The 55,556-nt window shown below is 71.6% G+C and carries 43 protein-coding genes; 27 read left to right on the top strand and 16 right to left on the bottom strand.

The window, feature by feature from the left end; translation table 11 throughout:
• Positions 1 to 223: 223 nt before the first annotated feature.
• Both speB and ACWD3D_RS03665 read left to right on the top strand, forming a co-directional pair.
• Entirely contained in the window at positions 224 to 1,192 is a 969-nt protein-coding gene (gene speB / locus ACWD3D_RS03670) for an agmatinase (protein ID WP_328721570.1), read from the top strand.
• Entirely contained in the window at positions 1,189 to 2,871 is a 1,683-nt protein-coding gene (locus ACWD3D_RS03665) for a thiamine pyrophosphate-binding protein (protein ID WP_451459283.1), read from the top strand. The genes speB and ACWD3D_RS03665 overlap by 4 nt, the downstream gene beginning before the upstream one ends.
• A 141-nt stretch (positions 2,872 to 3,012) precedes the next feature.
• Here the strand turns inward: ACWD3D_RS03665 and ACWD3D_RS03660 are convergent, their stop codons facing one another.
• The gene (locus tag ACWD3D_RS03660; protein ID WP_451459282.1) at positions 3,013 to 3,378 is read right to left on the bottom strand and encodes a hypothetical protein; all 366 of its coding nucleotides are present in this window, start codon (positions 3,376 to 3,378) and stop codon (positions 3,013 to 3,015) included.
• Positions 3,379 to 3,869: 491 nt separating this feature from the next.
• On the opposite strand from ACWD3D_RS03660, the gene ACWD3D_RS03655 reads away from it, so the two are divergent.
• On the top strand, positions 3,870 to 7,634 hold the full coding sequence (locus ACWD3D_RS03655; RefSeq protein WP_451459284.1) for an ABC transporter ATP-binding protein: 3,765 nt from the start codon (positions 3,870 to 3,872) through the stop codon (positions 7,632 to 7,634).
• A gap of 154 nt (positions 7,635 to 7,788) precedes the next feature.
• Entirely contained in the window at positions 7,789 to 9,267 is a 1,479-nt protein-coding gene (locus tag ACWD3D_RS03650; RefSeq protein ID WP_451459281.1) for a S28 family serine protease, read from the top strand.
• Positions 9,268 to 9,344: 77 nt separating this feature from the next.
• Here ACWD3D_RS03650 and ACWD3D_RS03645 read toward each other — a convergent pair whose 3' ends face one another.
• A complete protein-coding gene (locus ACWD3D_RS03645) occupies positions 9,345 to 11,189 on the bottom strand; it encodes a glycoside hydrolase family 3 protein (RefSeq protein WP_451459280.1) in 1,845 nt (614 codons plus the stop codon).
• 148 nt (positions 11,190 to 11,337) lie between these two features.
• Positions 11,338 to 12,246, bottom strand: a complete 909-nt coding sequence (locus ACWD3D_RS03640) for a LysR substrate-binding domain-containing protein (RefSeq protein ID WP_451459279.1) — start codon at positions 12,244 to 12,246, stop codon at positions 11,338 to 11,340.
• A gap of 99 nt (positions 12,247 to 12,345) precedes the next feature.
• Between ACWD3D_RS03640 and ACWD3D_RS03635 the strand changes: the two genes are divergently transcribed.
• Positions 12,346 to 13,266 carry an EamA family transporter gene (locus ACWD3D_RS03635; RefSeq protein ID WP_451459278.1) on the top strand — a complete coding sequence of 307 codons (921 nt, stop codon included), beginning with the start codon at positions 12,346 to 12,348 and terminating at the stop codon, positions 13,264 to 13,266.
• Positions 13,267 to 13,296: 30 nt separating this feature from the next.
• Here ACWD3D_RS03635 and ACWD3D_RS03630 read toward each other — a convergent pair whose 3' ends face one another.
• Both ACWD3D_RS03630 and ACWD3D_RS03625 read right to left on the bottom strand, forming a co-directional pair.
• A complete protein-coding gene (locus ACWD3D_RS03630; protein ID WP_451459277.1) occupies positions 13,297 to 14,085 on the bottom strand; it encodes a sugar phosphate isomerase/epimerase family protein in 789 nt (262 codons plus the stop codon).
• 151 nt (positions 14,086 to 14,236) lie between these two features.
• A complete protein-coding gene (locus tag ACWD3D_RS03625) occupies positions 14,237 to 15,328 on the bottom strand; it encodes a LacI family DNA-binding transcriptional regulator (protein WP_451459276.1) in 1,092 nt (363 codons plus the stop codon).
• 115 nt (positions 15,329 to 15,443) lie between these two features.
• On the opposite strand from ACWD3D_RS03625, the gene ACWD3D_RS03620 reads away from it, so the two are divergent.
• From ACWD3D_RS03620 to ACWD3D_RS03595, 6 genes are all read left to right on the top strand, one after another.
• Positions 15,444 to 16,595, top strand: coding sequence for a Gfo/Idh/MocA family protein (locus tag ACWD3D_RS03620; RefSeq protein ID WP_451459275.1), 1,152 nt, complete (start codon positions 15,444 to 15,446; stop codon positions 16,593 to 16,595).
• Positions 16,592 to 17,734, top strand: a complete 1,143-nt coding sequence (locus tag ACWD3D_RS03615; protein ID WP_451459274.1) for a dihydrodipicolinate synthase family protein — start codon at positions 16,592 to 16,594, stop codon at positions 17,732 to 17,734. Before ACWD3D_RS03620 ends, ACWD3D_RS03615 begins: the two co-directional genes overlap by 4 nt.
• Positions 17,731 to 18,576, top strand: a complete 846-nt coding sequence (locus tag ACWD3D_RS03610; protein ID WP_451459273.1) for a sugar phosphate isomerase/epimerase family protein — start codon at positions 17,731 to 17,733, stop codon at positions 18,574 to 18,576. Before ACWD3D_RS03615 ends, ACWD3D_RS03610 begins: the two co-directional genes overlap by 4 nt.
• A gap of 492 nt (positions 18,577 to 19,068) precedes the next feature.
• Positions 19,069 to 20,520, top strand: coding sequence for an AAA family ATPase (locus ACWD3D_RS03605; protein ID WP_451459272.1), 1,452 nt, complete (start codon positions 19,069 to 19,071; stop codon positions 20,518 to 20,520).
• A gap of 5 nt (positions 20,521 to 20,525) precedes the next feature.
• A complete protein-coding gene (locus ACWD3D_RS03600; RefSeq protein ID WP_451459271.1) occupies positions 20,526 to 21,275 on the top strand; it encodes an HNH endonuclease in 750 nt (249 codons plus the stop codon).
• Between the two features lie 185 nt (positions 21,276 to 21,460).
• Positions 21,461 to 21,844 carry a hypothetical protein gene (locus ACWD3D_RS03595; RefSeq protein WP_451459270.1) on the top strand — a complete coding sequence of 128 codons (384 nt, stop codon included), beginning with the start codon at positions 21,461 to 21,463 and terminating at the stop codon, positions 21,842 to 21,844.
• Between the two features lie 73 nt (positions 21,845 to 21,917).
• Here ACWD3D_RS03595 and ACWD3D_RS03590 read toward each other — a convergent pair whose 3' ends face one another.
• Complete coding sequence (locus ACWD3D_RS03590; RefSeq protein ID WP_451459269.1) at positions 21,918 to 22,142, bottom strand: DUF397 domain-containing protein; 225 nt, start codon at positions 22,140 to 22,142, stop codon at positions 21,918 to 21,920.
• Positions 22,129 to 22,953 (bottom strand): helix-turn-helix domain-containing protein, encoded by an 825-nt coding sequence (locus ACWD3D_RS03585; protein WP_451459268.1) that lies wholly within the window; start codon positions 22,951 to 22,953, stop codon positions 22,129 to 22,131. Before ACWD3D_RS03585 ends, ACWD3D_RS03590 begins: the two co-directional genes overlap by 14 nt.
• A gap of 147 nt (positions 22,954 to 23,100) precedes the next feature.
• Between ACWD3D_RS03585 and ACWD3D_RS03580 the strand changes: the two genes are divergently transcribed.
• The 4 genes from ACWD3D_RS03580 to ACWD3D_RS03565 all read left to right on the top strand — a co-directional run bounded on the left by ACWD3D_RS03580 (position 23,101) and on the right by ACWD3D_RS03565 (position 26,078).
• Entirely contained in the window at positions 23,101 to 23,352 is a 252-nt protein-coding gene (locus ACWD3D_RS03580) for a hypothetical protein (protein WP_451459267.1), read from the top strand.
• Positions 23,349 to 23,801 (top strand): hypothetical protein, encoded by a 453-nt coding sequence (locus ACWD3D_RS03575; protein ID WP_451459266.1) that lies wholly within the window; start codon positions 23,349 to 23,351, stop codon positions 23,799 to 23,801. The genes ACWD3D_RS03580 and ACWD3D_RS03575 overlap by 4 nt, the downstream gene beginning before the upstream one ends.
• A gap of 302 nt (positions 23,802 to 24,103) precedes the next feature.
• Positions 24,104 to 25,525, top strand: a complete 1,422-nt coding sequence (locus ACWD3D_RS03570; RefSeq protein ID WP_451459265.1) for a PASTA domain-containing protein — start codon at positions 24,104 to 24,106, stop codon at positions 25,523 to 25,525.
• Between the two features lie 46 nt (positions 25,526 to 25,571).
• Positions 25,572 to 26,078, top strand: a complete 507-nt coding sequence (locus tag ACWD3D_RS03565) for a polysaccharide biosynthesis/export family protein (RefSeq protein WP_451459264.1) — start codon at positions 25,572 to 25,574, stop codon at positions 26,076 to 26,078.
• A gap of 130 nt (positions 26,079 to 26,208) precedes the next feature.
• Here ACWD3D_RS03565 and ACWD3D_RS03560 read toward each other — a convergent pair whose 3' ends face one another.
• The gene (locus ACWD3D_RS03560) at positions 26,209 to 26,562 is read right to left on the bottom strand and encodes a hypothetical protein (RefSeq protein WP_451459263.1); all 354 of its coding nucleotides are present in this window, start codon (positions 26,560 to 26,562) and stop codon (positions 26,209 to 26,211) included.
• Positions 26,563 to 26,838: 276 nt separating this feature from the next.
• On the opposite strand from ACWD3D_RS03560, the gene ACWD3D_RS03555 reads away from it, so the two are divergent.
• Positions 26,839 to 27,960, top strand: coding sequence for a PP2C family protein-serine/threonine phosphatase (locus ACWD3D_RS03555; protein WP_451459262.1), 1,122 nt, complete (start codon positions 26,839 to 26,841; stop codon positions 27,958 to 27,960).
• Positions 27,961 to 27,978: 18 nt separating this feature from the next.
• Here the strand turns inward: ACWD3D_RS03555 and ACWD3D_RS03550 are convergent, their stop codons facing one another.
• A complete protein-coding gene (locus ACWD3D_RS03550; protein WP_451459261.1) occupies positions 27,979 to 28,413 on the bottom strand; it encodes a hypothetical protein in 435 nt (144 codons plus the stop codon).
• A 441-nt stretch (positions 28,414 to 28,854) separates the two neighbouring features.
• Here ACWD3D_RS03550 and ACWD3D_RS03545 point away from each other — a divergent pair, with 441 nt between their 5' ends.
• The 3 genes from ACWD3D_RS03545 (at position 28,855) to ACWD3D_RS03535 (ending at position 35,183) form a co-directional block, all read left to right on the top strand.
• On the top strand, positions 28,855 to 31,341 hold the full coding sequence (locus ACWD3D_RS03545; protein WP_451459260.1) for a hypothetical protein: 2,487 nt from the start codon (positions 28,855 to 28,857) through the stop codon (positions 31,339 to 31,341).
• 64 nt (positions 31,342 to 31,405) lie between these two features.
• Positions 31,406 to 33,655 (top strand): SF1B family DNA helicase RecD2, encoded by a 2,250-nt coding sequence (recD2, locus tag ACWD3D_RS03540; RefSeq protein WP_451459259.1) that lies wholly within the window; start codon positions 31,406 to 31,408, stop codon positions 33,653 to 33,655.
• A 229-nt stretch (positions 33,656 to 33,884) separates the two neighbouring features.
• Positions 33,885 to 35,183, top strand: coding sequence for a citrate synthase (locus ACWD3D_RS03535; RefSeq protein ID WP_327175894.1), 1,299 nt, complete (start codon positions 33,885 to 33,887; stop codon positions 35,181 to 35,183).
• A gap of 668 nt (positions 35,184 to 35,851) precedes the next feature.
• On the opposite strand, the gene ACWD3D_RS03530 is transcribed toward ACWD3D_RS03535, so the two are convergent.
• From ACWD3D_RS03530 to ACWD3D_RS03515, 4 genes are all read right to left on the bottom strand, one after another.
• Positions 35,852 to 38,140, bottom strand: coding sequence for a heavy metal translocating P-type ATPase (locus ACWD3D_RS03530; RefSeq protein ID WP_451459258.1), 2,289 nt, complete (start codon positions 38,138 to 38,140; stop codon positions 35,852 to 35,854).
• A 184-nt stretch (positions 38,141 to 38,324) separates the two neighbouring features.
• Entirely contained in the window at positions 38,325 to 38,627 is a 303-nt protein-coding gene (locus tag ACWD3D_RS03525) for a heavy-metal-associated domain-containing protein (protein ID WP_451459257.1), read from the bottom strand.
• 188 nt (positions 38,628 to 38,815) lie between these two features.
• Positions 38,816 to 39,838: a PrsW family intramembrane metalloprotease gene (locus ACWD3D_RS03520; protein WP_451459256.1), complete on the bottom strand. Its 1,023-nt coding sequence runs from the start codon at positions 39,836 to 39,838 to the stop codon at positions 38,816 to 38,818.
• A 341-nt stretch (positions 39,839 to 40,179) separates the two neighbouring features.
• A complete protein-coding gene (locus tag ACWD3D_RS03515; protein ID WP_451459255.1) occupies positions 40,180 to 41,025 on the bottom strand; it encodes a TetR family transcriptional regulator in 846 nt (281 codons plus the stop codon).
• 158 nt (positions 41,026 to 41,183) lie between these two features.
• Between ACWD3D_RS03515 and ACWD3D_RS03510 the strand changes: the two genes are divergently transcribed.
• Entirely contained in the window at positions 41,184 to 43,499 is a 2,316-nt protein-coding gene (locus ACWD3D_RS03510) for an MMPL family transporter (RefSeq protein WP_451459254.1), read from the top strand.
• 109 nt (positions 43,500 to 43,608) lie between these two features.
• Positions 43,609 to 44,667, top strand: coding sequence for a zinc-dependent alcohol dehydrogenase family protein (locus ACWD3D_RS03505; RefSeq protein ID WP_451459253.1), 1,059 nt, complete (start codon positions 43,609 to 43,611; stop codon positions 44,665 to 44,667).
• Positions 44,668 to 44,935: 268 nt separating this feature from the next.
• Here the strand turns inward: ACWD3D_RS03505 and ACWD3D_RS03500 are convergent, their stop codons facing one another.
• Positions 44,936 to 45,148 carry a MarR family transcriptional regulator gene (locus ACWD3D_RS03500; RefSeq protein ID WP_451459252.1) on the bottom strand — a complete coding sequence of 71 codons (213 nt, stop codon included), beginning with the start codon at positions 45,146 to 45,148 and terminating at the stop codon, positions 44,936 to 44,938.
• A gap of 281 nt (positions 45,149 to 45,429) precedes the next feature.
• Entirely contained in the window at positions 45,430 to 46,248 is an 819-nt protein-coding gene (locus ACWD3D_RS03495) for a TetR/AcrR family transcriptional regulator (RefSeq protein ID WP_451459251.1), read from the bottom strand.
• Between the two features lie 303 nt (positions 46,249 to 46,551).
• On the opposite strand from ACWD3D_RS03495, the gene ACWD3D_RS03490 reads away from it, so the two are divergent.
• Positions 46,552 to 47,562, top strand: coding sequence for a hypothetical protein (locus ACWD3D_RS03490; RefSeq protein ID WP_451459250.1), 1,011 nt, complete (start codon positions 46,552 to 46,554; stop codon positions 47,560 to 47,562).
• Between the two features lie 86 nt (positions 47,563 to 47,648).
• Here ACWD3D_RS03490 and ACWD3D_RS03485 read toward each other — a convergent pair whose 3' ends face one another.
• A complete protein-coding gene (locus tag ACWD3D_RS03485; RefSeq protein WP_451459249.1) occupies positions 47,649 to 48,575 on the bottom strand; it encodes a sugar phosphate isomerase/epimerase family protein in 927 nt (308 codons plus the stop codon).
• A gap of 236 nt (positions 48,576 to 48,811) precedes the next feature.
• Here ACWD3D_RS03485 and iolC point away from each other — a divergent pair, with 236 nt between their 5' ends.
• From iolC to ACWD3D_RS03460, 5 genes are all read left to right on the top strand, one after another.
• Complete coding sequence (gene iolC, locus ACWD3D_RS03480) at positions 48,812 to 49,993, top strand: 5-dehydro-2-deoxygluconokinase (RefSeq protein ID WP_451459248.1); 1,182 nt, start codon at positions 48,812 to 48,814, stop codon at positions 49,991 to 49,993.
• Positions 49,990 to 50,949, top strand: a complete 960-nt coding sequence (locus ACWD3D_RS03475; protein ID WP_451459247.1) for a Cgl0159 family (beta/alpha)8-fold protein — start codon at positions 49,990 to 49,992, stop codon at positions 50,947 to 50,949. The genes iolC and ACWD3D_RS03475 overlap by 4 nt, the downstream gene beginning before the upstream one ends.
• Positions 50,946 to 51,854 carry a 5-deoxy-glucuronate isomerase gene (gene iolB, locus ACWD3D_RS03470; RefSeq protein ID WP_451459246.1) on the top strand — a complete coding sequence of 303 codons (909 nt, stop codon included), beginning with the start codon at positions 50,946 to 50,948 and terminating at the stop codon, positions 51,852 to 51,854. Before ACWD3D_RS03475 ends, iolB begins: the two co-directional genes overlap by 4 nt.
• Complete coding sequence (gene iolD / locus ACWD3D_RS03465) at positions 51,851 to 53,803, top strand: 3D-(3,5/4)-trihydroxycyclohexane-1,2-dione acylhydrolase (decyclizing) (RefSeq protein ID WP_451459245.1); 1,953 nt, start codon at positions 51,851 to 51,853, stop codon at positions 53,801 to 53,803. The genes iolB and iolD overlap by 4 nt, the downstream gene beginning before the upstream one ends.
• A gap of 131 nt (positions 53,804 to 53,934) precedes the next feature.
• Positions 53,935 to 55,437 (top strand): CoA-acylating methylmalonate-semialdehyde dehydrogenase, encoded by a 1,503-nt coding sequence (locus ACWD3D_RS03460; RefSeq protein WP_451459244.1) that lies wholly within the window; start codon positions 53,935 to 53,937, stop codon positions 55,435 to 55,437.
• Positions 55,438 to 55,556: the final 119 nt, after the last annotated feature.

The raw sequence follows: 55,556 nt of genomic DNA, 5'->3' as shown, positions 1-55,556 counted from the left end.
GCCACCGGTGCCAGTACCACCGGTGGCGGCCACCGCCCCACCCGCACGACCGCTTCACCCGCACGACCGCGCCACCCGCACGACCGCCCCACCCGCTCACCGCTTCACCCGCCTCGTGCGGAGGTCCCCCAAGGCTCCGGGGCCCGGCCCCCATCCGTGCCCCCCGCCCCGCAGCACCCCGCAACACCCCGAACGACCCGAACGACCCGAAAGAAGGCCCTCCATGAGCAGCAGCGAAACGCCTCGCGGCCCCATCGACTCCTCCCGTGTGCCCCGGTACGCCGGTCCCGCGACGTTCGCCCGGCTGCCACGGCTCGACGAGGTCGGCACCACCGACGTCGCCGTCGTCGGAGTGCCCTTCGACACCGGCGTCTCCTACCGTCCCGGCGCCCGCTTCGGCGGCAACGCGATCCGCGAGGCCTCGCGCCTCCTGCGTCCCTACAACCCGGCCCAGGATGCCTCGCCGTTCGCGCTCGCCCAGGTCGCCGACGCCGGTGACATCGCGGCCAACCCGTTCAACATCAACGAGGCCGTCGAGACGATCGAGGCCGCCGCGGACGACCTGCTCTCCACCGGCGCCCGGCTGATGACCCTCGGCGGCGACCACACCATCGCCCTGCCGCTGCTGCGTTCCGTCGCCAAGAAGCACGGCCCGGTCGCCCTCCTCCACTTCGACGCCCACCTGGACACCTGGGACACCTACTTCGGCGCCGAGTACACCCACGGCACGCCGTTCCGCCGGGCCGTCGAAGAGGGCATCCTCGACACCTCAGCCCTCTCCCACGTCGGCACCCGCGGCCCGCTCTACGGCAAGCAGGACCTCACCGACGACGCCAAGCTGGGCTTCGGCATCGTCACCTCCGCCGACGTGATGCGGCGCGGCGTCGACGAGATCACCGACCAGCTCCGCCAGCGCATCGGCGACCGGCCGCTCTACATCTCCATCGACATCGACGTGCTCGACCCGGCCCACGCGCCCGGCACCGGCACCCCCGAGGCCGGCGGCCTCACCTCCCGCGAGCTCCTGGAGATCGTGCGCGGCCTCTCCTCCTGCCACCTCGTCTCCGCCGACCTCGTCGAGGTGGCCCCCGCGTACGACCACGCGGAGATCACCGCCGTCGCCGCCTCGCACACCGCTTACGAGCTGACGACGATCATGTCCCGCCAGATCGCCGAGGCGCGCACGAAGTGAGCCACGACCACGACGACCGGCCCCGCCTCACCGAGGCCCAGGCCGAAGCCGCACTCAACCCGCCGCCCGGCCGCAACGGCGGTGACCTGGTCGTCGAGTCCCTCCAGGGCCTCGGCGCGACCACCGTCTTCGGCCTGCCCGGTCAACACGCGCTCGGTATGTTCGACGCCCTGCGCCGCTCCTCCCTCTCGTACGTCGGACTCCGCGTCGAGAACAACGCGGGCTTCGCGGCCGACGCCTACGGCCGCATCACCGGAGAGGTCGCCCCGCTGCTCCTCTCCACCGGCCCCGGCGCGCTGACCTCGCTCGCCGCCCTCCAGGAGGCGGCGGCTGCCTCCGCTCCGGTGCTCGCGATCTCCAGCCAGATCCCGACCGCCGGTCTCGGCGGCGGCCGGCACGGCTACCTGCACGAACTGCGTGACCAGAAGGCCTCCTTCCGTGACGTGGTGAAGTCCGTCCACACCGTGCGGACCGCCTCACAAATCCCCTCCGCCATCGCCGCCGCCTGGGAGTCCGCCCTCACCGCCCCGCACGGGCCGGTCTGGATCGAGATCCCGCAGGACGTGCTGCTCGCCGAGACCACGCTGCCGCCGGTCTCCGCGATGGACGCCACCCCGCGCGAGCTCTACCCGCGTCCCGAGCTGACCCTCGCCGCCGCCCGGCTGCTCTCCCGTGCCGAACGCCCCGCGATCATCGCGGGCGGTGGCGTCGTCCGCTCCGACGCGAGCGGCAAGCTGCTCGCCCTCGCCGAGAAGCTGGACGCCCCGGTCGTCACCACCTTCGGCGGCAAGGGCGCCTTCCCCTGGGAGCACCCCCTCTCGCTCCAGTCCTGGCTGGAGGACCGGCACACCACCGACTTCCTGGAGTCCGCCGACGTCCTCCTCGTCATCGGCTCGGGGCTCGGCGAACTCTCGTCGAACTACCACACCTTCAGTCCCCGGGGCCGGGTCATCCAGATTGAGGCGGACGCCGGGAAGCTGGAGTCCAACCACCCGGCTCTCGGCATCCACTCCGACGCCCGCGAGGCCCTCGCCGACCTTCTGGAAGCGGTCGAGACCCGCGAGGACCCCACCGCCCCGACGCGCGTCCGGACCCTGCTGGAGCAGGTCCGGGACCGCATCGACGCCCAGGACCTCACCCTGGAACAGCGCGTCCTCGCCTCCGTACGTGAGGCGCTCCCGGACACCGCGCCCAGCTTCTGGGACATGACGATCCTGGCTTACTGGGCCTGGTCCGCCTTCGACGCCCGCCACCCCAACACCATGCACTCCGCCCAAGGCGCCGGCGGTCTCGGCTACGCCTTCCCGGCGGCGCTCGGAGCGGCTGCCGCCGACCCGGGCCGGCCGGTGCTCGCCGTCTCGGGCGACGGGGGCTCGATGTACTCCATCGCCGAGCTCGCCACCGCCCGCCAGTACGACCTCCCGGTCACCTGGCTGATCGTCGACGACGGCGGCTACGGCATCCTGCGCGAGTACATGGAGGGTGCCTTCGGCGAGGCCACCGCCACCGAGCTGGCCCGCCCGGACTTCGTCGCCCTCGCCGAGTCCTTCGGCGTCCCGGCCGTCCGCACCTCACCGGACGCCCTCGCCGCCGACCTCGCGAAGGCGCTCGCCACGCCCGGCCCCTCCGTGGTCGTGCTCCCGGCGCTGCTCAAGATGTTCGCCCCGACGCATCTGTAGAGGCTGTCGCAGACGCGTCCGGAGATGCCTCCGGAGATGCCTCCGGAGATGCCTCCGGAGATGCCTCCGGAGATGCCTCCGGAGATGCCTCCGGCAGCGGTTGTCCGGGAAGGCCGGGAGGCAGGCCGGTGTGCGCTGGGCTCAGCGCACACCGGCCTTCTTCTCGATGAGGGCTATCTGGTCCTCGCGCCCCCGCAGGAACTCCGCCCGCCCCTCCGCGTCGAGGCTTCCGGGGAATTCCCTCGCCACCGGCATCGCGTCCGGCAGCATCCCGAACACCGTGTCGACCGACTCGACCGGATGCTTGCGCCGCGCGTCCATGTAGTACTTCCCGGCGAGGGCCAGCGCCTCCCGAAGATGCCCCAGAGGCTTCTCGGCGGTCCTGACGCGGTGGCCGTCCTCGCTCAGCCGCAGCCCGCCGCCCGGGCTCAGGCGTTGCAGAACTTCGAGCACCGCGTACACGCGGCCACTGCGGTACGCGTCCGTCTTCGCCATGTCGTCGGTCATGGAACGTCCCCCGTTCCTCCGGTCGGATTCCTCGCCCTTCGGGAGCCCCGAGGGCGCCGGAGACTCCGACATCCCTGACTTCGCGGCTCCACCCCTCCGGTGGAGCCCTCCGCCGTCTTGGTTACCCACCGTAGTCGGGGTCGAACGTGCGTAGGGGGTTCGGCGGTCGACTTCAGTCGATCGGGTGATTTACCGCAGGACCATTGACCGACATTTGTTGCAGCGGGATGAAATCCGCAGCCCAGGGCGTTGCTGCGTTGCGGAAGATCAGAGGGAGTGACGTCACGCGACAGCACGTTCGCAGGCGGCAGCAGGGCGATCGGGAGGCATCGGTGGCGGGCGCGGAACAACGGGGCAGAGACAAACGGTCCTCCGGAGAACGGGACACCGGACAACCCGGGGTCACCGGCCGGAAGACCACCGGCCAGGAGGTCCCCGACCAGGAGACCGCCGGCCACGGGGCACCCACCACCCAGGGCTGGGCCCGCCGCCTGATCGGATACGCGTGGCGCTACCGCCGTGACGTGATCCTGGCGCTCGGCGCCTCCCTCGCGGGGATGGCCGTGATGGCCCTCGTCCCGCTGATCACCAAGGTGATCATCGACGACGTCGTCACCGCGCACACCCGCTCGCTCGCCGTCTGGACCGGCCTGCTGATAGGGGCGGCCGTGGTCATCTACGCCACCGCCTTCGTCCGCCGCTACTACGGCGGGCGGCTCGCGCTCGACGTGCAGCACGATCTCCGTACCGAGATGTACGCGACGATCACCAAGCTCGACGGCAGACGCCAGGACGAGCTCTCCACCGGCCAGGTCGTCGGCCGTGCCACCAGCGACCTCCAGCTCATCCAGAGCCTGCTCTTCATGCTCCCGATGACCATCGGCAACATCCTTCTCTTCCTCGTCTCCCTGGTGATCATGGCGTGGCTCTCGCCGCTGCTGACCCTGGTCGCCGTCGCCGTCGCACCCGCGATCTGGTTCATCGCCCGCCGCTCCCGGGCCCGTCTCTTCCCCGCCACCTGGTACGCCCAGAGCCAGGCCGCCGCCGTCGCCGGAGTGGTCGACGGGGCCGTCTCCGGCGTCCGGGTCGTCAAGGGGTTCGGCCAGGAGGAGCAGGAGACCGGGAAGCTCCGCGAGGTCGGCCGCCGGCTGTTCGCGGGCCGGATGCGCACCATCCGGCTGAACGCCCGCTACACCCCCGCCCTCCAGGCCGTGCCCGCGCTCGGCCAGGTCGCGATGCTGGCGCTCGGCGGTTGGCTGGCGACCCGGGGTGAGATCACCCTCGGCACGTTCGTCGCGTTCTCCTCGTACCTCGCGCAGCTCGTCGGCCCGGTCCGGATGCTCGCCGTGGTCCTCACCGTGGGTCAGCAGGCCCGCGCGGGTGTGGACCGGGTGCTGGAGCTGATCGATACCGAGCCGACGTTCTCCGACGGCACCAAGGAGCTGCCGGCCGACGCCCCGGCCGGCGTCGAGTTCGACGACGTGAGCTTCGGCTACGGCACGCCCCCGGGAGCCCCGGCGGCGGACCCCGGCCTCGGCGCGGACACCGCGCACACCGCCCCCGCGGAGGGCGGCGAGGAGACCCACTACCGCCCCGTCCTCAAGGGGTTCTCCCTCTCCATCGCCGCCGGTGAGACCGTCGCCCTGGTCGGCGCCTCCGGCAGCGGCAAGTCCACCGTCTCCCTGCTGCTGCCGCGCTTCTACGACGTGACGCACGGTGCCGTCCTCGTCGGCGGCCACGACGTCCGCGAGCTGACCCTCGGCTCCCTGCGCGCCGCCATCGGGCTCGTCCCCGAGGACAGCTTCCTCTTCTCCGAGAGCGTCGGCGCCAACATCGCCTACGGCCGCCCCGACGCCACCCAGGAGCAGATCGAGGCCGCCGCTCGCGCCGCGCAGGCCGACCGGTTCATCGCCGAGCTGCCGAACGGCTACGACACCAAGGTCGGCGAGCACGGCCTCACCCTCTCCGGCGGACAGCGCCAGCGCGTCGCCCTGGCCCGCGCGATCCTCACGGACCCCCGGCTGCTCGTCCTGGACGACGCGACGTCGGCCGTGGACGCCCGGGTGGAGCACGAGATCCACGAGACGCTGCGGCAGGTGATGGCCGGCCGCACCACGCTGCTCATCGCCCACCGCCGTTCCACCCTCGGCCTCGCCGACCGCATCGCCGTCCTGGACGACGGGCGGCTCTCCGACGTCGGCACCCACGCGGAGCTGGAGCGGCGCTCCGCGCTCTACCGCCGGCTGCTCACCGACCCCGACGAGCTGGGCGGCACCTCGCCCGGCCACCGGCCGCCGCGCGTCCCGCCGCTGGAGGACGACCGCACGCTCCAGGAGGAGATGGAGGCGGAGTTCGACGCAGAGCGCGGCATCACCCCCGCTCTCTGGATCCGCAAGGAGCAGGAGCGCGACCGGGCCACCGCCCAGATGCCCGCCACACCGGAGCTGCTCGCCCAGGTGGAGGCGCTGCCGCCCGCGACCGACGTCCCGGACATCGACGAGGACCGGGCCGTCCGCCCGGAGGACTCGTACGGTCTGCGCAGGCTGCTGCGCGGCTTCGGGGCGGTGCTGCTCGTCAGTCTCGCGCTGGTGGCCGTGGACGCCGGGATGGGACTGTTGCTGCCGGTGCTGATTCGGCACGGCATCGACTCGGGCGTCACGCAGATGTCCACCGGCGCGATCTGGACGGCCTCGCTCCTCGCGCTGGCCGCCGTCGTCGTGCAGTGGGCGGCGCAGATCGGGGAGACCCGCAAGACCGGGCGTACCGGTGAACGGGTGCTGTACTCGCTGCGGCTCAAGATCTTCTCGCAGCTCCAGCGGCTCGGCCTCGACTACTACGAGCGCGAGCTGACCGGCCGGATCATGACCAGGATGACGACGGACGTGGACGCCCTGTCCTCGTTCCTGCAGACCGGTCTGGTCACCGCGTTCGTCTCGGCCGTCACCTTCTTCGGGATCATGGCGGTGCTGCTCGTCCTGGACCTGCAGCTGGCCCTCGTCGTCTTCGCCACGCTGCCGTTCCTGATCGCCGGGACCGTCGTGTTCCGCCGCAAGAGCGTGGCCGCGTACCAGCTGGCCCGTGAGCGCATCGGGTCGGTCAACGCCGACCTCCAGGAGTCCGTCTCCGGGCTGCGGATCGTGCAGGCGTTCAACCGCGAGCGGGACGGCGCGGCGCGGTTCGCGGAGCGCAGCACCAGTTACCGGCAGGCGCGGGTACGTGGCCAGTGGCTGATCTCCGTGTACTTCCCGTTCGTCCAGCTGCTCTCCTCCGTCGCCTCGGCCGCCGTGCTGATCGTCGGAGCGGGCCGCGTGGACGACGGGACGCTGATGGTCGGCGCGCTCGTCGCCTACCTCCTCTACATCGACCTGTTCTTCGCCCCCGTGCAGCAGCTCTCCCAGGTCTTCGACGGCTACCAGCAGGCGACCGTCTCGCTCGGCCGCATCCAGGAGCTGCTGCGGGAGCCCACCTCCACCGCCGATCCCGACGAGCCGGTGGAGGTGGCCGAGCTGCGCGGAGACATCGCGTTCGAGGACGTGTCCTTCGCGTACGGGGACGAGGAGGAGGCCCTCACCGGCATCGACCTGCGCATTCCGGCCGGGCAGACCGTGGCGTTCGTCGGCGAGACGGGCGCGGGCAAGTCCACGCTGGTCAAGCTGGTCGCCCGGTTCTACGACCCGACGTCCGGCCGGGTCACCGCGGACGGTACCGATCTGCGGCTGCTCGACATGACGGAGTACCGGCACCGCCTCGGGGTCGTCCCACAGGAGTCGTACCTCTTCCCCGGCACGGTCCGCGACGCCATCGCGTACGGCATCCCGGACGCCTCCGACGCACGGGTGGAGGCGGCGGCCCGGGCGGTCGGCGCGCACGACATGATCGCGACGCTGGACGGCGGCTATCTCCACGAGGTCGCGGAGCGCGGGCGCAACCTCTCCGCCGGGCAGCGCCAGCTGATCGCGCTGGCCCGCGCCGAGCTGGTCGACCCCGACGTGCTGCTGCTCGACGAGGCCACCGCCTCCCTGGACCTGGCCAGCGAGGCCCTGGTCAACCAGGCCACCGACCGGCTCACCGGCCGCCGCACCACGCTGGTGGTCGCCCACCGGCTGACCACGGCGGCGCGTGCGGACAGGGTCGTGGTGATGGAGCACGGCCAAGTGGTGGAGGACGGTTCGCACGACGAACTCCTCGCCCTCCAGGGCCGGTACGCCCGGCTGTGGCGCACCTTCATAGGGGAGGACGAGCCCGCCGCCGTCTGAGCGGAGCCCCGGCGCCCGGGCGGCCCCTGCTCGCACCGCACCCCGGCGCCCCGGCGAGGTGGGAGCCGCGCCGCGCCGGGGCAACTGGGTCTGGCGTGGTGCGTGTTGCTCCCGCTAGGTTCACGGCCAACGTCGTGAACCCAGGGGAGTGTGTATGCGTAAGACGCTCAGAGGTGTTCTGTCGCTCGCGTTGCTGATCGGCACGGTCGGTGCGACAGGGGCCTCGGCCGGAGCGGCCACCGCCGCGCAGCCGGCCGCGGGGCAGGTGGGGACGGCCGCGACCGGGACCGCGGACAGCGTGGACATCAGGGACCGCATCCTCGCCATACCGGGCATGAGCCTGATCGAGGAGAAGGCGGTCACCGGCTACCGCTACTTCGTCCTCAACTACACGCAGCCGATCGACCACCGTCACCCGTCCAAGGGCACGTTCCAGCAGCGGATCACCCTGCTGCACAAGGACACCTCGCGGCCCACGGTGTTCTTCACCAGCGGCTACAACGTCTCCACCTCGGCGAGCCGCAGCGAGCCGACCCGCATCGTGGACGGCAACCAGGTCTCCCTGGAGTACCGGTTCTTCACGCCCTCGCGCCCCCAGCCGGCCGACTGGTCCAAGCTCGACATCTGGCAGGCGGCCAGCGACCAGCACCGGGTGTACACCGCGCTGAAGAAGATCTACAGCCAGAACTGGCTGGCCACCGGCGGCTCCAAGGGCGGCATGACCGCGACCTACTACGAGCGCTACTACCCGAAGGACATGGACGGCGTCGTCGCCTACGTCGCACCGAACGACGTGGTGAACGACGAGGACTCCGCGTACGACCGCTTCTTCGGATCGGTCGGCACGAAGGAGTGCCGAGACAAGCTGAGCGCCGTCCAGCGCGAAGCCCTGGTCCGGCGTGCTCCGCTGGAGGAGAAGTACGCGGCGTACGCGGCGGAGAACGGCTACACCTTCTCCACCGTGGGCACCCTCGACAAGGCGTACGAGGCCGTCGTCATGGACTACGTCTGGGCGTTCTGGCAGTACAGCAAGGTCGCCGACTGCGTCTCCCTCCCCGCCGACGCCAAGACCGCCACCGACCAGGAGATCTGGGACTCGGTCGACGCCATCTCGGGCTTCTCCGCCTACGCCGACCAGGGCCTGGAGACGTACACGCCGTACTACTACCAGGCCGGTACCCAGCTCGGTTCGCCCGACATCGCGCAGCCGTGGCTCGGCAAGCTGAGCCGGTACGGCTACCAGCCGCCGCGCAACTTCGTGCCGCGCTCCATCCCGATGACCTTCCAGAAGGGCGTCATGCGGGACGTGGACTCCTGGGTCACCCACCACGCCACCCGGATGATGTACGTCTACGGGCAGAACGACCCGTGGGGCGCCGAGCGGTTCGCCCCCGGCAAGGGCTCCCGCGATTCCTACGTCTACACCCAGCCCGGCGGCAACCACGGCTCGAACGTGGCGGGCCTGGTGGCCGAGGAGAGCGCTGCGGCCACCGCGACCATCCTGCGGTGGGCGGGCGTCACCCCGGCCGCCGTCGCCGCCGACCCCGCCAAGGCGGCCCCGCTGGCGACGTACGACACCCGCCTCGACAAGCAGGACGAGCAGCTGAACCGCCGGCACACCCGGCGCCCCTGACCGGCACCACGCACAGCGCCCGGCGCGCGCCCGCTTCCACAGCGGGCGCGCGCCGGGCGCGTTCGGAGGGGAGAGGGTCAGTACTCCAGGCCGTACCCCACCGGGTACAGCACCTGCGACGGGTCGTCCGCGCGCTGCACCGGGACGGGCAGCCGCCCGCCCGGCTCGGCGTGGCCCGCGATCACCCGTGCCGCGGCACGCAGTTCGACGTCCGTCCAGGAGTACGACGCGAGGCTCGCCGCGTACCCCGTACTCGCCAGCTGCGCGATGTCGTACGGGTTGCGGATCGCGATCGTGACGACCGGGACCCCCGTCGCCGCCAGCGCGCTCACCAGGGTGCGCTGGGAGCTGGTCGCCGTCACGTTGTACGTGCCGACCACGACCGCGTCCTTGCCCGCCGCAGCCGCCACCGCCTCGGCGATCTTCGCCGCGGAGGGCGCCGTGCCGGTGGACAGGGCCGTCGCCGTGTGGCCGAGCGCGGTGAACTCCGCGGCCAGCGTGGTCGTCGGCGGACCGGTCGTACCGGACGGGGAGGCCGGGTCCGCGCCCACCACCAGGATGTTCCGGTGGCTGCGCCGGGAGAGCGGCAGCAGACCGGTGGGGTTGGCGAGGAGTGTGGTGGTGTGCTCGGCGATCCGGTCGGCGGCGGCCAGGTGCGCCCGGGTGCCGACGATCCGGTCCACCTGGGAGTCCTTGACGAACGGGTCCTGGAAGAGCCCGAGTTTCGCCTTGAGCCGCAGGATCCGCAGAACCGATTCTTCGATGCGCGCCTCGGTGAGTTCGCCGCTGCGCACGGCGTTCACCACCGCGTTCCACGCGACGTCCAGACCCGGTGGGTTGAGCAGCTGGTCCACGCCCGCCTCCAGCGCCAGGACCGGCACGCGCGCGTCGCCGTACTTGGTGCGCACGCCTTCCATGCCGAGGGCGTCCGTCACCACCACCCCGTCGTAACCGAGTTCCTCGCGCAGGATGCCCGTCAGGATCGGCCGCGACAGGGTCGCCGGGTCCTCGGACGGGTCGAGCGCGGGAACCACGATGTGCGCGGTCATGATCGAGTCGATGCCCGCCGCGACGGCCGCCCGGAACGGCGGCGCGTCCAGCTCGGCCCACTGCTCGCGGGTGTGGGTGATGACCGGCAGCCCGGTGTGGCTGTCGGTGCTGGTGTCGCCGTGGCCCGGGAAGTGCTTGGCCGTCGAGGCGATCCCCGCGCCCTGGTACCCCTTCACCTGCGCGGCGACCATCCCCGCCACGGAGTCCGGGTCGGCGCCGAAGGAGCGTACGCCGATGACGGGGTTGGCCGGATTGACGTTGACGTCGGCGTCGGGCGCGTAGTTCTGGTTGATGCCGATCGCGGCCAGCTCGGTGCCCGCGATCTGGGCGGCCCGGCGGGCGTCGGCGCGCGAACCGCCCGCGCCCAGCGCCATCGCGCCCGGCAGCAGGGTGGCCGGTTCGCCGACCCGGCAGACGATGCCGTGCTCCTGGTCGGTGGAGATCAGCAGCGGCACCTTCGACGGACCGGCGAGCGCGGCCCGCTGGATGCCGTTGGAGAGCGCGGCGATCTGGTGCGGGTCACGGGTGTTGTGCGCCCACGTGAAGTAGATGATCCCGCCGACGTGGTACTTCGCGATCATCTCGGAGGCCGTACGGACCCCGATCTCGGCGAGGTTGGCGTCGATGTCCGCCTGGTCCGGCTCGGTGGCGGAGTGGCCGTACACCCGCATCACGAAGAGCTGGCCGACCTTCTCCTCAAGGCTCATCCCGGCGATGATCCGCCGGAGCCGGTCGGCGGGGACGTGGCGGGAGTCCGCCCGGTCCTTCCGGTCCGCCGCCGCGGCCGGGATCGCGACGGTGCCGGTGGCCGCGGCTGCCGCGCCGGCCGCCGCCGCGGCGAGGAGGGTGCGTCTGGAGGTGCGGTGGTGCACGTGAGCCCCTTCCGGTACTGAAAGAAACTTCCAAGAAGGTACGGATATATGGAAAGTAACTTCCGGTCAAGGGTCCTCGCCCGGCCGCGCTGTCACCGCGCCGGACGATTGCGGGCAAATGAACGCAGGAGCCCGCCGTGCGCCTGCATCAGGTCAGCCCGATCGTCCGCCCGTGCGCCAGCAGTGCCGCCACCGCCGCCGTGATCGCCGGACGGCGGGCCGCCCCCGTCCGCCAGAGCGCGTACAGCCTGCGCACCGGTACGGGGTCGAGCCGCACCGCCACCACGTCCTCCGGCAGCGGCCCCCGCCCCAGGCGCGGGATCATCGCGACCCCCAGCCCGGCGGCGACCAGGGCCAGCTGCGTGTGGTTCTCCTCCGCCTGGTGCCGGATGTCGGGCTCGTACCCCGCCGCCCGCAGTGTCCGCAGGAGCCAGTCGTGGCAGACCGTGCCGGGCGGCTGGCAGATCCACCGTTCCCGCGCGAGCTCCTCGCGGAGCACCGCGTCCCGCCCCGCCAGCGCGTGCCCCCGGGGTACCAGCAGGTCGCACCGGTCGTCACCGATCACCGCCTGCTCCAGCCCTTCCGGCGCCGGCAGCGGCGCGATGTCCCAGTCGTGTGCGACGGCCAGATCGATCACGCCCTTGGCCACCAGGTCCACCGACAGGTGCGGGTCCACCTCCGTCAGCCGGGCCTCCATCGCGGGGTGGTCCCGCTCCAGGGCGGCCAGCACGCCCGGCAGCAGCCCGCGCGCGGCGGAGGCGAACGCGCCGATCGACAACTGCCCCGTCGGCAGCCCCCGGCGCTCCTCCAGCGTCGTCTGCGTCCGCTCCATGAGTGCCATCAACTCCTGAGCGGCAGAAGCGAGATGGCGCGCGTCCTCGGTCAGCGCGACACCGCGTCCGCGCCGCTCCAGCAGGGTGGTGCGGGTCTCCCGCTCCAGCTTGGTGATCTGCTGGGAGATCGCGGACGGGGTGTAGCCGAGCGCCGAGGCGGCACCCGCGACCGAACCGTGCACCGAGACGGCGTGCAGCGCGCGCAGCCGGGCGAGATCGAGCATCGTGACCTCCGGAAGGGGACGACTCTTCAGCAAAACTCACGTTCACCATGAAGAAAGCGGTGCTGGTGCTTAACAGTACGGGCGGGCGATGCTCCTCCCATGCGTCCCTCCCACATCGCCCTCGCCGTCCTCGTGACCGCTCTCTGGGGCGTGAACTTCGTCGTCATCGAGCTGGGTCTCGATCACTTCCCGCCCCTCCTCTTCTCCGCGCTGCGCTTCCTGGTCGCCGCGCTGCCCGCCGTCTTCTTCGTGGGACCCCCCAAGGTCGCCCGGAAGTGGATCGTGGGCGTCGGTCTCGCGCTCGGCGTCGCCAAGTTCGGCCTGCTCTTCGTCGGCATGGACCAGGGGATGGGCGCCGGGCTCTCCTCGCTCGTCCTGCAGGTCCAGGCGGTCTTCACCGCGCTCTTCGCCGCGGTCGCCCTCGGGGAGCGACCGGGCGGAATCCGGCTGGCCGGGATGGGGGTGGCGCTCGCCGGGATCGCGGTCGCCGCCGTGGACGAAGGGGCGAGCGGCCCGGTGCTCGCGTTCGTACTGGTCGTCGCGGCGGCGGCCTTCTGGGGCGTGTCGAACGTCCTCACCCGCAAGGCCGCCCCGCCGGACTCCCTCAACTTCATGGTGTGGGTCTCGACCGTGCCGGTCCTGCCCCTGCTCGGCCTCTCGCTGCTCTTCGAGGGCTGGGACCGGGACACGGACGCGCTCGCCGCGATGGACTGGACCGGCGCCGGAACCGTCGTCTACGTCGCCTGGATCTCCACCGTCTTCGGCTTCGGCGCCTGGGGATTCCTGCTCCGCAACCACCCGGCTTCCACGGTCGCGCCGTTCACCCTGCTCGTGCCGGTCTTCGGGATGTCGTCCGCGGCGCTGCTGCTGGACGAGTCGGTGAGCCCGCTGCGGTGGTGCGCGGCGGCCCTGCTGGTCGGCGGGGTGGCCGTGACCTCCCTCGGGGGGCGGTGGCAAAAGCCGGTGGCGTCGGCACCGGTGGCACCGGCCGTGCCGGAAGCGCGGGGAGTGCGGGCCTGAGAGCGGCCCGCACCCGTACGGATCAGGGGGTCACTGCTTCGGCGCGCCCGCCCGGAGCAGGAACTCCCGCCCGGCGGAGAGCAGTCCGGGCAGCTCCGGGATCTCCGGGTACCAGCGCTTCTCGTACTCCCAGCAGACCCAGGTGTCCGGATCCAGCGTGTCCAGGCACTCCGCCAGCGGCAGCGCGCCCTCGCCGAGCGCCAGCGGCGTGGTGTCCTCCGCCGAGGCGATGTCCTTGACCTGTACGTAGCCGAGGTGCGGGGCCAGGACCAGGTGGCTGTCGACCGGGCTCTCGCCCGACAGCCAGGTGTGCATGACGTCCCAGATCACGCCGACCCGGACGTGTCCGACCGTCCCGGCCACGCGGGCCGCGTCGGCGCCCGCCCGGTGCGAGTCGTGGGTCTCCAGCAGGATGGTCACCCCCCGGTCCTCGGCGTCCTCGGCCGCGGCCCCGAGCCGGCGGGCCGCCGTCGCGTCGGCGGTCTCCGGGTCCTGGTCGCCGCCACCGGGGAACACCCGGACGTACGGCGCGCCGAGGTCCTGGGCGAGTGCCGCCAGCTCGGCGATCTGTGCCACGACCGCCTCGTCGTCGCCCTCGGCGGCGACCCGGACGTACCCGGCGACGGTGAGGATCTCCACACCGGCCTTCTCGAACTCCGCGACCACCTGGGCGCGTTCGAGCGGTGAGAGCCCCGGGTTCACCGGCTCCTCGGGGTGGGCGCGCAGCTCCACCCCCTGGTAGCCGTGCTCGACGGCGAGCCGGACGACCTCGTCGATGGGCGTCCCCGGCACTCCGAGGGTCGAGAAAGCGAGCTTCACGTGCGTGTTCCTTCCGTCGGTCAGTTCGTACCGTCGCGCTCGTCGGTTCCCGCCGCGGCTCCTCGGGCGGTACGCCTACCCCTGCCCGCCGCCCGGTATCCGATGCGTCGACCACCGTACAGACAGCGCTTTCTATCGCGTGGCGGCGCCCTCAGGTCAGCCGGTCCCCGCGCGGCGGCGCCGTCGACCCGCGCACCATCAGCTCCGCGCGGATCGTCGCGATGCCGCCGGGCGGCGGGGTCTCCGTGCCCATGGCGAGGCGTCCCGCCCGCGCCCCCGCCTCGTACAGCGGCAGCCGGACCGTGGTGAGGGCCGGGACGGTGTCCACCGAGAACGGCAGGTCGTCGAAGCCGGCCACCGAGACGTCCTCGGGGATGCGCAGCCCCTGCTCGCGCACGGCCGCGCTCGCGCCCAGGGCCACCGAGTCGTTGGCGCCGACGATGGCGGTCACGCCCGGTTCGCGGCGCAGGAGTTCGAGGGTGGCCTCGTAGCCGGAGCGGCGGTCGTACGGGCCGTACACGGTGAGCCGGTCGTCCTCGGGGGCAGCGGTTTCGCCGGCCAGTCCCGCCGCCCGCATCGCCGCGCGGTGTCCCTCCAGCCGGTGGCGGGTGGTGGTGCGTTCCTGGGGGCCCGCGACGTAACCGATCCGGCGGTGGCCCAGCGAGATCAGGTGCTCGGTCAGGCGCCGGCCGCCGCCCCGGTTGTCGAAGGTGAGTGCGGCCGTCACCGCGTCGTTCTCGGGCAGCGGGGGCCGCCCGCAGAACACGATCCGGGTGCCCGCGTCGGCGAGCCGCCCCAGCTTCGCGGCCATCGCCGCCTGGTGCGCCGGGTCCTCCAGCGCGCCGCCGGTGAGGACGACGGCCGCCGCGCGCTGGCGCTGGAGAAGGGTGAGGTAGGTGAGTTCGCGCTCGGGGGAGCCGCCGGTGTTGCAGACGACGGCGAGCTTCTCGCCGCCGGCCCGGGAGGTGCCGTCGCCGGGGACGCCGATCTCCGACTGCGCGGCGCCCGCCATGATGCCGAAGAACGGGTCCGCGATGTCGTTGACGAGGATGCCGACCAGGTCGGAGGTGGCGGCGGCGAGGGAGCTGGCCGGTCCGTTGAGGACGTAGTCCAGGTCGTCCACGGCGCGCAGCACGCGTTCGCGCGTCGTCGCGGCGACGGGGTAATTGCCGTTGAGGACGCGGGAGACGGTGGCCGGGGACACCCGGGCGCGTGCCGCGACGTCCGCCAGGGTGACTGTCATCGTGTCTGTTCTCCTCGGAGTTCGGTCGCGGCGCCCCTCTTGTCCGGGCCGCTGTCGGCAGGCTAGCTTCTTACACGATAGAAAGCGCTTGCTACGGCAGACGGAGGGAACTTTCGTGACTCGCAGGACTGTGCGCATTGCCATGAACGGCGTCACGGGTCGTATGGGATACCGGCAGCACCTGGTGCGCTCGATCCTCGCGATCCGCGAGCAGGGCGGCCTCGACCTCGGCAACGGCGACGTGCTGTGGCCCGAACCCGTCCTGGTCGGCCGCCGCGCCCACGCGCTGGAGGAGCTGGCCGCCCGGCACGGCCTCACCGAGTGGTCGACCGACCTGGACGCCGTCCTCGCGGACGACACCATCGACATCTACTTCGACGCCCAGGTCACCCAGGCACGCGTCGAGGCGATCAAGAAGGCCATCGCCGCCGGAAAGCACATCTACACCGAGAAGCCCACCGCCACCGACGTGGAAGGCGCCCTCGAACTCGCAAGCCTGGCCCGTGACGCCGGCATCAAGCACGGCGTGGTCCAGGACAAGATCTTCCTGCCGGGCCTGCTCAAGTTGAAGCGCCTCATCGACGGCGGCTTCTTCGGCGAGATCCTCTCCGTGCGCGGCGAGTTCGGCTACTGGGTCTTCGAGGGCGACTGGCAGGAGGCGCAGCGCCCCTCGTGGAACTACCGCTCCGAGGACGGCGGCGGCATCGTCGTGGACATGTTCCCGCACTGGGAGTACGTCCTCCACGAGCTGTTCGGCAAGGTCACCACCGTGCAGGCGCACGTCCAGACGCACGTCCCGCAGCGCTGGGACGAGCAGGGCAAGCCCTACGCCGCGACCGCCGACGACGCCGCGTACGGCATCTTCCAGCTGGAGGGCGGCGCAGTCGCCCAGATCAACTCCTCCTGGACCGTGCGCGTCAACCGTGACGAGCTGGTCGAGTTCCAGGTCGACGGCACCCACGGCTCCGCCGTCGCCGGACTGCGCAACTGCCGCGTCCAGCACCGTTCGGCCACCCCGAAGCCGGTGTGGAACCCCGACCTCCCCGTCACCGAGTCCTTCCGGGACCAGTGGCAGGAGGTCCCCGACAACGCCACCTTCGACAACGGCTTCAAGGCGCAGTGGGAGCTGTTCCTGCGCCACGTCGTCCTCGACGAGGCGTACTCCTGGGACCTCATGGCCGGTGCCCGGGGCGTGCAGCTTGCCGAACTGGGCCTGAAGTCGGCCGCCGAGGGCCGTCGCTTCGACCTGCCGGAGCTGACCCTGTGACGATCCACCTGCCGCACGGGGCGTACGAGCCTCGCACCACCTCCCTGGACCTGGCCCCCGGCGGCGCCGCGCTCGCCTCGCGCACGGTCTTCTCCGCCGCCCACGTCGTCGCCGATCCGTACGTCGATGTCAGTCCGGACGGGCCCGCCGCGATCGACTGGGACGCCACCCTCGCCTTCCGCCGCCACCTCTGGTCGCACGGCCTCGGGGTCGCCGAGGCGATGGACACCGCCCAGCGCGGCATGGGCCTGGACTGGGCCGGCGGGGCCGAACTGATCCGCCGCTCCGCCGCCGAGGCCAAGGCGGTCGGCGGCCGGATCGCCTGCGGGGTCGGCACCGACCAGCTCACCGGCCCGGCGACCCTCGCCGAGGTGCGCGCCGCCTACGAGGAGCAGCTCGCCCTCGTCGAGGAGAGCGGCGCCCAGGCCATCCTGATGGCCTCCCGTGCGCTCGCCGCCGTGGCCGAGGGCCCCGAGGACTACGCGGAGACGTACGCCCACCTGCTGCGCCAGGCCACCGAGCCGGTCGTCCTGCACTGGCTCGGCCCGATGTTCGACCCGGCCCTGGAGGGGTACTGGGGCTCGTCCGACCTGGACGCGGCCACCGACACCTTCCTCAAGATCATCGCCGAGCACCCGGACAAGGTCGACGGCATCAAGATCTCGCTGCTCGACGCGGCCCGCGAGATCGACGTGCGCCGCAGGCTGCCCAGCGGTGTCCGCTGCTACACCGGCGACGACTTCAACTACCCGGAGCTGATCGCGGGCGACGAACGCGGCTTCAGCCACGCCCTGCTCGGCATCTTCGACCCGCTCGGCCCGCTCGCCGCGCACGCCGTACGGGTCCTGGACACCGGCGACACCCAGGGCTTCCGGGATCTGCTGGACCCCACGGTCGAGCTCTCCCGCCACCTCTTCCAGGCGCCCACCCGCTTCTACAAGACGGGCGTGGTCTTCCTCGCCTGGCTGGCCGGGCACCAGGAGCACTTCACGATGGTCGGCGGTCTGCAGTCGGCCCGTTCGCTGCCGCACCTCGCGAAGGCGTACGAACTCGCCGACCGGCTCGGCCTGTTCCCCGATCCCGAGCTGGCCGAGAGCCGGATGCGGGCGCTGCTGACCGTCCAGGGAGGAACCCGATGACCACCGGCACCGGACAGGACCTGTCCCGGTTCTCCATCAACCAGGAGACCGTCAGGCAGTGGTCCCTGGAGGAGCTCGTCGAGGGCTGTACGAAGACGGGTGTCGGCCAAGTGGGCCTCTGGCGCGAACCGGTGCAGAAGTACGGCGTCGAGCGCGCCGGGCGCCTCTTCGCCGACGCGGGACTCACCGTCACCAGTCTCTGCCGGGGTGGCTTCCTCACGGCGATCGACCCGGAGGCGCGGACCCGCGCCCTGGACGACAACCGTGCGGCGATCGACGAGGCGGCCGGCGTCCACACGGACACCCTGGTCCTCGTCTCGGGCGGCCTGCCCGAGGGCAGCAAGGACCTCGTCGGCGCCCGCGAACGCATCGCCGACGCCCTCGCGGAGCTGGCCCCCTACGCGGCCGAGCGCGGCATCCGCCTCGCCATCGAGCCGCTGCACCCGATGTTCGCGTCCGACCGGTGCGTCGTCTCGACCCTCTCCCAGGCGCTGGACATCGCCGAACGCTTCCCGGCCGAGCAGGTCGGCGTGGTGGTCGACGCGTACCACGTCTGGTGGGACGACCAGGCCCCCGCGCAGATCGCCCGTGCCGGGGCAGGAGGCCGTATCCACTCCTTCCAGCTCGCCGACTGGATCACCCCGCTCCCCGAGGGCGTCCTGCTGGGCCGGGGCCAGCTCGGCGACGGCAGCGTGGACTTCCGCGCCCTGCGCACGCTGGTCGAGGCGACCGGCTTCGACGGGCCGATCGAGGTGGAGATCTTCAACGAGGGGCTCTGGGCCCGCGACGGCGGCGAAGTCCTCGCCGAGGTGGCGGCCCGCTTCCTGGAGCACGCCTGCTGAGGCGCTCTCCGGGCGTCCCCGGAGCGTGTGAATCCGCCTGCGGAGAGCGCTCTCGGCGATCAAGGTAAAGAGATGGTCAAGGCGTACAACCCTTGGCATCCCTGCCCGGTCACACTCTGCGTCGGGACTTCCGGGGGAGGGGTCCGGGGGGAACGGGAAGGCCCGACGGGGGGAAAGCGAGAGGGGTCCGGCCGCGAGGCCGGGCCCGTTTCGCTTTTCCGGGGCGCAGACGGGCGCCTGCTCGCCCGGCCCTCCAGCCGCCTCACGCGTCCCACCCTCCGGTTCCGCTGACCGCGTCTCAGTTTCCGGCCGCAGATGGCTACGCCCCCGCCCCCCATCCCTCGTAAACTCGGACATCCGCCACCGCGTCCGTGCGCGTGCCCGCACCGCGTCCACGACGGGGCCGACCCCGGTCCACCCCTCCGACTCCGCCCGCGCCGGCCTCTCCTTGCCCGACACGGACTCCCGCGCCCCGGAAGGAACCGTCAGCAGATGTACGTCTCCCGCGTCACCATCGAGAACATCAAGTCGTTCAACGGACCGCGAAAAGTCGATCTGACCCTGACCCGTCCGGACGGCTCGCACGCCGGCTGGACGGTCCTCGCCGGCCGCAACGGCGCCGGGAAGACCACCCTGTTGCGCGCCCTCGCCCTCGCGCTGAGCGGACCGGTGGCAGCCCGTGGACTGGTCCAGGGCTTCGAGAACTGGGTCACGCGCGGCGCGGAGTCGGGCAGCGCCTCGGCGGAGATCGTCCGCGACAAGGACTTCGACAAGTTCACCGCCTCGGGCCGCACCCAGAACAAGTTCGGTACGGGCCTGCGCTGGACGCCCCCCGGCGAATCGGCGGCCGGGCGCAAGAGCGCGCAGCCCGCACTCGGCGAGATCCGGAGCAACTCCCGTACCCAGAGCGCCAGTGCCGCCCAGCGCGGCCCGTGGGCCGACAACCCGGTGGGTTGGTTCTGCGCCGCGTACGGCCCGTTCCGGCGGATGGCCGGCGGCTCGGGCGACGTACAGCGGCTGATGCTGGCCTCGGGGCCCGTCGCCCGACAGGCGAGTCTCTTCCACGAGGACGCCTCGCTCGCCGAGGGCGTCGCCTGGCTGATCGAACAGCATCTGCGCGCGCTGGAAGGCCGGGAAGGCGCGCTGGCCCTCAAGGAGGCCGCCCTCTCGGTCCTCGGCGACGGACTCCTCCCGGACGGCTACCGCATCAAGGACGTCGACTCCGAAGGGCTCTGGGTCACCCGGGGCGGACACCGCTTCCCGCTGCGGGAGATGAGCGACGGGTTCCGTACCGTCGCCGCCCTCGTGGTGGACCTGCTCAAGCAGATCCACGATGCCTTCGGGGACCACGCGCTGGGCCGCGGCGGCGAGGACGAGGGCCCGAGCCCGCTCCAGGTCCCCGGGGTCGTGATCATCGACGAGATCGACGCCCACCTCCACGTCTCCTGGCAGCGCCGCATCGGCCCCTGGCTGACCACGCACTTCCCCAACATCCAGTTCATCGTCACCACCCACAGCCCTTACATCTGCCAGGCCGCCGACCCCGGCGGCCTGATCCGCCTGCCCGGCGTCGACGAGGGGGCCTCCCCGGAGGTCGTTCCCGAGGACCTGTACGAACGGGTCGTCTACGGCAGCGGCGACGACGCCGTCCTTTCCGACCTCTTCGGTCTCGACACCCCGTACTCGGAACGCGCCGAGTACGCCCGCGCCGAGTTCGTCGCCCTGGAGTCCAAGGTGTACGAGGGCGACACCTCGCCCGAGACCGTCGCCCGGTACAAGGAGCTCAAAAGCCTGCTGTCCAGCTCCCCGACCGCCCGCGCCCACGAGGTCTCCGCCCGGCTGTACCGGATCGCCGACCAGGTCCAGGACATCACCGACGGGTACGGGGACGGGGTCGAAAACGAGGCCAGGGACGCGGCCGGAGAGGCGGGCGAGACGAAGTGATCCGGATGACCCGTCCCGAACTGCCCCTGGACACCCAGGAACACTTAGCGACGTACACCCGGCAGATCGCCGACGCGGCGGCCTCCGACCGCAAGGCGACCGCCATCGGCCTCTGGGGCCGCTTCGCCGTACGCCGACGGGTGCGCCCCGGCGTCCTCGCCGCCCTCACCGACATGGCCCCCGGCCACCAGCGCTGCATGTACTGCGGCGACAGCCAGGGCACCGACATCGACCACTTCGAGCCGAAGAGCCAGGCGCCGCTGCGCACCTTCGACTGGACCAACTACCTGCTGGCCTGCTCCTACTGCAACAGCAACCAGAAGCGCGACCTCTTCCCGCGCGACGCGAGCACCGGCCGCGCACTCCTCCTCGACCCCACCCTGGACGACCCCTTGAACCACCTGCGCCTGGTGCTGCCGCTCTGTACGTACCGGGGGCTCAGCGCCCAGGGCGACGCCTGCATAGACGTGTTCGGCCTCAACCGGCGCGGCGTCCTCGTCGCCGGGCGCCGTACCGCCTACGCCACGGCCAAGCAGTCCGTCGAACTCTGGCGCATAGCCACCGACCGGGGCCAGCACACCAAGGCCGACGAGGTCGCCCGCGTCGCCTGGGACCGCCCGCTCGCCGACGTACTCGCCGCGATGTTCCACCAGTCCGGGCACCCCGCTGCCGAACTGCTCTTCGACGGCGAGGAGGAGACCTTGGCGCTGCTGCGGGACCCGGAGTTACGGGCGAGCTTTCTGGCGCGGGCGTGAGGGGGCGCGACCTGCCATCCTTCACGCGCAGGTCCAGAGGTTCTATGGACAAGTCCGGAGGAGAGTCACTGGTGGAGACAGGCGCATCGGCCGACGAGGCTGCCGATCACGAGCCCGCTGAGCACCGGCGTTTCACCGACCACCTTCGAGCTCTGGCCTCCGTCCCACATGAAGGGGAGGCGGCCTTGGTCTCAGCCGTGCTGGGGGACCAGGACGTTCAGATGGGGCAGAGCGCGGTGGTCCGCCATGTGGACCGCCGCGCGAACGAGTTGCTGACGGACGCCCGGTTCACCGCCTGGGCCGACCTCATGGCCACCGTGGTGGTGCACCACGACTTCCTCACCCGTCGACTTCGCGAGTGGACGCTGCTCAGGGCCGTCGTGCTGGAAGAGGCGTGGAGCGCCGAGGAACTGTCCGACGCGTCCGACTGGTTCCAGCGCACAGCCGTGGCATCCCCGCAGATCAATTCGCCCGCCGCCCTCGGAGTGCTCGCCGCCACGGGGCGTACTCGGCGCGTCCGCGATGCGGCGGGGCAACGGATGGGGCGGCCGGACCGACTGCCGGGCTGATGCGGCGAGCCTTGGACGTAGCCGAAGCCTCTCACCCGCTGTTCGTCAGCTACCTGTTGGGAGAAGAGGCCGGTCAGGCGTCGAGGTGGCCGCTCTTGACGGCGGCGACGAACGAGGACCATCCGGCGGGGGAGAAGACGAGCGCGGGGCCGTTGGGGGCCTTGCTGTCGCGGACGGGGATGGCGGGGTGGCCGGTTGCTACTTCGAGGCAGTCGGCCTGGTCACCACCGCTGTAACTGGACTTGAACCAACCGGTGAGCGTATGCGCATCGGAGATTCCGAGCCTATTGCTGACCATGTTCGTGTTCCTCCGCTGCTGCCCGCACGAGCGCCAGTGATTCCTGCTGCGACATTGCATCGCTCAAAGCGAGATGGTATGCCGTCTGGCTGGCCTTGACCAAGGACGGCTCATCCATCAGGTTGCCAGTCAGAAACCCTTCGGTGTAGGCAACCGGCTCGGCTTCCTCGAAGCTCAACATGGATAGCAAGCTCTGCTGAAGAGGGTGGGCCCCTACTTCGAACGGCAGCACATGCAGGCGCAGTCGGCCGCTCTCCGCCATGTCGGCGACCTTGCGAAGTTGCTCGGCCATCACCTGCCTGCCCCCGACTCTGCGCCTGAGCACCGCCTCGTCGAGCAAGGTCCACATCACCGGGTTCAATGGACCGTTGATGATCTGAGCACGTTCTGTTCGGATGACAACCTCTCTGTCAAGGTCTTCCTGCCGATGATTCGGTCGGTACGCCTGGAAGAGTGCGCGCGCGTAACTGTCGGTCTGAAGCAAGCCCGGTACCAGAGAGAGCCCGAACTGCTGGATGTGTGTGGCGAGCTTCTCCAACTCGGCCATTACGGCGAAGTGATCCTCGTACTTCGAGTCCAGATCCTGGAGCCAACGCAGAAAGAACCCGTCCGTCTTCAACGCCAGATCGATCCTCCGTGCGTCATCCGGTTTCGGCAGGCGCCGCCCCGCCTCCCAGTGGCTGATCAGCGTTGGAGAACAGACCACTTGTACGCCCAGTTCCTCCTGCGTGAGGTCGGCGGCCAACCGTCGGAGCCGTAGCTCCTCTCCGTACCTCTCCCGCAGCGTCCGAGGCTTTCGGCTCAGTGTCATGGCGGCACCAACTCCCCTGTTCCTGACAGCTGGGCTGTCAAGCCCGAACCCCTGGCAGCGTAGCCAGCAGCCGCCCCACTCTGTGATGGATTCACCACGGAACGCACCCGTTCGTGGGTGTCGTCGTCAGAAGGAGAACGCGCAGAGATGAAGGACCTCGTCCGCAGGGTCACCGGCTCACTGAAGCGGCTGGTACGACCCGCCCGGGCCTCCCGCCCCGCGCCCGCCCCGGCCCCCCGCCCGCACCCGTCCGGCCTCACCACCCGCTGCACCGGCGGACGCCCGCTGCGTGGCGAGGACACCGTGCTCGTCCGCCCGTACGTCGTGACGGACGAAGAGTGGGCCGAGCGGATCGCGCTGGTCACCCGCCTCACGCACTCCGAGGGAGCAGCCGCGTGAACCACAGGCCCGACCTCGACGTCGTCCATCGCGCGGGCGGGACGTTCCGGCTGCTGCCGTGGACAGGAGACGGTGGCAAGCCGGCTTACGTCCTGGGGGACGGCACCGGTCTCGTCTCGCGGATGGCCGACGACATCGAGAGCGTCCAGCTCGACATGGCGGACGAACTGCTCGACCACGCGACCGCGCTGCTGGCCGACCAGCGGGTCACCGGGGCGGAATACCGGTTCCTCGCCAACCGGTTGAGCGAGTCGCTCCGGGACGTCAGACGCATCGCGGAGAGCCGGGGAGCGCGGCTGGCCGCTGATGGTGAGGTCGAGGACTTCGAGGAGGAGGACGACGACTGCGACGACGGCGAGGGGCAGGCCGTCGCGGGCGGGGCGGAGACCGTGGTCGGCGCCGTCGGCGCCGATCCCCGGCCGCAGCCCTGGGGTCAGCAGGGCCAATGAGCGGGCGCCTTGGGCAACTGCCCCTCTGAGCTGCGGTTTTCGGTGCCCGGGTGGACAATGAGAGACGGAGTTCTCGCCTGGCCGGCGACAAAGCCGCCGGAGGTGTCCGAGAACCGGAAGGGCCGGTCGGCGTCGGCCGCCACCCGGGTCGGGAGCGTACGACGCCCGGCCCGTGCCGGGCGGGCCACCGTCCCGAGCCGGCCAAGCCGAATACCACCTGCCCGGCCGGCCGGACTCGCGACCCCCGGCGCGACAGCTCGCCCCAGGCCCGCCCGGCCCACAGCGGGGACGGAGGATGCGCCATGGTGATGAAGCAGGAGACGGTTCCGATGCGCGACGGATACGACATCGGCATCGGGGTCTCGATGGCGAGCGGCAGCCCCATGGCCCTCGGCGCTACAGGGCCGGTGACTCCGCCGCAGGTCGGCGGCGGGGAGACCGGTTCCTTCACCTTCCGGCGCATCGAGACGACACAGGACCTGGAGTCCGAACTCGGGGTGGGAGCGGACATCTCGGCCGGGATCGGGCTCTTCAGCGGCTCGGCCTCACTCGACTTCTCCAAGCGGTGCCGGGTCCAGTCGAGTTCTCTCAGCGTGATGGTGTCGAACTCGCGGACCTTCGCCTTCGAGCAGATGGACTCGCCGGCGCTGTCGGAGGCGGCGGCGAAGCTGGTGGAGCAAGGGAAGACGCTGGAGGGACAGTTCGGCGAGTACTTCGTGCGCGGTATCGGCACGGGAGGCCGGTTCTTCGGGGTCGTACGGATCGACACCAAGAGTGTGCAGTCGAAGATGTCGCTCAACGCCGCGCTGGAGGGCAGCTACGGAGTGACGGTCTCGGCCGAGGTACGGATCAACATCGCGGAGGCGATGCGGAACGCGGAGGCGCGGGCGGAGGCGTTCGTACTCCATGACGGTGGCACCTTCACCACCCAGCCGCGCAGCGGAGACCCGGTGGAGCTGGTGAACCAGCTCTACGCGGCGATGGACGAGTGGACCGCCAGCGTGCGCGCCCAGCCGCGTTCGTACACGGCGACGCTGGCACCGTACGCGATCGCGCTGGGGCCGACCCCGCCGAACATCGCCGACATCGAGAAACAGCGCCGGGTGCTGATCCGCTGCGCGAAGCTGCGGTCGCAGAGCATCGACTTGCTCAACCTGGTCGACTACATCCTCGACGTCCGGCACACCGCCGAGTTCGAGTTCGCACCGGACGGGCCGGACCTCCAGGCCCTGCGGGCGGCACTCGCCGGTGACCTCGACGCGATCGAGGAGGCCGCGTCGTTCGCCATCGAGAACCTGAAGGAGGCGCGCGACCCGGAGGTGTTCATGCGGGACATCCAGGGGAAGGCGGACTTCCGTCTCACCGGCCTGCCGCCGAACATGCCGAAACAGAAGGAGATCCTCGCCCCGGTCACTCCGTCGCCGGCGGCGCCCAACGCGATGCCCCAACTCGTCGGTCAGATGGCGGAACCGGTCGTCGACCTGCTGGCCTGCATCAACCTTGAGGGCGTCGACCACTGCCTGAACTTCCTGGGTTCCCGGCTGGACGCGCTCGGGCTCGACCGCAGGGAACTGGGCGACTTCTTCTTCACCGTGCTCCGCAGCGGTGTCACCCCCGACGTCCGGGGCGACTCCAGCCGTCCGGGGTCGCGGATCACCTCGCAGTCCCCGGCCGCCGGGACGCCGGTGGAGCCGCTGACGACCATGACGCTCGTGGTGACCTGAGGCCCCGCCCGGAACGGCGACCGGGCGCGCCGGGAAAGGAACGACCATGTCGGCCACAGCACTGGAGCCGGGGGAGATCGTCCAGGTCGAGGTACGGGACGCGGCTGGGGTGGTGACGGATTTCTCGCACGACTACGCGGTCGATGCCTCCCGCCTGCTGCGGATCCCCTCGCTGAACACGATCCTCGCCGAAGGCAAGCCACTGACGCCGGACCTACGGGCGGAGATCGAGGACCGGTTCGTCAATGACGGCATCCTCACCACCGTCACCGTCAATCTCGGGATGCGGGGCGACCGGGTGGACCTGGAGAACACCGTCCAGCCGGGGGACCTGCTCTTCGTGCGGATGCTCAACCCGGACGGCACCATCGACGCGAGCTCCGGCTCGTTCCCCGTGGACGGCTCCGGCAGCATCAACATGCCTTTTCTGGGCGGGGTCCTCGTCCGCGACAACCGCTTCTTCGAGGCGGAGCACCAGATCGAGCAGGGGCTGCTGGATGCCCAGGTCTTCACGCAGCCGCTGGTCAACGTGGCGCGTGTGAGGCTCTTCTGATCATCCTCACTCGGAGGCCGACGCCACCGTCCCCGGGGACCACACGCGTGCCGGGGGCCCGGGCACCTGCGCCGGCGCCGGTCGGAATCAGGTGCGATCAGGTCCTTCGCTCACGACCCGTCGCAGACGCTCACCACTTGTCGCCGACGCGCACCTTGTCCCACTTGCTCTTCGAGATGCACAACTCGTGCGCGTCGTTGTCCAGTTCGATCTGGTAGCACTCCCCCTTACGGTGCTCGACGCGCTTGGTGGCACCCGTCTTCACTTGGTGGCACGACTTCTTGGTCTTGCCGTTCTTCCTGGTCGTGGAGCATTCGCTGCGCGTGACCGCCTCGTCGGTGTACGTGGTGCTGCCGCGCTTGTACTCCTTCTCCGTGATCGTCCCGTGCACCGGGTCGCCGCCGCAGGCTGTCAGGAGCAGTACGGCGACGGGCGCGGCGGCCAAGGCTGCGATACGGCGGAAGGGCTGACGGTGACCGGGCATGGCGGGTCCTTCGCTGCAAGGAGTGGCACCGGGCCACGTGGGAGTCGGCGACAGGGTGGATGCGTTCCACACCTTAGCGACGCACCGGACGTACGTTCGGTTCTCGGCTTGCCGAGAGTGCCGGGAGTGCACCGGCACGCCGACGCCGGTCGGAACCCCACTCCGCCGCGGGGGCGCGACGGCGCCTCGGTGAGCCACCCGCTCCCTCCCACAGGTACGCGGCCTCGCCGCCCGTGTCTGCGCGCGGGCCGGTAGGGGGCGGTGTAGAGAGGAGTCATGTCACAGCGCCGCGTAGGGCCTCGCCGGAGGGTGCGAGCCGGCCGGGACCGGCTTCTGATCATCATCCCGATCCTGTGGATCGTCGCGGTGTCGGTGGCCGACCTTCTCTCGCCGTCCGACATCCACCTCGGGCCACTGCTCGTCGCGGCCCCGGCGGTCACGGCCTCGTTCGCCGGACCCCGGACGGTGGGTCTGATCGCCGCGCTGGCGGTGATCTCGCAGTCGGTCATCGGGTTGGCGCGTGATCCCGACGAACTTCTCTCCGCCAACCACGAGGCCCAGATCATCTCCCTGGTGCTGGTCGGCGTGATGCTCGTGATCTTCTGCGTACTGAGGGAGCGCAGGGCGAAGGAGCTGGCGCAGGTGCGGTACGTGTCCGAAGCCGCTCAACGCGTGGTCCTGCCCCCACTTCCGAGGACACTGGGGCCCCTGCGCGTCGCCTCGCTCTACCTCGCCGCGGAGGCCGAGGCCCAGATCGGCGGGGACCTGTACGCGGTGGCGCGCACCGCCTCCGGGACCCGGCTGATCGTCGGAGACGTGCGCGGCAAGGGGATGACCGCGGTGAACGACGCCTCCCTGCTGCTCGGCGCGTTCCGTGTCGCCGCCCACCGCCAGTCGAGCCTGGGCGAACTGGTGAGCTACCTCGACCGGAGCGTGTGCTGGGACCTGACGGAGCCGGGAGAGGCGAACCGCTACGGAGAAACGTTCATCACCGCGACCGTCCTGGACATCCCCGACCAGGGCGGCCGGGTCGAGATGGTCGCCTGCGGACATCCGCCGCCGGTCGTCCTGTGCGACGGCCGACCGACGACGATGGACGTCCTCCACCCAGCGCCCCCGCTCGGCCTGGGCGAGCTGGCGCATCCGGGGTACCACGTCGACAGCTTCCCGTTCGAGCCGGGAAGCCTCCTGCTGCTGTACACGGACGGGGTCACCGAGGCCCGTGACGGCACCGGCGCGTTCTACCCGCTCGCCGAGCGCATCACCGGCTGGGCCGAGAAGGAGGCCGACGCCTTTCTCGGCCGCTTCCGGGAAGACCTGATGGAGTGGGTCGGAGGGCGACTGGACGACGATGCCGTCATGATCGTCCTGGAGCGTCCGGCCGTACCGTCCGCCTGAACCGGACCTCCACCCGGATCACTCGCAGCGCCCGCACAGGAGCGCGAGCCGTACGGCGGACGGGGCGTCGGCCACCCCCGGCACGGGCGCCCACCGACCGCGGTGCGCCCGGTTCCGCGGCGGCCCGTACGGCGACTGCCAGGCCGGACGCCCGGTCGCGTCGGAGCCTGCGGTGCGACGCCGCGCACGTCGGCTCCCGAGGGGCTCCGCCGCTCGGTCGAGGCGGTTGCCGAACAGCGGGACGCCGAGTTCGAAGCGCGGCACGGTCGCCCACGCCGGGACGGCGAGCCCGGCGGTGGACCCGTACCCGATGCCAGGCGAGGCGCGGTAGCCGTGCCCCCGGCCGAAGGCGATCGGCGGGCGGTCGGCGAGCGGACGGACGGCGAGGTAAGCGGCGAGCGGGCGGACGGTGGGCAGGCAGACGGTGGGCACGACGGCCCGGTTTCCGGACATGGAGATACACCGATTTCAGTGAGAGAACCGCAGCGAGAAGGTGCACGCGGCCCGACGGGGCGGCGCGCGGGGGGTCAGCGCTCGGGGTGTCTCACTCGGTGTACATCGGCGTGTCCTTGACGGGGTGAACTCGGGTGGAGCGGGGCGCGAGCACGGTAACGGCGCACGGGGACACGGTTCCACCGGTTTTCGGGGCGGCGGAGGCGACTCGGGGCGGCGGGGGTGACTCGGTGTGGCGGGGGTGGCTCGGTGTGGCGTGCGGCAGTCCGTGTAAATCGCACGTAAATAGTCTCCGTGCTGGCCTCGGTTGATCGGTAAGAAACAAAAATGACATTCCGCTGATCAGAAGCGGTGGTGATCTTCGTGTGTGCCGGCGGTGAGCCGGAGCAGGCGCCCACCCCCCCGGGGCGGGCGCCGACCATGCACGAGAGGAACCGCCGCATGTCCATACCCCGTTCCCGGCGCCCAGGGCCGCGCCGGACGGTGGGCCCGGTGCAGGCCACCGTCGCCGCCCTCGCCCTCGCTCTGACCCTCCCCATGACCGGTACCGCCTTCGCCGACCCGGCCTCCTCGAATGCGGACCCGGAACCGGCGGCCACCACCGCCACCGGGTCGGCCGACGACCGCAGTTGGTCGGTCACGCGCTCGGCCGACGGCTACCACATCACGCTGAAGCTCGACGAGCCCCTGCCGGTACGCGACGCGCTCCCCGAGATAGCCGTCGACGGCGCCTCCCTCGGATACGCCCGGCAGACCACCGACGGACACACCCTCTCCCTGGTCACCACCGACCTGCGCGCCGCCCGCCCGGACGACGTCCGGGTCGCCTGGAACGGCGCCACCGACACGGTCACCACGTCCCAGCACGCCCCCCGGGGCACCGGCCGCCGGGGCAAGCCCACCGCCACCGCCGCCACGCTCACCGAGGCCGCCACCGCCAAGGGCCGCTACCACGTGGCCCGCGCCGACTACGACTTCGGCGACACCGCCGTCACCCTCGGCGGCCTGAGCGACCGCGGCGCCGAACTCCGCGCCGCCGTCTGGGTGCCGACCGACGCCAAGGGCGAACGCCCCGTCGTGCTCTTCCTGCACGGCCGCCACTCCGCCTGCTGGAACGCCGGCACCGCCAAGACCAACAACGCCGCCTGGCCCTGCCCCGAGGGCTACCAGCCCATCCCCAGCTACCTCGGCTACAACGCCACCGCCGAGGTCCTCGCCTCCCAGGGCTACGCGGTCGTCTCCATCAGCGCCGACGGCATCAACGCCCAGGACGCGAGCTACACCGACGACGCCGGCACCCTCGCCCGGGGACAGCTCGTCCTCGACCACCTCGACCTGCTCGCCCGCGCCGACAAGGGCACCGCGCCCGGCATGAGCCGACTGCTGAAGGGACGTCTGGACCTGTCCAGCGTCGGGCTGATGGGCCACTCGCGCGGCGGTGAAGGCGTCGTCAAGGCCGCGCTGCTCAACGCCGGCCGCGCCCACCCGTACGGCATCGACGCCGTACTCCCGCTCGCCCCCATCGACTTCGGCCGCGAAACCCTGCCCGACGTACCGATGGCCGTCGTCCTGCCGTACTGCGACGGAGACGTCTCCAACCAGCAGGGCCAGCACTTCTACGACGACAGCCGCTACACCGGCGCCGACGACGACGTGCTCCGCTCCTCCCTCATGGTGATGGGCGCGGACCACAACTTCTTCAACACCGAGTGGACCCCCGGCGTAGCCGCAGCCCCCGCGAGCGACGACTGGTCCGCCTCCACCGACGCCGTGTGCGGCAGCGCCTCGCCCACCACGACCCGGCTGACCGCCGCCGAGCAGTCCGAAGCCGGTACGGCCATCATGTCCGGGTTCTTCCAGCTCACCCTGGGCGGCCAGGACCGCTTCCTGCCCCTCTTCGACGGCAGCCAGGGCGCGTCGACCACCATCGGAGCGGCCACCGTCCGCAGCGAGGCCCAGGCCCCCGGCCGGAGCCGCTCCGACATCGCCCCGCTGACCGCCCCGGCATCCAACGTCACCATCACCGGCGGCGGTACGGGCACCTACTGCGCGGGCTTCACCGGTCGCCCCACCATCAGCGCCCTCGGCGCCTGCACCGGCTCCACCGGAACCTCCCGCTTCCCGTCCTGGACCCCCGCCAACTACGCGGGCAACGTCGAAGCCACCCCGCTGCTCCACCTCACCTGGCCGGAGACCCCGGACGACACGGACACCCCCGCGAAGGCCGTGATCGAGATACCCAAGGGCTCCCGTGACGTCCGGCGCTACGCGGGCCTCGCGTTCCGCGCAGCCGTCGACGAGAACGGCCCGGACACCGACCTGACCGTCAAGCTCACCGACGGACGCGGCCGTACCGCCTCCGTCGCCCTCTCCTCGCTCAGCGACGCGCTGAAGGCCAACCCGTCCTCCGGCACCAGCACCCTGCTGCCCAAGACCTGGCTCCAGACGGTGAACTGGCCACTGGCGAAGGTGCGCGGCATCGACCTCTCCGACGTCCGCCGCATCACCCTGGCCGCCCCCGCCACGGCCGGTGGCGTGTACCTCTCCGACGTGGCCTTCCAGACCGTCCGCGCCGGCGGCGGCGGCCCGAGCGAACTGCCGCAGGTCTCGGTGGCCGGAGCCCCGGCCACCGAGAACGCCGGTACCGTCCCCGTCACGGTCACCCTCTCCCGCTCCTCCCGCACCCCGGTGACGGTCAACCTCCAGACCGTGGCCGGCACCGGCACCCAACTCACCACCTCCGCCCGGAAGATCACCTTCCCGGCGCGCACCACCTCACAGACGGTCCAGTTGCCCGTCATCGACGACACCACCGTCCAGCCCACCGCCGACACGGTCTACAAGATCTACGTCTCGGTGCCCGTGGGCGCGGTGACCGGACAGGGCTACGCCCGGGTCACCGTCCACGACGACGAGTCCACCGTCTGACCCGCTCCGGGTGGCGCCGACTCCTCCCCGTGGGGGTGTCGGCGCCACCCGATACCGTCGAACCATGCCCAACGCGCCCACCCCGCCCACCTCCCCCAACCTGGCAGTCCTCGAAGGGGTCCTGGAGCGGATCACCTACGCCAACGAGGAGAACGGCTACACCGTCGCCCGTGTGGACACCGGGCGCGGCGGCGATCTGCTGACCGTGGTGGGCTCGCTGCTCGGCGCGCAGCCGGGGGAGTCGCTGCGGATGGAGGGCCGCTGGGGCTCGCACCAGCAGTACGGCAAGCAGTTCACGGTGGAGAACTACACGACCGTTCTCCCCGCGACCATCCAGGGCATCCGCCGCTACCTCGGCTCCGGACTGATCAAGGGCATCGGCCCGGTCATGGCCGACCGGATCACCACGCATTTCGGTACCGACACCCTCGACATCATCGAGAACGCGCCCAAACGGCTCGTGGAGGTCCCCGGGCTCGGCCCGAAGCGTACGAAGAAGATCGCCGACGCCTGGGAGGAACAGAAGGCGATCAAGGAGGTCATGATCTTCCTCCAGTCGGTCGGGGTCTCGACCTCGATCGCCGTGCGGATCTACAAGAAGTACGAGGACGCCTCGATCTCCGTCGTGAAGAACCAGCCCTACCGGCTGGCCGCCGACGTCTGGGGCATCGGCTTCCTGACCGCCGACCGGATCGCCCAGGCGGTCGGCATCCCGCACGACAGCCCGGAACGCGTGCGCGCCGGACTCCAGTACGCCCTCTCCCAGTCCAGTGACCAGGGCCACTGCTACCTCCCCGAGGAACGGCTGATCGCGGACGGCGTGAAACTGCTCCAGGTCGACACCGGCCTTGTCATCGACTGCCTCGCCGAACTGGCCGCCGACCCGGAGGGCGTCGTACGGGAGAAGGTGCCGGGCCCCGACGGCGGTGAGCCGGTGACGGCGGTGTACCTCGTGCCCTTCCACCGGGCGGAGGTCTCCCTCGCCGGGCAGGTGCGCCGGCTGCTGCGGACCCCGGAGGACCGGATGCCCGCCTTCCAGGACGTGGACTGGGAGAAGGCGCTCGAGTGGCTGGCCCGCCGGACGGGCGCCACCCTCGCCCCCGAGCAGGAGGCGGCGGTACGGCTCGCGCTGAGCCGGAAGGTCGCCGTGCTGACCGGCGGGCCGGGGTGCGGGAAGTCGTTCACCGTACGCTCCGTGGTCGAGCTGGCCCGCGCGAAGAAGGCGAAGGTCGTACTGGCCGCCCCCACCGGACGGGCCGCGAAGCGCCTCTCCGAGCTGACCGGCGCCGAGGCGTCCACCGTGCACCGCCTCCTCGAACTGAAGCCGGGCGGGGACGCCGCGTACGACAAGGACCGTCCGCTCGACGCCGATCTGGTCGTCGTGGACGAGGCGTCCATGCTCGATCTGCTGCTCGCCAACAAGCTCGTGAAGGCGGTGGCACCCGGTGCCCACCTCCTGCTCGTCGGCGACGTGGACCAGCTCCCCTCGGTCGGCGCGGGCGAGGTGCTGCGGGACCTGCTCGCCGAGGGCGGGCCCGTCCCCGCCGTCCGGCTGACCCGGATCTTCCGCCAGGCCCAGCAGTCCGGCGTGGTCACCAACGCCCACCGCATCAACTCCGGACAACCCCCGCTCACCCAGGGGATGGACGACTTCTTCCTCTTCGTGGAGGACGAGACCGAGGACGCCGGGGTGCTCGCCGTGGACGTCGCGGCACGCCGCGTCCCGAAGAAGTTCGGCCTCGATCCGCGCCGCGACATCCAGGTGCTCACCCCGATGCACCGGGGTCCGGCCGGTGCCGGGCACCTCAACGGCCTGCTCCAGCAGGTCATCACCCCCGGCCGCCCCGAGCTGCCGGAGAAGCGGTTCGGCGGCCGGGTCTTCCGCGTCGGCGACAAGGTCACGCAGATCCGCAACAACTACGAGAAGGGCGAGAACGGCGTGTTCAACGGCACCGTCGGTGTCGTGACCTCGCTCGACACCGACGAGCAGCGGCTGACGGTGCGTACCGACGAGGACGAGGAGATCGGGTACGACTTCGACGAACTGGACGAGCTGGCCCACGCCTACGCCATGACGATCCACCGCTCCCAGGGCAGCGAGTACCCGGCCGTCGTCGTTCCCGTCACCACCAGCGCCTGGATGATGCTGCAGCGCAACCTGCTCTACACGGCGGTGACCCGGGCCAAGAAGCTCGTCGTGCTGGTCGGCTCCCGCAAGGCGATCGGGCAGGCGGTCCGCACGGTTTCCGCCGGAAGGCGGTGTACGGCGCTGGATTTCCGGCTCAGGGGAGGGGCGGGGGGAGACTCACCGTAAAAAATGATCGATCAAATCGGTGGGAAACATCACGCAGGGCTTCCGGAACCACGGGGGAGGGGGCAGGATGACTAAGTTGGCGGCACTCAGTGCCGCCATTAGGTCCAATGGACGACCCCGAGTGCACTCTCCTGAGCCAAATGGGGGAGGGTGGAGACATCAGGGCACAGGGCACCTTGAGACAGTCAGGGCACCTCGAAGAAGAGGCACTACGTCGGTGAGGGATGACGTGAGCGAGCACACCAACAACGCTGTAGTACTGCGGTACGGCGATGACGAGTACACCTACCCGGTGATCGACAGCACCGTCGGCGACAAGGGCTTCGACATCGGGAAGCTGCGGGCCAACACCGGCCTCGTGACGCTGGACAGCGGCTACGGCAACACGGCCGCCTATAAATCCGGCATCACCTACCTCGACGGTGAGCAGGGCATCCTCCGCTACCGCGGGTACCCGATCGAGCAGCTCGCCGAGAGCTCGACCTTCCTTGAGGTCGCGTACACGCTGATCAACGGTGAGCTTCCGAAGGTCGACGAGCTGTCGACCTTCAAGAACGAGATCACCCAGCACACCCTGCTGCACGAGGACGTCAAGCGGTTCTTCGACGGCTTCCCGCGTGACGCCCACCCGATGGCCATGCTGTCCTCGGTCGTCAGTGCGCTGTCCACCTTCTACCAGGACAGCCACAACCCGTTCGACGAGGAGCAGCGCCACCTCTCGACGATCCGCCTGCTGGCGAAGCTCCCGACGATCGCGGCGTACGCGTACAAGAAGTCGATCGGTCACCCGTTCGTCTACCCGCGCAACGACCTCGGCTACGTCGAGAACTTCCTGCGGATGACCTTCTCGGTCCCCGCCCAGGAGTACGAGCTGGACCCGGTCGTCGTCTCGGCGCTGGACAAGCTGCTCATCCTGCACGCGGACCACGAGCAGAACTGTTCGACCTCCACCGTGCGTCTGGTCGGCTCCTCGCAGGCGAACATGTTCGCCTCGATCTCCGCCGGCATCTCCGCCCTGTGGGGCCCGCTGCACGGCGGCGCCAACCAGTCCGTGCTGGAGATGCTGGAAGGCATCCAGGCCAACGGCGGCGACGTCGACTCCTTCATCCGCAAGGTGAAGAACAAGGAGGACGGCGTCCGCCTGATGGGCTTCGGCCACCGGGTGTACAAGTCCTTCGACCCGCGCGCCAAGATCATCAAGGCTGCCGCGCACGACGTCCTGTCGGCCCTCGGCAAGTCCGACGAGCTGCTCGACATCGCGCTCAAGCTGGAGGAGCACGCGCTCTCCGACGAGTACTTCGTCTCGCGCAACCTCTACCCCAACGTGGACTTCTACACCGGTCTCATCTACCGGGCCATGGGCTTCCCGACCGAGATGTTCACCGTGCTCTTCGCGCTCGGCCGCCTCCCGGGCTGGATCGCCCAGTGGCACGAGATGATCAAGGAGCCGGGATCGCGCATCGGCCGCCCGCGCCAGATCTACACGGGTGAGGTCCTCCGCGACTTCGTCCCGGTCGAGGGCCGCTGACGCACGCCGACGCACCTGGACCGGATCGCTCCGGGCGCCGGGTGAACCGGTACGGCGCGACGACCGCGTGAGCCACGTGGCGCCGTACCCGTAGGGCACTCGCCGTACGCGCCTCGTTGGCGCCGCTCGTAGGGTCCGTAGTACCCACTGCGGTGCGGTGCCCGGATCAAGTGAAGTACCCGTACCGCCAGGCCTTTTCGGCCGACTGCCTTCGCCCCGCGTACCGCGCCCGCACAGAGCGCGGTGTCCGGGGCGATTCGGCGTTCCGGGGGCGGGGTGGTACGGCCGAAGCGGCGGTACCGCGCGGTCGGGCCCACTCGTCCGCGAGCCGGCGCGGGAAAGCAGGAAGCGCCCCGCCGCCGATCCCCCCACGGGTCGACGGGCAGGGCGCTTCCCATGTCCCGGAGCGGATTCCCCCCACGGGATCCGGCCGGGCGTCTTCAGGGAGTCTGCACTCCCTTGTCCTGCTGCGGTCCGCCGGGGTACGTACGGGAGGGCCGCTCAAAGCTCCCCGGTGCACGTGCCCCGGCCAACGCCTTGCCATGAAGCGTCCCCCAAGACACTTCATCGGACGTCCCCCAAGACATCCTTGGCATCGCACTCTAAGACTCACGAACCCATTGAATGGTTACCCTCAAATCGATGTGATCTAGATCTCTTTGTGGAAATTACGTGAAGGAGCGCAGGCGCAGACTGTTCGTCACGACGAACACGGACGAGAACGCCATGGCGGCTCCCGCGATCATCGGGTTGAGCAGGCCGAACGCAGCAAGAGGCAGGGCCGCCACGTTGTACCCGAAGGCCCAGACGAGGTTGCCCCTGATGGTGGACAGCGTACGCCGCGAGAGCCGGATCGCGGCCCCTGTCACCTTGAGATCTCCACGGACCAATGTGAGATCGCTCGCCTCGATCGCCGCGTCCGTCCCCGTACCCATCGCCAGCCCCAGATCCGCGGTGGCGAGGGCGGCGGCGTCGTTCACGCCGTCGCCGACCATCGCGACCGCCCGGCCTTCCGCCTGGAGCCTTCGCACGATCTCCACTTTCTCCTGCGGCAGCACCTCGGCATAGACCTCGTCGATACCGACCGCCCGCGCCACGGACTCGGCCACGGCCCGGTTGTCACCGGTCAGCAGTACCGGGCGCAGGCCGAGCCGGCGCAGCTCGGCGACCGCCTCGGCGCTGCTCTCCTTCACGGTGTCCGCGACCTCCAGGACCGCGCGGGCCTCCCCGTCCCAGCCGACCACCACGGCCGTACCGCCGGTGGCCCCCGCGAACACCGACTCCAGCTCCGGCGGCAGCGCGATCCCGGCCTCCGCGAGGAGTGCCGGGCGGCCGACCAGGACCGCGTGGCCGTCCACGGTGCCGCGCACGCCGAGCCCTTCGACGTTACCGAAACCGCTGACGGGCGGCAGTGCGCCCAGGCGCTCGGCCGCCGCGGCGGCCACCGCGCGGGCGACCGGGTGCTCGGAGGCGTGTTCCAGCGCCCCGGCCAGCCGCAGCGTCTCGTCCTCGTCGGTGCCGGGGGCGGTGTGGACGGCCCGGAGCGCCATCCGGCCGGTGGTCACCGTGCCGGTCTTGTCGAGCACGATCGTGTCGATGCGACGGGTGGTCTCCAGCACCTCGGGGCCCTTGATGAGGATGCCGAGCTGCGCGCCGCGACCCGTACCGACCATGAGGGCGGTCGGAGTGGCCAGTCCCAGCGCGCAGGGGCACGCGATGATCAGTACGGCGACCGCGGCCGTGAACGCGGCCGTCACGTCGCCCGTCACGAGCAGCCAGGTCACCAGCGTGGCCACCGCGATCAGCAGCACGACCGGTACGAAGACCGCCGACACGCGGTCGGCGAGGCGCTGCGCCTCGGCCTTGCCGTTCTGGGCGTTCTCCACCAGCCGGGCCATCCGGGCGAGCTGGGTGTCGGCCCCGACCCGGGTCGCTTCCACCACGAGCCTGCCCGAGACGTTCACGGTGGCGCCGGTGACCATGGCCCCGGGGCCCACGTCGACCGGTAGGGACTCACCGGTGAGCATGGAGACGTCCACCGCGGACTCGCCCTCGGCCACCGTGCCGTCCGTGGCGATCTTCTCGCCGGGACGGACCACGAAGCGGTCGCCCACCGCGAGCCGGGCGACCGGGACGCGTACCTCCGTACCGTCGCTCTTGAGCACGGCCACGTCCCGCGCCCCGAGGTGCATCAGCGCCCGCAGCGCCGAACCCGCCTTCCGCTTGGACCGGGCCTCCAGGTAGCGGCCGAGCAGGATGAAGCTCACCACCCCGGCCGCGACCTCCAGATAGAGCGCCGAGGAGGCGTCGGCGCGGGAGGCCACCAGGTCGAAACCGTGCCGCATGCCCGGCATCCCGGCATCGCCGAAGAAGAGCGCCCACAGTGACCAGCCGAAGGCCGACAGCGTGCCCACCGAGACCAGCGTGTCCATGGTCGCGGCGCCGTGCCGGAGGTTGGTCCAGGTGGCGCGGTGGAACGGCAGCCCGCCCCAGACGACCACCGGGGCGGCGAGGGTCAGCGAGAGCCACTGCCAGTCGTCGAACTGGAGGGCCGGGACCATCGAGAGCAGGACCACCGGCACGGAGAGCAGCACCGAGACGATCAGGCGCTGCCGGAGCGCGGTGAGCGGTCCGTCGTCGCCCTCGGGTGCGCCCGGCTCGGCCCCGGAAGTCTTGCCGGGTATCGCGACGAGCTCCGGTTCCGGCGGCGGGGGCGGCGGGGTGGCGGTGTAGCCGGTCCGCTCGACGGTGGCGACGAGATCCGCGAGGTCCGTCCCGGGGCCGAAGGAGACGTGGGCCTTCTCGGTCGCGTAGTTGACCGAGGCCGTCACGCCGTCCATCCGATTCAGCTTCTTCTCGACACGTGCCGCGCACGAGGCGCAGGTCATGCCGCCGATCGTCAGCTCGGTCTCGGAGACTTCCGGGGCCGGGACCTCGGCTGTGGTGGTGCTGGCCATGTCCGAACTCCTCGGAGAAAGGCTTCGGGCCGTACTCCACCAGTATCTGCTGGCGGCATCCGGCCCGAAGGGTGAGAGGTGGGGCGCACCCGCCGACGTCTGCGGCGGTCCGGCGTTCCGTGTGGTGCCGGTCTGCACGGTCTGTGCGGTGCCCCGTGCGGTGTCGCTCCGCCGGCGTGGGGTGTCAGGCCCTGCCGACGTACTCGTAACCCGCCTCGTCGACGGCGGCGCGTACGGCTTCCTCGGTCAGCGGGGCGCGGGAGGAGACGGTCACCCGGCCGGTGGCGGCGACCGCCTTCACCTCGGTCACCCCGTCGACGGCGGAGAGCTCCTCGGTGACGGCGCCCTCGCAGTGGCCGCAGGTCATGCCCTTCACCTCGTACACCGCGGTGACCGAGTCGATCCGTACCTCGGCGGGCGCGCCGTGGTCGGCCCCGGACGAGCAGCAGGAGCGGGCGGCCTGAGGGGTCCCGGTCTCGGCGGTCATGGTCGTTCTCCTCTGATCGGATGCCGAAGAGCGTGGCCCGCGGCATCAGCCGGAGGACAAAAGCGCAACAAATCGGCACATTGAGCGTTGTATTGAGTGTTGTATGGGCGACTCGGGCCTGCCGGTGCGCGGCCGGACCGGACCGAGGCCTCGTTGCCTCACCTTCGAGACTATACCCCTAGGGGGTATCAAGGCGAGCGTCTCGCTCCGGTCGCCGGCGCCGCCCGCGCCCGCTCCCGGCGGGAGCGCAGGACGAGCGTCCGCAGCCACCACACCCCCACCAGGGTGGTCGCCACCGTGCCGCCCACCGAGAACAGGGTGAAGAGGTGCTGCTGCTGGTCGGTGGCGTCCTCCAGGTACCCCTGCGCCGACATCGCGTCCATCGTGCGGTCGTCGGTGACCCGGGCTACGAGCCAGACCGCGATGCCCCGCATGGAGTCCCACAGGGCGTGCAGGACGGCGACCCCGAGAAAGGTGCCGAGCACGGTCGGCGGAAAGCGGAACCGGCCGCCCGGCTCCCGGTGGACCAGCAGGACCCCGCCGGCGATCGCCGTCCACAGGCCGTGCCCGAAGGGGGAGAGCACTCCGCGCAGCACCTCGGTCTCCAGCAGGGCGCGCAGGTCGATGCCGTCCAGCGTGACCGCCGCGTTGAAGGCGTACCCGGCGCTCTCGAACGCCGCGAAACCGAATCCGACCGTGGCGCCCAGCACCAGGCCGGCCCTCCGCCCCCGGACGGCGTGGTGGCGCCGGAGCACGAGCATCAGGGCGCCCAGCTTCACCGCCTCCTCGATCAGGCCGACACCGAGGAACAACCAGACCGAGGTCCGGTGCAGCAGGTAGTACTCCAGGACCGAGGCCCCCAGTACCCCGAGGATCCCGCCGGCCAGGAACGAGCCCAGGATCAGGGCCGGCCCGAGATCCTCGCCGTGCCGCTCGTACGCCCACAGCACGAACACGGCCGGTACGAGAAAGCTGCCGAGCAGGATCAGCGTCGGCAGCAGAGTGGAGTTCTGGGTGAGGTACGTGGCTCCGGCGGCGAGCGCCCACGAGGCGATCCCGCCCCAGAGGCAGCGCCGCCACAGGCCGGGGCGCGGCCGGGGCGGGCCGGGTGGCGGGCCTGTCGGTGGGTCCGTCGGCGGGCCGGTCGGGGGACCGGGGGGCGGCGGGGAGTGCGAGGGTGGGGGTGGTGGGTCGGAGGAGGACCAGTTCACGCCGGCTCCAGGTGGAGGGCCTCCCGCCCGGCTTCCCGGGAAAGGGATCGGGGACCGGGAGGCGGTCGGGTGAGATCGGGGTGTATCGGGCGAATCCCGGGTGGATAGCCTGAATCCCTTACGGATCGGGTGGGATCGCCAAAGCCTATGGTCTGCGTGCGAGCCGGGACGTAAAGGGCGTGTCGTGGGCGCGTGGCTGTCGTTGGTGGGGCATGTCGTCGCACTGTTTGGGATGTTCCGGGGCATATGCCGAAGGGTGGTGTTCCCGGTGGTGTTCCCGCGCCGCCGTGTGTCGAGCCCTGCACCGAGCCCTGCACCGGGGTGCCCGGGGTGTCGTGCGGTCAGGCGGAATCCGGGGTGCGGGCGAGCCGGTTCGCCTCGTCGAGCAGGGGATTCAGGTAGCGGAACATCACCGTCTTCAGCTCGCGGGCGTACGCCTCCCGCTCCTCGCCCTCGTGCGTCAGGATCAGGTCGATTCCGGCCTTGAACAGCTGGAAGGTCATGATCCCGACGAGTCGTATCCGTGCGGCGGGGAGCTCCGGCAGGTAGCCCGCCAGGAGGGCTTCGACGCGGGTGAGCATCGCTTCGTGCACGACGTCGTGCTTCTCGGTGATGCGGCCGGGCACCTCTCCGCCGTGCATGAGGACGCAGAACGCCGGGTTCTCCGTGTTGAAGGCGATCAGCGGGTCGAGCACCGCGTCGAGCATGCTCTCCAGCGCGAGTTCGGTGTGGCTGAGCGTGATGGCTTCGCCGTACGTCTCCTGCCAGCGGTGCAGGAGGCGGTCGCCGAGCTCCACGGCGATCGCCTCCTTGTTGGGGAAGAACTGGTAGAGCGTGCCGGGCGAGACGCCGGCTTCGCGGGCGATCGCGTTGGTGCTGGCGGCGGTGTACCCCTGGGTGCGGAACACGTCGGCGGCGGCCGAGAGCAGCTGGGCGATCCGGGCCTCGCCGCGCGCCTGGCGGCGGCGGGGCGGCGGGGCACCGCCGTCCGGGTGCGTGTCCGGGTCCGCGGCGGGTGTCGGGCGTGCCGGGTGCGCGGGGGTGGCCGGAGAGGTCGGAGGGGCGGCAGGTGCCGTGCGGCCGGCCGTGTCGGCCCTGCCGCCGCGCACGCCTCCCCGTGCCGTCGGCTCCTGTGCCGCCGCGGTGGCGGCCTGCTCGGCTCCGGTCCCGGCTCCGGTCTCAGGCATGGCTCATCCCCAACCCTCAAGAGAGTGATTGACAAACGCGAGCTGGTGCTCGCATTCTTGAAAAACGCGAGCGAGCACTCGTGTTTGCCAGTCTACGTGGCAATGGCCGGTCCGTGCTGCCCCGCGCAGCCCGGGCCTGGTGGAGGGGACACCGCATCATGCCTGTAGCCAAGGGCCCGCAACGCCTCGGTGGCTGGACCCGTCTCGTGACGGCTCGGCCACGGCTCGCCCTGCTGGCGGCACTCGTGCTCACCGCGCTCGCGGTGTTCGCCGGGAGCGGTGTCGGCGACCGGATGGCCAGCGGCGGCTGGGAGGACCCGGCCGCCGAATCGACCTGGACGACGCGCGTGCTGGAGCGGGAGTTTCCCGCCTCCCAACCCAATGTCCTGCTGCTGATCGACAGCGGGGCCGCCTCGGTCGACGATCCGGCGGTGGCGGCGGAGGCCGCGCGCCTCACCGAACGCCTCGCCGCCGAGAAGGGGGTGACCGGAGTCGGTTCGTACTGGCAGAGCTCCGCACCCGCCCTGCGCGCCCGGGACGGACACGAAGCACTGATCGCCGCGCACATCACCGGCGAGGAGAAGGCGGCCGGAGAGACGCTCGACAGGATCGCCCCCCTCTTCGAAGGGGAGCACGGTCCGGTGGAGGTCTCGGTCGGCGGACCGATCGCCGTGCGGCACGAGATGCAGTCGATCATCCAGGAGGATCTGCTGAGGGCGGAGCTGTTCGCCCTGCCGGTCACCCTCGTCCTGCTGGTGATGGTCTTCGGCAGCGCGGTGGCGGCCCTGCTGCCCCTCGCCGTGGGCATCGTGGCGATCCTGGGGACCAACGCCGTGCTGCGCGGCATGACGGAGCTGACCGACGTCTCCGTGTTCGCCCAGAACCTCACGACCGCCCTCGGCCTCGGGCTCGCCGTCGACTACGCCCTGTTCATCGTGCGCCGGTTCCGTGAGGAGATGGCCGCCGGAGCGGACCCGCGCTCCGCGGTCGGCACCACACTCCGAACGGCGGGGCGCACCGTGCTCTTCTCCGCGCTCACGGTCGGGGTCTCGCTCTCGGCGATGCTCGTCTTCCCCCAGTACTTCCTGCGCTCCTTCGCCTACGCCGGAATCGCGGTGGTGCTCCTGGCGGCCGGGGCGGCCCTCATCCTGCTGCCTGCCGCACTGATGCTGCTCGGCCCCCGGGTCAACGCCCTGGACCTGCGGCGCGTGCTGGGCCGCCGGAGTGGTGCCCGGGCGGCGGAGCGCGTGACGGCCGACAAGGGCTGGGCCCGTCTCGCCGAGCTGGTGATGCACCGCGCCCCCCTCTTCGCCGTGGTCACCACGGCCGTGCTCATCCTGCTGGGACTGCCCTTCCTGGGCGTGAAGTTCGGTACGGCCGACGACAGACAGCTGCCCGCGAGCTCGACGTCCCGCGTGGTGCAGGACCACATCCGTGAGGGCTTCCCCGGGTCGCCGGGGGGCGGCCTCACTCTGCTCGCCCGAGGGCCTGCCACCCCCGCCCAGTACACCGCCCTCCGCGAGCGGATCACCGCCACGGAAGGAGTGGCGCGGGTCGACGGACCGGTGACGAAGGGCGACTCGGCCGCCTTCAGCGTGGTCCCCGAGGGTGAGGCGGTCGGGTCCGGAGCCCAGCGCCTCGTCCACGACCTCCGCGCGCTCGACGCGCCCGTCGAGACCTCGGTGACCGGGACGGCCGCCGTACTCGTCGACTCGAAGGGCGCCATCGCCGACCGGCTTCCCTGGGCCGTCGGCATCATCGTCGTGGTGACCCTGCTCCTGGTCTTCCTGCTCACCGGGAGCGTCCTGATCCCCGTCCAGGCCGTGGTGCTCAACACCCTCAGCCTGACGGCCATGTTCGGCGCGGTCGTGTGGGTCTTCCAGGACGGCCACCTCTCCGGCCCGCTCTCCTTCACCAGCACCGGTGACATCGAGACCACCCTGCCGGTGCTGATGTTCTGCGTCGCCTTCGGGCTCTCCATGGACTACGGCGTCTTCCTGCTCTCCCGCATCAAGGAGGAGTACGACCGGACCGACGACCACGAGGGCTCCATCGCCTTCGGGCTGCGTCACACCGGCGGACTCATCAGCGCCGCCGCCGTGATCCTGGCGGTGGTGATGGTCGCCATAGGGACCTCGCGGGTCACCAACACGAAGATGCTCGGACTCGGCATCGCGCTGGCCGTACTGATGGACGCCATGGTGGTGCGCAGTCTCCTGGTGCCTTCGGTCATGAAGGTGATGGGCCGGGTCACCTGGTGGGCCCCCGCCCCGCTGCGCGCTCTCCACCGGAGGTTCGGCTTCGACGAGGGACCGGCCGCCGCCCCGCCCGCGTACGCCCCGCCCGCGTACGCCGCGTCCGAGCGCGCCCCCGGGGGCGTCGCGTCCGTACCCGCTCAGGGTGTGGACGGCGGGGTCGGGCCGCGCGAGGCCCGCTTCCGATCCGGGCCGGAGTACCTCGATCACCAGAGGTAGTCGAGGTGCCCCGGGCCGGGCCGAGAGGGGGACACGGCCGGGTGGCGCACCGTACCGTCCCCACCGGGCGTCCCGCCGGGGCGCGGTGACGTGACGGAAGGGCAGGGCCATGCGGGCAGTGGTGTTCGAGGAGTTCGGTCAGGAAGCGAGGGTCCGGGAGGTGCCCGATCCGGCCCCGGCCCCGCAGGGGGTGGTGGTCCGGGTCGAGGCGACCGGGCTGTGCCGGAGCGACTGGCACGGCTGGATGGGGCACGACGAGGACATCACCCTCCCGCACGTCCCGGGCCACGAACTCGCCGGAGTGGTCGAGGCGGTCGGTACCGGAGTCGCCAACTGGCGCCCAGGCGACCGGGTCACCGTCCCGTTCATCTGCGCCTGCGGGCGGTGCGAAGCCTGCGCCGCGGGAGCGCAGCAGGTGTGCGAGCGACAGACCCAGCCGGGGTTCACCCACTGGGGCTCGTTCGCCGAGTACGTCGCGCTGGAGAACGCCGACGTCAACCTGGTGGCCGTGCCCGAGGAGCTCTCCTTCGGCACGGCGGCCGGTCTGGGGTGCCGGTTCGCCACGGCGTTCCGTGCGGTGGCCGGACAGGGCCGGGTCGCGCCGGGGGAGTGGGTGGCGGTGCACGGCTGCGGTGGGGTGGGGCTCTCGGCCGTGATGATCGCGGTGGCCGCCGGGGCCCGGGTGGTGGCCGTGGACGTCTCGGCCGCCGCGCTCGACCTGGCGAAGTCCTTCGGGGCGGCGGCGTGCGTGGACGCGTCGGCCCACCCGGAGGGCGCCGACGCCGTCGTCCGTGAACTCACGGGTGGCGGTGCCCACCTCTCGCTCGACGCACTCGGGTCGCCGGTGACCTGCGCCGCCTCCATACGGAGCCTGCGCCGACGTGGACGCCATGTGCAGGTCGGGCTGCTGCCCCCGGCGGCCGGGGACCCGGTCGTCCCGATGTCCCGCGTGATCGCACTGGAACTGGAGATCCTCGGCAGCCACGGAATGGCCGCCCACGCATACCCGCCGATGATGGACATGGTTCGGGCCGGGACGCTCCGCCCCGACCTCCTGGTCACCTCCGCCATCGGCCTGGCCGAAGCCCCCGCGGCGCTCGCCGCGATGGGCGGAGCCCCGGGCGCGGGGGTGACGATCATCGAACCGGGGCGTCCACGCGCCGAGTAGCCGCGCGCCGAGTGGCCGCGCGCCGAGTGGCCGCGCGCCGAGTGGCCTGGGTGCCGAGTGGGCCGCACGTCGCGTAGCCGCGCCACGGGGTGGCTGTGCGACGGCGTGGCTGCGGGGACGGGTCGTCCGACCGATGAGTCGGCGTGGGCGGTCACCCGGCTGGGCCCGCCCGGTCGGCCCCGCCCGCACCTCGCGCGCGGCCCGCCCGGACGGCTCAGGCCGCACGATGCGTGCAGGTTACGTGGCTCGCTCAGGCCGCACGATTTGCTCAGGTCGTCCGGCTCGCGAGTGTGCGGCTCCGGTTGCCGGGGCGGCGGGCGACCCAGTGGCGGACGGTGTCCGGGTACCAGTAGGGCCGACCGTCCCGCACCTGGTCGGGGTCGGGCAGGAAGCCGCTTTTGCGGTACGAGCGCACGGTGTCCGGCAGGACCCGGATGTGCGCGGCGATGTCCTTGTAGGACCAGAGCGTGCTGTCCGTCATCGAGTGTCGCCTCTCTGCGCGTCGCCGCACCGAGGTGGCGGTTCACGCCTGAAGGGCGCCTCGGTGCGGCAGTTGACGATCAGTCAGTGGTGACCTGTCGAACGATCGGGAGAGCCCGCTGCCGAGGGTTGTCGCGCACCTGTGACGCAGGTCGTACACAACCGGTACATGTACGACGAAGACGGGCGGTTGTTGCGGGCGGCCCGTTGCCCGCGCCTGTGGCCCGTAGCCCGTAGCCGGCCCGCGCCCGGCCCTGCGCCCGGCCCCGCGCCCGGGGCGCGTCAGGATTCGGGCAGCCCCACGGCGTGGATGAACGCCTCGGCGAAGGCGTCGCACATCTCCTCGACTGAGGGGATCTCCAGGCCAGGGACGAGTTCCAGGGCCGGCCGGAGCAGCAGGTGCATGAGCAGCGGGTTCGACATCTGGTGGATGAGTGCGATGAGCGGCAGGTCGCGGATGCGGCCCGCCGCGACCTCCGCGGCCAGCCACTCGCCGATGCTCGAATAGAGGCGCGGGACCATGTGGCGCGCGAGGGCTTGTGAGGCGTCGTCCCCGGGGCGGGCCAGGACCTCGGCGAGGATCGCGGGCAGTACCCGGGGCTCCAGCCCGACGACATCGGTGAGGTGTGCGTAGATCCTGCGGACCGTGCTCCGCAGGTCGCCGGGGCGGGTGGCCAGAACCTCTTCGATGTTCACGAACGGGCCGTACCGCTCGAAGATGGCCTGCATCATCCCGTCCCGGCCGCCGAACGCGGCGTAGAGGCTGTGGACCGAGCATTCGGCCGCCGCGGCGACGCGTTCGAGCGAGAGCGCGGCCAACCCGTCCTTGCTGATGAGGGCGGCTCCCGCTTCCACGGCGCGCTCGCGCACGGGTTTGTGGCCGCCGGGGTCGACGCCGGCGGCCCGGACCGCTTCGTCGAGGGCGTGCCGGGCGCCGCCGAGGCGGCGCAGCAGGGTGCTGCGGGAGATGCCGGCCTCCTGTGCGATGGCCTGCATCGACACGTCGGCGACGGCCGTCCCGCGCGTCCGCGACGCCCGGAGGGCCGCTTCGACCAGGTCGGACGGCACCTGGGCCGTGGGCTGAGACTCTTCGTTTGACACACGCATCAATGTACCTTGTATCCTTGTATCAAGACCTTGGGTGAGGGTGAGGCGGGGCTCCTGCATCCTCACCCCCATCCACAGCCCATCCGCATCACTTCCGCTGCCCCGCGATCGGGGCGTACGTCCGGCGACGGCTCCAGCGGTGACGCGTTCGTCTTCCCGCCCCCATTTCAGCCTGCCGCCGTCCCTGCTGCTCCCTGTCTCTTCCCTGCCGCCCCCGCTGCCTCTCTGATCCCTGCCGCGCACGTCACGACGGCCTGCCAGGCGTCCACCCACCGGCCAACCGCGAGGAAATCCGCCATGACCCAGCAAATCACCCCGCCCGCACCCGCAGGGCAGGCGCGCAAGCTCCTGGCCGTCGTCGTGGGCCTGGCCGCCGTCGTGATCCTCATGCTCTGCGCCTTCGCCCTGCCCTCGGTGAACAGCGGTCCCCACGAACTCCCCGTGGGGGTCACCGGGTCCGCGCAGGCGACCAAGGCCGTCACCGGCGCCCTCTCCGGCGACGAGTGGAACGTCACCACCTACGACGACGAGGCGGCCCTCAAGTCGGCGATGGAGAACCGCGACGTCATGGGCGGCGTAGCCCTGACCCCGGGGCACGTCACCGTCTACACCGCCACCGCCGGAGGGTCGCAGCCCACCGCGGCCGTGACCGCCATGGGTAACGGGATCGCGCAACAGCAGCAGGCCGAGGTCACCGTCACGGACCTCAAGCCGTTCCCCGCCGACGACCCGAAGGGCGCCGGCTTCGCCGCCGCGGCCTTCCCCATGATCTTCGGCGGGATGATTCCAGCCGTGCTCCTGACCCGCCTCTTCCCGGGCCACTCCGGACTCCGCCGCCGCCTCGCCGGAGGCGTCGGGTTCGCCCTGTTGGCCGGGTTCGCGGTCACCGCCTTCCTCCAGTTCGGCACCGGCTCCCTCGGCGGCGGCTACCTGATCAGCAGCCTCGGGATGTCCCTGGGCCTGGCGGCCCTGGTGATGACCCTCCTCGGCCTCGAAGCGCTGATGGGCATGGCCGGGTTCGGCCTCGGAGCCGCCGTGGTCATGCTCCTCGGCAACCCGCTCTCCGGACTCGCCAGCGGACCCCACTGGCTGCCCGACGGCTGGGCCACCCTCGGCCAGATCCTCCCGCCGGGGGCCTCCGGGAGCCTGCTGCGCGCCAACGCGTTCTTCGACGGCACCGGTGCCGGTACACCCGCTCTCGTGCTGGGTTGCTGGGTCGTGTTCGGCCTCGCCCTGATGCTGGTCGCGGACCGTCGCGGCCCCAAGGCCCCGGTCGTCGTGCCGGAGCAGCAGGCGCAGCTCGTATGAGGTGAGCGGCCGGCCCGGTCGTACGGCGAGGCGGGGGTGGAGTGCGGAGACACCGCGCCCCACCCCCGCCTCGTCCGGTCACAGCGTCACGGCGCGGGCGGCGGGGTGCCGCAGGAGCGGAGGTAGGCGCGGGTGCGGCGGGCGATCGGCAGCGGGGCGTCGGGGGCGCAGGGGTACATGTCCTGCTCGACGATCGCGAAGAGGTCGGTGCCGAGCGCCCGCGCCGCTTCGAGTACCGGTTCCAGGGCCGGGACCCCGCTGGGCGGTTCGCACATCACACCCCGGGCGACGGCCGGCCCGAAGGGCAGCTCCTCGGCAACTACCTTCGCCAGCACCTCGGGGTCGACCTGCTTCAGGTGGAGGTAGCCGATCCGCTCCCCGTACGTCCGCAGCAGTTCGACGCTGTCCCCGCCGCAGTAGGCGTAGTGCCCCGTGTCCAGGCAGAGGGAGACGAGGTCGGGATCGGTGGCGTCGAGGAACCGGTTGACGTTCTCCTCGTTGTCGATGTGGGTGTCGGCGTGCGGGTGGACGACGATCCGCAGCCCGTACCGCTCCCGCACCTCCCGGCCGAGCCGCTCGGTCTGGGTGGTGAGGTCGCGCCACTGCGCGGGGGTGAGGGTGCGGTCCTCCAGCACTTCGCCGGTCTTGTCGTCGCGCCAGAACGACGGGATGACGACGAGGTGTTCGGCGCCCATCGCCCGGGTGAGTTCCGCGATCCGGGCGACGTGTTCCCAGGTCCGTTCCCAGACCTCCGACCCGTGGTGCAGCCCCGTGAACACGGTTCCCGCGGAGACCGAGAGTCCTCTGCCGCGGGTCTCGTCGGCGAGCCGGGCGGGATCCGTGGGCAGATAACCGTACGGGCCCAGCTCGATCCACTCGTATCCGGCCGCCGCGACCTCGTCCAGGAAGCGCTGCCAGGGCACCTGCTGCGGATCGTCCGGGAACCAGACGCCCCAGGAGTCGGGCGCCGAGCCGATACGGATGCGGGAGGGGGTGGGTGCGGAACGGGTCATATCGGCCACCCTCGGCCCCTCTCCCGGTGGAGTCAAGGGCGCGTCCGCATGTCCCGGCCAAATGTTGACGGTGTTTCGGGGTAGGGCTGTCCCGTGCTCCGTGGGTCGTGGTCCGGGTCCTGGCTCGTGGTCCGTTGCTCGTGCTCCGTGGCGCCAGGGCGCGCCCCGAGCGGTCCCTCGTCCAGGGCCCCGGACACTCGGTCCCGCACTCCGGCGGGCAGGGAGAAGGGACACGTATGCGTCAGCCGTACGACCTGATCACCATGGGACGCATCGGGGTGGACATCTACCCGCTGCGGACGGGGGCGTCCCTCGCACAGGTCGACACCTTCGCCAAGTTCCTCGGGGGTTCGCCGTCCAACGTGGCGGTGGCCGGCGCCCGGCTCGGGCTCCGGACCGCCGTCGTCACCCGCACCGGACGGGACCCCTTCGGTGGGTATCTGCGTGAACAGCTGCGGGAGTTCGGGGTCGACGACCGGTGGGTGAGCGAGGTCGCCGCGTACCCGACCCCGGTCACCTTCTGCGAACTGTTCCCGCCCGACGACTTCCCGCTCTACTTCTACCGTCTGCCCAAGGCGCCCGATCTGGAGATCCACGAGCACGAACTCGACCTGGCCGCCGTGCGGGCCGCCCGGATCTTCTGGGTCACCGGCACCGGCCTGAGCGCCGAACCCAGCAGGACCGCGACCCTCGCCGCCCTCGACGCCCGTACGGGCGGCCCCCGTACGGGCGCGGTGCCGGGCGCACCGGAGCGGCGGCCGGTCACCGTGTTCGACCTCGACTGGCGGCCGATGTTCTGGGAGGGCGGTGACACCGACCCCGAGGCTCCCCGCCGCTACCGGGAAGCCCTCGCGCTCGCCACCGTCGCCGTCGGGAACCTGGAGGAGTGCGCCGTCGCGACCGGGGAACGCGAGCCGTACGCCGCCGCCCGCGCCCTGCTCGACGCCGGAGTCGAACTCGCCGTCGTCAAACAGGGGCCCAAGGGGGTGCTCGCCGTCCACCGTGACGGTACGGTCGCCGAAGTGCCCCCGCTCCCCGTGCGGGTCGTCAACGGACTCGGCGCGGGGGACGCGTTCGGCGGGGCGCTCTGCCACGGGCTGCTCGCCGGATGGGAGACCGAACGCGTGATGCGGTACGCCAACGCGGCCGGGGCCATCGTCGCCTCCCGCCTCGCCTGCTCGTCCGCGATGCCCTTCCCGGCCGAGGTGGAACACGCCCTCGCCCTCGGAGCGGTCCCGGAAGGACTGGAACCCGGGCTGCCGCACGGGCCGGACGGACCGGACCGACCGGACGGACCGGACCGGCCAGGCCCCGGGCTCGCGTCCCCGAACGTCCCAACCGCTGCCACCGCCGCCACCGCCACCACTGCCCCCACCGACACCACCGCCCCCACCGACACCACCGGGGCCGACGCGTGAGCCCCGCCGCCTCCTCGCTCGCCGACCTCGTGACACTGCGCGCCGAGCACCCGGAGGCCATCGAGGAGGCCGCCGCCCGCAGGCGCCGCAGGTCCCTCGTCCGCCCCGGCGAGCAGCTGCTCATCCTCGCCGCCGACCACCCCGCGCGCGGCGCGCTCGCCGTCGGCGGCCGGGCTCTCGCGATGGCGCACCGTTTCGAACTCATCGAACGGCTCTGCCTCGCCCTCTCCCGCCCCGGCGTCGACGGAGTGCTCGCCACCGCGGACATCGTGGACGACCTGCTGCTCCTCGGCGCCCTGGAGGACAAGGTCGTCATGGGCTCGCTGAACAGGGGCGGCCTCGCGGGGGCCGCCTTCGAACTGGACGACCGCTTCACCGGATTCCGCCCCATCGACCTGGCCAGACGCGGCTTCGACGCGGGCAAACTGCTGCTGCGCATCGACCACGAGGACCCGGGTTCCCTCGACACCCTGCACACAGCCGCCCGCACCATCGATTCGATGGCCGCCCACCGGCTGCCCGTGTTCGTGGAGCCCTTCCTCTGCCACCGGGAGGACGGCCGGCTCCGTACGGACCTCAGCATCCCGGCCGTCACCACCGCCATCGCCGTCGCCTCCGGTCTCGCCGGATCGTCCGCGTACACCTGGCTGAAAGTCCCGGTCACCGAGCGCCCCGCCGACATGGCCCGGGTGATGGAGACCTCAACCCTGCCCGCCGTACTGCTCGGCGGCGAGGTCGGCGACGACCTGGACGGCGCGTACGAGCGGTGGCGCGGCGCCCTGGGGCTGCCGACCGTGCGCGGGCTGGTCGTGGGCCGGGCGCTGCTCTACCCGCCGGACGGGGACGTCGCACGGGCCGTCGACACGGCGGCCGGACTGCTCCGGCGCACCGCCGGACCGGACGGCCCGCGCCGGACGGCGCCACCGGGGTCCGGCGCGGGTAGGGACACTCCATGACGACGTACGACGCCCCCTCGTCCCGCACCGGGTCCCCGCCCCGCCACCTGCACCTGAGGGGCGGCCCCGAGGACGCCCCGTACGCCCTGGACATCGGTCCCGAGCGGGCGCGATGGGAGCGTTCGAGCCTCCGGGTGCTCGACCTGCCGCCGGGCGGAGTTCACACACTCGTCACCGGGGGGAGTGAATGGATCGTTCTGCCGTTGACCGGCGGCTGTACGGTGCATACGGCAGGTGACATCTTTGAACTCACCGGCCGTGAAAGCGTGTTCAGCGGGGTGGCCGACTTCGCGTACCTACCGCGCGATGCCACCGCACAGATCTCCTCCGACGCGGGGGGCCGCTTCGCCCTGGCAGGAGCGAAGTGCGAGCGACAGCTCCCCGCTCGCTACGGTCCCGCGTCGGAGGTACCTGTCGAACTGCGCGGCTCCGGCACCTGCGCCCGGCAGGTCAACAACTTCGCCGCCGCCGACACCTTCGCCTGCGACCGGCTCATCGCCGTCGAAGTCCTCACCCCGGCGGGCAACTGGTCCTCCTACCCGCCGCACAAGCACGACGAGGCCGAGCCCGGCGTGGAGTCCGTGCTGGAGGAGATCTACTACTTCGAACTGGAGCGAGGCGGCCCCGGCTACCACCGTGTCTCCCCGTCCCGCCCCGGCGGCGCGGACGTGCTCGCCGAGGTGCACGGCGGCGACGCGGTCCTCGTCCCCGACGGCTGGCACGGCCCCTCCATCGCACCGCCCGAAGGTGCCCTCTACTACCTCAACGTGATGGCCGGACCGGGCGAGGAACGCGCCTGGCTGATCCGCGACCACCCCGACCACGCCTGGATCAGGGACACCTGGGACGCCCGCCAGGCCGATCCCCGGCTCCCGCTGTACGCCGCCCCGGAGGACCGCAGGTGACCGTCCGTCTGACCACCGCGCAAGCCCTGATCGCCTTCCTCGCCCGGCAGTACACCGAACGGGACGGACACCGGCAGCGGCTGATCGCCGCCACCTGGGGCATCTTCGGCCATGGCAACGTCGCCGGTATCGGCCAGGCACTGCTGGAATCCGGGAGTTCCGGGAGGTCCGGGAGCCCCGACGCCTCCGGGGCGTCCCGTGCGCCCCTCATGCCCTTCCTCCAGGGCCGCAACGAACAGGCCATGGTGCACGCGGCGGTCGGCTACGCCCGGCAGTCCGGCCGGCTCTCCGCGCACGCCGTCACCACCTCCATCGGCCCCGGCGCCACCAACCTCGTCACCGGCGCCGCACTCGCCACCGTCAACCACCTGCCCGTCCTGCTCCTCCCGGGTGACACCTTCGCCACCCGGCCCGCCGACCCGGTGCTCCAGCAGCTCGAAGTGCCGTACGCCGGAGACGTGTCGGTCAACGACTGCCTGCGCCCGGTCTCCCGCTACTTCGACCGGATCACCCGCCCCGAAGCGCTGATCCCCGCCGCCCTCCAGGCCGTACGCACCCTCACCGACCCGGTCTCCACCGGGGCGGTCACCCTCGCGCTGCCGCAGGACGTGCAGGCCGAGGCGTACGACTGGCCCGAGGAGTTCCTCGCCGAGCGGGTCTGGCACGTGCGTCGGCCCGCCCCCGACCCGTACGAACTCGACGAAGCCGTCCGGGCGGTGCGCGCGGCCCGCCGGCCTCTCCTCGTCGCGGGCGGCGGGGTGCGGCACAGCGCCGCCGAAGAGGCCCTCTCCGCGTTCGCCACCGCCACCGGCATCCCCGTCGCCACCACCCAGGCGGGCAAGGGAACCCTGCGCCACGACCACCCGCAGGACATCGGCGGCATCGGCCACACCGGCACCGCCACCGCCGAGGAACTGGCCCGCGCGGCCGACCTGGTGATCGGCGTCGGCACCCGCTGGACCGACTTCACCACCGCCTCCGCCACCCTCTTCCCCGACCCGGCGACCCGGTTCGTCAACCTCAACGTCACCGGGTCCGACGCTCACAAGCAGGCCGCCCTCCCGCTCGTCGCGGACGCCCGTACCGGCCTCGAAGCGCTCACCGCCGCGCTGCGCGCCCACGGCCACCGGGTCGACCCCGGCCACAGAAGCGCGTACACGGCGGCGAAGGCCCGCTGGGAGGACGGGGTGGACGCGGCCTTCGCCACCCCCGACCCCGACGCGGCACCCACCCAGACCCAGGTCCTCGGCCTGCTCGACGCCCTCGTCACCGAGGACGACGTCCTGATCAACGCGGCCGGCTCGCTCCCCGGCGACCTGCACCGGCTGTGGCGGGCACGTTCGCCCCGGCAGTACCACGTCGAATACGGCTACTCCTGCATGGGATACGAGATCCCGGCGGCCATCGGCGTCCAGCTCGCCGCCCCCGGCCGGCCGGTCTGGGCCCTCGTCGGCGACGGTACGTACCTGATGAACCCGACCGAGATCGTCACGGCCGTCCAGGAACGGCTGCCGGTCAAGCTCGTGGTGCTCGACAACCACGGGTACGCCTCCATCGGCGGGCTCTCGCAGGAGGTCGGCGGCGAGCGCTTCGGCACCGACTACCGCCACCGGGACGCCACCGGCGCGTACACCGGCGACCCGCTCCCGCTGGACCTCGCCGCCAACGCCGCCTCCCTCGGCATGCGGGCCCTGCGCGCCCGTACCGTGGGCGAACTCCGCGCGGCCCTCGCCCAGGCGCGGGCCGCCGACCACCCCGTCTGCGTCCACGTCACGCTCGCCACCCCGCCCGGCCGCTCCGGGGACCGGACACCCGGTGGGGTGGCGGGTCCCCCTGCGGTTGAGGCGTGGTGGGATGTGCCCGTGGCCGAGACGGCCACCCGCCCGGCGGCCGTGGAGGCCCGTGAGGTGTACGACCGCCGGCGGGCGACCCGGCGCCGTCGTCTCTGAATTACGGGAAGCCTCCTCCGAAGTCCGAGGAACCTCCTCCGAAGTCCGAGGAGCCTTCCCCGAAGTCCGAGGAGCCTCCTCCGAAGTCCGAGCAGTCCCCGAGAAACCCGAGAAGTTTGAAGGAGATCGTCATGACCAGGACCGTCCCTCACTGGATCGGTGGCAAGACCGTCGAGGGCACGTCGGGCGAGTTCGGCCCGGTCACCGACCCCGCGACCGGAGCCGTCACCACCCGCGTCGCCCTCGCCTCCGCCGAAGAGGTGGACGCCGCGGTCAGCGCGGCCAAGGCCGCCTTCGCGACCTGGGGCCTCTCCTCTCTCTCGGCCCGTACCTCCGTCCTGTTCCGCTACCGCGCCCTGCTCGACGCCCACCGCGACGAGCTCGCCGCCCTCATCACCGCCGAGCACGGCAAGGTGCACTCCGACGCGCTCGGCGAGGTGGCCCGGGGGCTGGAGATCGTAGAGCTGGCCTGCGGGATCACCACCCAGCTCAAGGGCGAGCTGTCCACCCAGGTGTCCGGCGGGGTGGACGTCGCCTCCATCCGCCAGCCGCTGGGCGTCGTCGCGGGGATCACCCCGTTCAACTTCCCGGCCATGGTGCCGATGTGGATGTTCCCGCTCGCCGTCGCCTGCGGCAACACCTTCGTCCTCAAGCCCAGCGAGAAGGACCCGTCCGCCTCGGTGCTGCTGGCCGAACTGGCCGCCGAGGCCGGGTTGCCGGACGGTGTGCTGAACGTCGTGCACGGCGACAGGGTCGCGGTCGAGGCGCTGCTTTCCCACCCGGACGTGGCCGCCGTCTCCTTCGTCGGCTCCACTCCGATCGCCCGCCACATCCACGCCACCGCGTCGGCCAACGGCAAGCGCGTACAGGCGCTCGGCGGCGCGAAGAACCACATGCTGGTGCTGCCCGACGCCGACCTGGACGCCGCGGCCGACGCGGCGGTCTCGGCCGCGTACGGCTCCGCGGGCGAGCGCTGCATGGCGATCTCGGCGGTCGTCGCGGTCGGCTCGATCGGGGACGAGCTGGTCGCCCGCATCAAGGACCGCGCGCAGAAGATCAAGATCGGCCCCGGCACGGACCCCGACTCCGAGATGGGCCCGCTGATCACCGCCGCCCACCGCGACAAGGTCGCCTCCTACGTCACCGGCGCCGCCGCGCAGGGTGCCGAGGTCGTCCTCGACGGGACCGGCCACACCGTCGAGGGTTTCGAGGGCGGCCACTGGATCGGCATCTCGCTGCTGGACCGCGTCTCCACCGACTCCGACGCCTACCGCGACGAGATCTTCGGTCCGGTGCTCGTCGTGCTGCGCGCCGACACGTACGAGGAGGGCGTCGCCCTCATGAACGCCTCCCCGTACGGCAACGGAACCGCGATCTTCACCCGCGACGGCGGCGTCGCACGCCGCTTCCAGCTGGAGATCCAGGCCGGCATGGTCGGTGTGAACGTACCGATCCCGGTCCCGGTCGGGTACCACTCCTTCGGCGGCTGGAAGGACTCCCTCTTCGGCGACCACCACGTCTACGGCAACGACGGGGTGCACTTCTACACCCGCGGCAAGGTCGTCACCACCCGCTGGCCGGACCCGGCCGACGCCCCGTCCGGCGTCGACCTGGGCTTCCCGCGCAACCATTGACGCCGAACGGCGCGGCGCCCCGCGGCTGGATTGCCGCGGGTCCGGAGGGCTTTTCCATGCCCACCAGAACCCCGAGGAGACACGTGAAGCTCGTCACCAGAACCCAGCTCGGATGGCCC

The sequence above is a fragment of the Streptomyces sp. NPDC002690 genome (assembly GCF_053592415.1).
The sequence above is the reverse complement of the archived record's forward strand: the minus strand, read 5'-3'. Positions and strand labels throughout refer to the sequence as shown.

Bases quoted from the DNA above. Each gene is read 5' to 3' on its own strand.
- speB (WP_328721570.1), top strand. From the start codon at position 224: ATGAGCAGCAGCGAAACGCCTCGCGGCCCCATCGACTCCTCCCGTGTG.
- ACWD3D_RS03660 (WP_451459282.1), bottom strand. From the start codon at position 3,378: ATGACCGACGACATGGCGAAGACGGACGCGTACCGCAGTGGCCGCGTG.
- ACWD3D_RS03650 (WP_451459281.1), top strand. From the start codon at position 7,789: ATGCGTAAGACGCTCAGAGGTGTTCTGTCGCTCGCGTTGCTGATCGGC.
- ACWD3D_RS03640 (WP_451459279.1), bottom strand. From the start codon at position 12,246: ATGCTCGATCTCGCCCGGCTGCGCGCGCTGCACGCCGTCTCGGTGCAC.
- ACWD3D_RS03635 (WP_451459278.1), top strand. From the start codon at position 12,346: ATGCGTCCCTCCCACATCGCCCTCGCCGTCCTCGTGACCGCTCTCTGG.
- ACWD3D_RS03625 (WP_451459276.1), bottom strand. From the start codon at position 15,328: ATGACAGTCACCCTGGCGGACGTCGCGGCACGCGCCCGGGTGTCCCCG.
- ACWD3D_RS03610 (WP_451459273.1), top strand. From the start codon at position 17,731: ATGACCACCGGCACCGGACAGGACCTGTCCCGGTTCTCCATCAACCAG.
- ACWD3D_RS03605 (WP_451459272.1), top strand. From the start codon at position 19,069: ATGTACGTCTCCCGCGTCACCATCGAGAACATCAAGTCGTTCAACGGA.
- ACWD3D_RS03600 (WP_451459271.1), top strand. From the start codon at position 20,526: ATGACCCGTCCCGAACTGCCCCTGGACACCCAGGAACACTTAGCGACG.
- ACWD3D_RS03590 (WP_451459269.1), bottom strand. From the start codon at position 22,142: ATGGTCAGCAATAGGCTCGGAATCTCCGATGCGCATACGCTCACCGGT.
- ACWD3D_RS03585 (WP_451459268.1), bottom strand. From the start codon at position 22,953: ATGACACTGAGCCGAAAGCCTCGGACGCTGCGGGAGAGGTACGGAGAG.
- ACWD3D_RS03580 (WP_451459267.1), top strand. From the start codon at position 23,101: ATGAAGGACCTCGTCCGCAGGGTCACCGGCTCACTGAAGCGGCTGGTA.
- ACWD3D_RS03570 (WP_451459265.1), top strand. From the start codon at position 24,104: ATGGTGATGAAGCAGGAGACGGTTCCGATGCGCGACGGATACGACATC.
- ACWD3D_RS03565 (WP_451459264.1), top strand. From the start codon at position 25,572: ATGTCGGCCACAGCACTGGAGCCGGGGGAGATCGTCCAGGTCGAGGTA.
- ACWD3D_RS03560 (WP_451459263.1), bottom strand. From the start codon at position 26,562: ATGCCCGGTCACCGTCAGCCCTTCCGCCGTATCGCAGCCTTGGCCGCC.
- ACWD3D_RS03555 (WP_451459262.1), top strand. From the start codon at position 26,839: ATGTCACAGCGCCGCGTAGGGCCTCGCCGGAGGGTGCGAGCCGGCCGG.
- ACWD3D_RS03550 (WP_451459261.1), bottom strand. From the start codon at position 28,413: ATGTCCGGAAACCGGGCCGTCGTGCCCACCGTCTGCCTGCCCACCGTC.
- ACWD3D_RS03545 (WP_451459260.1), top strand. From the start codon at position 28,855: ATGTCCATACCCCGTTCCCGGCGCCCAGGGCCGCGCCGGACGGTGGGC.
- recD2 (WP_451459259.1), top strand. From the start codon at position 31,406: ATGCCCAACGCGCCCACCCCGCCCACCTCCCCCAACCTGGCAGTCCTC.
- ACWD3D_RS03530 (WP_451459258.1), bottom strand. From the start codon at position 38,140: ATGGCCAGCACCACCACAGCCGAGGTCCCGGCCCCGGAAGTCTCCGAG.
- ACWD3D_RS03525 (WP_451459257.1), bottom strand. From the start codon at position 38,627: ATGACCGCCGAGACCGGGACCCCTCAGGCCGCCCGCTCCTGCTGCTCG.
- ACWD3D_RS03515 (WP_451459255.1), bottom strand. From the start codon at position 41,025: ATGCCTGAGACCGGAGCCGGGACCGGAGCCGAGCAGGCCGCCACCGCG.
- ACWD3D_RS03510 (WP_451459254.1), top strand. From the start codon at position 41,184: ATGCCTGTAGCCAAGGGCCCGCAACGCCTCGGTGGCTGGACCCGTCTC.
- ACWD3D_RS03505 (WP_451459253.1), top strand. From the start codon at position 43,609: ATGCGGGCAGTGGTGTTCGAGGAGTTCGGTCAGGAAGCGAGGGTCCGG.
- ACWD3D_RS03500 (WP_451459252.1), bottom strand. From the start codon at position 45,148: ATGACGGACAGCACGCTCTGGTCCTACAAGGACATCGCCGCGCACATC.
- ACWD3D_RS03490 (WP_451459250.1), top strand. From the start codon at position 46,552: ATGACCCAGCAAATCACCCCGCCCGCACCCGCAGGGCAGGCGCGCAAG.
- ACWD3D_RS03485 (WP_451459249.1), bottom strand. From the start codon at position 48,575: ATGACCCGTTCCGCACCCACCCCCTCCCGCATCCGTATCGGCTCGGCG.
- iolC (WP_451459248.1), top strand. From the start codon at position 48,812: ATGCGTCAGCCGTACGACCTGATCACCATGGGACGCATCGGGGTGGAC.
- iolB (WP_451459246.1), top strand. From the start codon at position 50,946: ATGACGACGTACGACGCCCCCTCGTCCCGCACCGGGTCCCCGCCCCGC.
- ACWD3D_RS03460 (WP_451459244.1), top strand. From the start codon at position 53,935: ATGACCAGGACCGTCCCTCACTGGATCGGTGGCAAGACCGTCGAGGGC.